The sequence below is a fragment of the Devosia submarina genome (assembly GCF_003056345.1).
GTDB classification, from domain to species: Bacteria; Pseudomonadota; Alphaproteobacteria; order Rhizobiales; family Devosiaceae; genus Devosia; species Devosia submarina.
The window spans coordinates 454,486-511,819 of sequence record NZ_PYWB01000001.1 but is presented as its reverse complement, the minus strand read 5'-3'; the positions used below and the strand labels follow the sequence as shown (position 1 = coordinate 511,819).

53 protein-coding genes (2 of these 53 running past the window's edge) are annotated in these 57,334 nt (G+C 62.7%); 10 read left to right on the top strand and 43 right to left on the bottom strand.

Annotation, left to right across the window (positions count from 1 at the left end; all coding sequences use genetic code 11):
* A protein-coding gene (locus tag DDE77_RS02325; protein WP_108395802.1) for a hypothetical protein crosses the window boundary here: on the top strand, positions 1-76 show its end. The gene continues 359 nt to the left of window position 1, outside the view; 76 of the gene's 435 nt are visible here — the last part of the coding sequence; its start codon lies beyond the left edge, outside the window; it ends in the stop codon at positions 74-76.
* A 12-nt stretch (positions 77-88) separates the two neighbouring features.
* Here DDE77_RS02325 and DDE77_RS02320 read toward each other — a convergent pair whose 3' ends face one another.
* The 3 genes from DDE77_RS02320 to DDE77_RS02310 form a co-directional block, all read right to left on the bottom strand.
* Positions 89-499, bottom strand: a complete 411-nt coding sequence (locus tag DDE77_RS02320) for a VOC family protein (RefSeq protein WP_108395801.1) — start codon at positions 497-499, stop codon at positions 89-91.
* A gap of 9 nt (positions 500-508) precedes the next feature.
* Positions 509-988 (bottom strand): Lrp/AsnC family transcriptional regulator, encoded by a 480-nt coding sequence (locus tag DDE77_RS02315; RefSeq protein WP_108395890.1) that lies wholly within the window; start codon positions 986-988, stop codon positions 509-511.
* Between the two features lie 123 nt (positions 989-1,111).
* Positions 1,112-1,615 (bottom strand): thermonuclease family protein, encoded by a 504-nt coding sequence (locus tag DDE77_RS02310; RefSeq protein ID WP_157959618.1) that lies wholly within the window; start codon positions 1,613-1,615, stop codon positions 1,112-1,114.
* Positions 1,616-1,770: 155 nt separating this feature from the next.
* Between DDE77_RS02310 and DDE77_RS20025 the strand changes: the two genes are divergently transcribed.
* Entirely contained in the window at positions 1,771-3,297 is a 1,527-nt protein-coding gene (locus tag DDE77_RS20025) for a sensor histidine kinase (RefSeq protein ID WP_210204320.1), read from the top strand.
* Between the two features lie 49 nt (positions 3,298-3,346).
* Entirely contained in the window at positions 3,347-4,438 is a 1,092-nt protein-coding gene (locus DDE77_RS02300; protein ID WP_108395799.1) for an HD-GYP domain-containing protein, read from the top strand.
* On the opposite strand, the gene cobT is transcribed toward DDE77_RS02300, so the two are convergent.
* Positions 4,435-5,457: a nicotinate-nucleotide--dimethylbenzimidazole phosphoribosyltransferase gene (gene cobT, locus DDE77_RS02295; protein WP_108395798.1), complete on the bottom strand. Its 1,023-nt coding sequence runs from the start codon at positions 5,455-5,457 to the stop codon at positions 4,435-4,437. The genes DDE77_RS02300 and cobT overlap by 4 nt on opposite strands.
* Positions 5,458-5,522: 65 nt before the next feature.
* Here cobT and DDE77_RS02290 point away from each other — a divergent pair, with 65 nt between their 5' ends.
* Positions 5,523-6,368: an adenosylcobinamide-GDP ribazoletransferase gene (locus DDE77_RS02290; protein ID WP_157959617.1), complete on the top strand. Its 846-nt coding sequence runs from the start codon at positions 5,523-5,525 to the stop codon at positions 6,366-6,368.
* 65 nt (positions 6,369-6,433) lie between these two features.
* Positions 6,434-7,120, top strand: coding sequence for a retropepsin-like aspartic protease family protein (locus DDE77_RS02285; protein WP_108395796.1), 687 nt, complete (start codon positions 6,434-6,436; stop codon positions 7,118-7,120).
* Here DDE77_RS02285 and dusA read toward each other — a convergent pair.
* A complete protein-coding gene (dusA, locus tag DDE77_RS02280) occupies positions 7,117-8,124 on the bottom strand; it encodes a tRNA dihydrouridine(20/20a) synthase DusA (RefSeq protein ID WP_108395795.1) in 1,008 nt (335 codons plus the stop codon). The genes DDE77_RS02285 and dusA overlap by 4 nt on opposite strands.
* Positions 8,125-8,266: 142 nt before the next feature.
* On the opposite strand from dusA, the gene DDE77_RS02275 reads away from it, so the two are divergent.
* A complete protein-coding gene (locus tag DDE77_RS02275) occupies positions 8,267-9,637 on the top strand; it encodes an FGGY-family carbohydrate kinase (RefSeq protein ID WP_108395794.1) in 1,371 nt (456 codons plus the stop codon).
* 283 nt (positions 9,638-9,920) lie between these two features.
* Here DDE77_RS02275 and DDE77_RS02270 read toward each other — a convergent pair whose 3' ends face one another.
* From DDE77_RS02270 to DDE77_RS02250, 5 genes are all read right to left on the bottom strand, one after another.
* The gene (locus DDE77_RS02270; protein WP_108395793.1) at positions 9,921-10,841 is read right to left on the bottom strand and encodes a DMT family transporter; all 921 of its coding nucleotides are present in this window, start codon (positions 10,839-10,841) and stop codon (positions 9,921-9,923) included.
* 140 nt (positions 10,842-10,981) lie between these two features.
* Complete coding sequence (locus tag DDE77_RS02265) at positions 10,982-13,504, bottom strand: beta-mannosidase (protein WP_108395792.1); 2,523 nt, start codon at positions 13,502-13,504, stop codon at positions 10,982-10,984.
* A gap of 559 nt (positions 13,505-14,063) precedes the next feature.
* Complete coding sequence (locus tag DDE77_RS02260; RefSeq protein ID WP_108395791.1) at positions 14,064-15,938, bottom strand: ABC transporter ATP-binding protein; 1,875 nt, start codon at positions 15,936-15,938, stop codon at positions 14,064-14,066.
* Positions 15,939-16,392: 454 nt separating this feature from the next.
* A complete protein-coding gene (locus DDE77_RS02255; protein ID WP_108395790.1) occupies positions 16,393-18,255 on the bottom strand; it encodes an ABC transporter ATP-binding protein in 1,863 nt (620 codons plus the stop codon).
* Positions 18,256-18,526: 271 nt separating this feature from the next.
* Positions 18,527-20,374, bottom strand: coding sequence for an ABC transporter ATP-binding protein (locus DDE77_RS02250; protein WP_108395888.1), 1,848 nt, complete (start codon positions 20,372-20,374; stop codon positions 18,527-18,529).
* Between the two features lie 292 nt (positions 20,375-20,666).
* On the opposite strand from DDE77_RS02250, the gene pepN reads away from it, so the two are divergent.
* Together pepN and DDE77_RS02240 are read left to right on the top strand one after the other, a co-directional pair.
* Positions 20,667-23,312 carry an aminopeptidase N gene (pepN, locus tag DDE77_RS02245; RefSeq protein ID WP_108395887.1) on the top strand — a complete coding sequence of 882 codons (2,646 nt, stop codon included), beginning with the start codon at positions 20,667-20,669 and terminating at the stop codon, positions 23,310-23,312.
* A 175-nt stretch (positions 23,313-23,487) separates the two neighbouring features.
* Positions 23,488-25,122: a sensor histidine kinase gene (locus DDE77_RS02240; protein ID WP_108395789.1), complete on the top strand. Its 1,635-nt coding sequence runs from the start codon at positions 23,488-23,490 to the stop codon at positions 25,120-25,122.
* A 2-nt stretch (positions 25,123-25,124) separates the two neighbouring features.
* Here the strand turns inward: DDE77_RS02240 and DDE77_RS02235 are convergent, their stop codons facing one another.
* From DDE77_RS02235 to ccmI, 8 genes are all read right to left on the bottom strand, one after another.
* The gene (locus tag DDE77_RS02235) at positions 25,125-28,007 is read right to left on the bottom strand and encodes a bifunctional [glutamine synthetase] adenylyltransferase/[glutamine synthetase]-adenylyl-L-tyrosine phosphorylase (protein WP_108395788.1); all 2,883 of its coding nucleotides are present in this window, start codon (positions 28,005-28,007) and stop codon (positions 25,125-25,127) included.
* 40 nt (positions 28,008-28,047) lie between these two features.
* Positions 28,048-29,454, bottom strand: a complete 1,407-nt coding sequence (locus tag DDE77_RS02230) for a sensor histidine kinase (RefSeq protein ID WP_108395787.1) — start codon at positions 29,452-29,454, stop codon at positions 28,048-28,050.
* A 2-nt stretch (positions 29,455-29,456) separates the two neighbouring features.
* A complete protein-coding gene (locus DDE77_RS02225) occupies positions 29,457-30,128 on the bottom strand; it encodes a response regulator transcription factor (RefSeq protein ID WP_108395786.1) in 672 nt (223 codons plus the stop codon).
* 64 nt (positions 30,129-30,192) lie between these two features.
* Positions 30,193-31,731, bottom strand: coding sequence for a Do family serine endopeptidase (locus DDE77_RS02220; RefSeq protein ID WP_108395785.1), 1,539 nt, complete (start codon positions 31,729-31,731; stop codon positions 30,193-30,195).
* Positions 31,732-31,885: 154 nt separating this feature from the next.
* Positions 31,886-32,335, bottom strand: coding sequence for a cytochrome c-type biogenesis protein (locus tag DDE77_RS02215; protein ID WP_108395784.1), 450 nt, complete (start codon positions 32,333-32,335; stop codon positions 31,886-31,888).
* The gene (locus DDE77_RS02210) at positions 32,332-34,305 is read right to left on the bottom strand and encodes a heme lyase CcmF/NrfE family subunit (protein WP_108395783.1); all 1,974 of its coding nucleotides are present in this window, start codon (positions 34,303-34,305) and stop codon (positions 32,332-32,334) included. The genes DDE77_RS02215 and DDE77_RS02210 overlap by 4 nt, the downstream gene beginning before the upstream one ends.
* 139 nt (positions 34,306-34,444) lie before the next feature.
* On the bottom strand, positions 34,445-34,918 hold the full coding sequence (gene ccmE / locus DDE77_RS02205; RefSeq protein WP_108395782.1) for a cytochrome c maturation protein CcmE: 474 nt from the start codon (positions 34,916-34,918) through the stop codon (positions 34,445-34,447).
* A complete protein-coding gene (gene ccmI, locus DDE77_RS02200) occupies positions 34,915-36,000 on the bottom strand; it encodes a c-type cytochrome biogenesis protein CcmI (protein WP_157959616.1) in 1,086 nt (361 codons plus the stop codon). Before ccmI ends, ccmE begins: the two co-directional genes overlap by 4 nt.
* A gap of 123 nt (positions 36,001-36,123) precedes the next feature.
* On the opposite strand from ccmI, the gene DDE77_RS02195 reads away from it, so the two are divergent.
* Positions 36,124-37,185 carry a hypothetical protein gene (locus tag DDE77_RS02195; protein ID WP_157959615.1) on the top strand — a complete coding sequence of 354 codons (1,062 nt, stop codon included), beginning with the start codon at positions 36,124-36,126 and terminating at the stop codon, positions 37,183-37,185.
* Positions 37,182-39,176, top strand: coding sequence for an FAD-dependent oxidoreductase (locus DDE77_RS02190; RefSeq protein ID WP_108395779.1), 1,995 nt, complete (start codon positions 37,182-37,184; stop codon positions 39,174-39,176). The genes DDE77_RS02195 and DDE77_RS02190 overlap by 4 nt, the downstream gene beginning before the upstream one ends.
* On the opposite strand, the gene DDE77_RS02185 is transcribed toward DDE77_RS02190, so the two are convergent.
* The 25 genes from DDE77_RS02185 to DDE77_RS02070 form a co-directional block, all read right to left on the bottom strand.
* Positions 39,173-40,396 carry a hypothetical protein gene (locus DDE77_RS02185; RefSeq protein ID WP_108395778.1) on the bottom strand — a complete coding sequence of 408 codons (1,224 nt, stop codon included), beginning with the start codon at positions 40,394-40,396 and terminating at the stop codon, positions 39,173-39,175. The two genes, DDE77_RS02190 and DDE77_RS02185, sit on opposite strands and share 4 nt — an antisense overlap.
* A gap of 87 nt (positions 40,397-40,483) precedes the next feature.
* The gene (locus tag DDE77_RS02180; RefSeq protein WP_108395777.1) at positions 40,484-40,963 is read right to left on the bottom strand and encodes a hypothetical protein; all 480 of its coding nucleotides are present in this window, start codon (positions 40,961-40,963) and stop codon (positions 40,484-40,486) included.
* A 59-nt stretch (positions 40,964-41,022) separates the two neighbouring features.
* Positions 41,023-42,399 (bottom strand): sensor histidine kinase, encoded by a 1,377-nt coding sequence (locus DDE77_RS02175; RefSeq protein ID WP_108395776.1) that lies wholly within the window; start codon positions 42,397-42,399, stop codon positions 41,023-41,025.
* Between the two features lie 12 nt (positions 42,400-42,411).
* Positions 42,412-43,071: a response regulator transcription factor gene (locus DDE77_RS02170; RefSeq protein WP_108395775.1), complete on the bottom strand. Its 660-nt coding sequence runs from the start codon at positions 43,069-43,071 to the stop codon at positions 42,412-42,414.
* A gap of 18 nt (positions 43,072-43,089) precedes the next feature.
* A complete protein-coding gene (locus DDE77_RS02165; protein WP_108395774.1) occupies positions 43,090-43,380 on the bottom strand; it encodes a PepSY domain-containing protein in 291 nt (96 codons plus the stop codon).
* 53 nt (positions 43,381-43,433) lie between these two features.
* Entirely contained in the window at positions 43,434-43,628 is a 195-nt protein-coding gene (locus DDE77_RS02160; RefSeq protein WP_108395773.1) for a type II toxin-antitoxin system HicA family toxin, read from the bottom strand.
* Positions 43,629-43,630: 2 nt separating this feature from the next.
* Positions 43,631-43,873, bottom strand: coding sequence for a DUF1902 domain-containing protein (locus tag DDE77_RS02155; RefSeq protein ID WP_108395772.1), 243 nt, complete (start codon positions 43,871-43,873; stop codon positions 43,631-43,633).
* A 62-nt stretch (positions 43,874-43,935) separates the two neighbouring features.
* Positions 43,936-44,700 (bottom strand): glycoside hydrolase family 108 protein, encoded by a 765-nt coding sequence (locus tag DDE77_RS02150; RefSeq protein WP_108395771.1) that lies wholly within the window; start codon positions 44,698-44,700, stop codon positions 43,936-43,938.
* On the bottom strand, positions 44,697-48,371 hold the full coding sequence (locus DDE77_RS02145) for a baseplate multidomain protein megatron (RefSeq protein WP_157959614.1): 3,675 nt from the start codon (positions 48,369-48,371) through the stop codon (positions 44,697-44,699). Before DDE77_RS02145 ends, DDE77_RS02150 begins: the two co-directional genes overlap by 4 nt.
* Before the next feature lie 24 nt (positions 48,372-48,395).
* Positions 48,396-48,818 (bottom strand): NlpC/P60 family protein, encoded by a 423-nt coding sequence (locus DDE77_RS02140; RefSeq protein ID WP_108395769.1) that lies wholly within the window; start codon positions 48,816-48,818, stop codon positions 48,396-48,398.
* The gene (locus DDE77_RS02135; protein WP_108395768.1) at positions 48,815-49,705 is read right to left on the bottom strand and encodes a DUF2163 domain-containing protein; all 891 of its coding nucleotides are present in this window, start codon (positions 49,703-49,705) and stop codon (positions 48,815-48,817) included. The genes DDE77_RS02140 and DDE77_RS02135 overlap by 4 nt, the downstream gene beginning before the upstream one ends.
* The gene (locus DDE77_RS02130) at positions 49,702-50,316 is read right to left on the bottom strand and encodes a DUF2460 domain-containing protein (protein ID WP_108395767.1); all 615 of its coding nucleotides are present in this window, start codon (positions 50,314-50,316) and stop codon (positions 49,702-49,704) included. Before DDE77_RS02130 ends, DDE77_RS02135 begins: the two co-directional genes overlap by 4 nt.
* A gap of 151 nt (positions 50,317-50,467) precedes the next feature.
* Positions 50,468-51,016: a phage tail tape measure protein gene (locus tag DDE77_RS02125; protein WP_108395766.1), complete on the bottom strand. Its 549-nt coding sequence runs from the start codon at positions 51,014-51,016 to the stop codon at positions 50,468-50,470.
* On the bottom strand, positions 51,006-51,197 hold the full coding sequence (locus DDE77_RS02120) for a rcc01693 family protein (protein WP_108395765.1): 192 nt from the start codon (positions 51,195-51,197) through the stop codon (positions 51,006-51,008). The genes DDE77_RS02125 and DDE77_RS02120 overlap by 11 nt, the downstream gene beginning before the upstream one ends.
* Positions 51,194-51,508, bottom strand: a complete 315-nt coding sequence (locus DDE77_RS02115) for a gene transfer agent family protein (protein WP_108395764.1) — start codon at positions 51,506-51,508, stop codon at positions 51,194-51,196. The genes DDE77_RS02120 and DDE77_RS02115 overlap by 4 nt, the downstream gene beginning before the upstream one ends.
* Before the next feature lie 300 nt (positions 51,509-51,808).
* The gene (locus DDE77_RS02110) at positions 51,809-52,222 is read right to left on the bottom strand and encodes a phage major tail protein, TP901-1 family (RefSeq protein ID WP_108395886.1); all 414 of its coding nucleotides are present in this window, start codon (positions 52,220-52,222) and stop codon (positions 51,809-51,811) included.
* Between the two features lie 128 nt (positions 52,223-52,350).
* Positions 52,351-52,731: a DUF3168 domain-containing protein gene (locus DDE77_RS02105; RefSeq protein ID WP_108395763.1), complete on the bottom strand. Its 381-nt coding sequence runs from the start codon at positions 52,729-52,731 to the stop codon at positions 52,351-52,353.
* A 2-nt stretch (positions 52,732-52,733) separates the two neighbouring features.
* The gene (locus tag DDE77_RS02100; protein ID WP_108395762.1) at positions 52,734-53,075 is read right to left on the bottom strand and encodes a phage head closure protein; all 342 of its coding nucleotides are present in this window, start codon (positions 53,073-53,075) and stop codon (positions 52,734-52,736) included.
* Positions 53,072-53,638 carry a head-tail connector protein gene (locus tag DDE77_RS02095; protein ID WP_108395761.1) on the bottom strand — a complete coding sequence of 189 codons (567 nt, stop codon included), beginning with the start codon at positions 53,636-53,638 and terminating at the stop codon, positions 53,072-53,074. The genes DDE77_RS02100 and DDE77_RS02095 overlap by 4 nt, the downstream gene beginning before the upstream one ends.
* Positions 53,639-53,818: 180 nt before the next feature.
* Positions 53,819-55,039 carry a phage major capsid protein gene (locus DDE77_RS02090; protein ID WP_108395760.1) on the bottom strand — a complete coding sequence of 407 codons (1,221 nt, stop codon included), beginning with the start codon at positions 55,037-55,039 and terminating at the stop codon, positions 53,819-53,821.
* Positions 55,040-55,051: 12 nt separating this feature from the next.
* Positions 55,052-55,528, bottom strand: a complete 477-nt coding sequence (locus tag DDE77_RS02085; RefSeq protein WP_108395759.1) for an HK97 family phage prohead protease — start codon at positions 55,526-55,528, stop codon at positions 55,052-55,054.
* Positions 55,528-55,656 carry a hypothetical protein gene (locus tag DDE77_RS20020; RefSeq protein WP_281261282.1) on the bottom strand — a complete coding sequence of 43 codons (129 nt, stop codon included), beginning with the start codon at positions 55,654-55,656 and terminating at the stop codon, positions 55,528-55,530. Before DDE77_RS20020 ends, DDE77_RS02085 begins: the two co-directional genes overlap by 1 nt.
* 4 nt (positions 55,657-55,660) lie before the next feature.
* Complete coding sequence (locus tag DDE77_RS02080) at positions 55,661-55,849, bottom strand: hypothetical protein (protein ID WP_108395758.1); 189 nt, start codon at positions 55,847-55,849, stop codon at positions 55,661-55,663.
* A 130-nt stretch (positions 55,850-55,979) separates the two neighbouring features.
* The gene (locus DDE77_RS02075; protein WP_108395757.1) at positions 55,980-57,134 is read right to left on the bottom strand and encodes a phage portal protein; all 1,155 of its coding nucleotides are present in this window, start codon (positions 57,132-57,134) and stop codon (positions 55,980-55,982) included.
* 197 nt (positions 57,135-57,331) lie between these two features.
* Positions 57,332-57,334: the 3' end of a DNA-packaging protein gene (locus DDE77_RS02070; protein ID WP_245895051.1), read on the bottom strand. 1,254 nt of this gene lie beyond the right edge of the window; the window shows 3 of its 1,257 coding nt (coding positions 1,255-1,257); the start codon falls outside the window, past its right edge; the stop codon is at positions 57,332-57,334.

Below are 57,334 nucleotides of genomic sequence, written 5' to 3'. Positions count from 1 at the left end.
TCCGACAGCGATGGAGGCCGAGGCTGTGCTGCAGCAGGCGGTGGCGGAGCTCAGGAGCCTCGTGCAGGTTTCTTGAGGGTTTAGCGCCCTATATAGATGCCCTGCCCTCGGCGCGCTCGATCAGTTCAACGATGATGCCGTCTGGATCGCGCACGAATGCGACGCGCTTGATCAGCTCGGTATTGTGGGCCGGGCGTGGGCGCTCGATGATGGAAACGCCGGCTGTTTCCAAGCGCGCAATCATCTCGTCAAGTTCGGTCACGGCGAAGGTGACGTGGCGCATGCCGGCTTCTTCCGGCGGAACTTCACGCGCGGGCGAGATCTCCGCTGCCGGGGCGAAGACTTCGAGCATGCCACCACCAGCGTCGAGAAAGGCGAGTTCGCCCGTTGTCTGCGGTTTGCGCAGCACCAGCCGGAGGCCAAGGAGATCGCAATAGAACGCGATGGTCCTGTCCAGATTACGCGATGTGGTGCCCACATGCTCGAAGCCGATCAACATGGGTGGCTCCTATTTGTCGTCGTCAACAACAATGGCGAAGTCGAGCGGCAAGGCCGTTGTATATTTGATCTGGCCCATGGCAAAGGCAGAGCTCACATCGGTTAGATTGATCTTGCTGATGAGCTTCTTGTAGAACGAGTCATAGGCACCGATATCGGGAACAACGACGCGCATGAGGTAGTCGACGTCCCCGCTCATGCGATAGAATTCAACGACTTCGGGGAATTCGTCGATCACGCCAGCGAATTTGCGCATCCAGGCTTCGTTGTGCTCGTTGGTCTTGACCGAGACGAACACGGTCACCCCGACATTGACCTTGGCTGGATCAAGGACCGCGACGCGGCGCTGGATAACGCCATCCTCTTCCATTTTCTGGATGCGGCGCCAGCATGGGGTGGTGGACAGACCGACTTTGCGCCCGATTTCGGCAACGGGCATGGTGGCGTCTTTTTGCAGGAGAGTGAGGATCTTGCGGTCGATCTTGTCCAAAGCCATACGTGCCCCCAGAAATGAGATTTTGCGGATCGATCCAGATCCGTCTGAAATTGGCGTTAGAACTGCCATATCTGCCGTATTTCCGCAATAATCTTGCGTGAGTGGCGCCGGCGGCCATCAGAGGCCGAGAAAGCCGAGCCAAGACCATGCGCCGTTTTGATCGGCATGGTCGCGCCGCCAGTCGCGCGGCAGATCGAACCCGCCGCGCCAGATGCCACGCCGAGCCTGCCGAGCGGCCTGTTCTTCGCGCTTGTGTTTATCTGCGGAAATGGCAAGGCCCTCGCTGACCATAGCTAGGGCGAGATCGCGCCCCCTGACCGTACACGTGGACAGCAAGCGGCCATATTGATCGTGCCCCTCGGGGCGGCAATCCACTCCGCCTTCGGCCAGCAGCGCTGCCATTCGGTCGCGGGCGGCAAGGCCGCAGGGCCAATCTCTGCCCTTTTCGTCGCGGCAGGTCTGCTGCAATTCGGGGGCATCGATCCCCAGGAGCCGCACCCTTTCATCGCCCAGGCGAAAACTGTCGCCATCGCTGGCTCGGGCGCTGCCCTGCAGAGGTTTGGGGGCTGGCTCGAGATACGCCGCCACTAGTGCCGCAGCCGCCAGAACAATGATTGCCAACAGGGTTCCGGCGCGCCCGGAGAACAAGCGCTTTCGATGTGAATGCCGGGGCAGGATTTCACCGCATGTTAACTATGAGAACGCTAGTGTTTGGCCTGTAAGCGTAGCGAATGGTTTTAGCATTCGCATTACATAGTAACGAGTAAAGAGTACACATGTCGCCCCAGTCGGCTGTCATCAACGACGTCCGTTCACAGATGGGACGCGACAGTAAACGCGCTGCACAAAAGACCGTGCTTGATGCGCGTCAGCGTCTCACATCCAGCTCCGGCACCCGCGCCTCGTTTGATTTCGAGCTGATGCATGATTATGCCAGCTCGCGCCTGCGCTCCGCGCTGCCGATTGCCGGCCTCGTCATCATTCTTGCGATCGTTGCGACCTTCTGGGTGCCGCCGCTGTTTACTGCCCTATGGGCCGGGATGGTGATAGCGAGCCTGCTGGTCGTGGTGCTGGTTGCGCAGCGCTTCAGGGCAAGCGACCCGGCCAAGTTCAACGCGGCGCGCTGGACCACGAGCTTCGTGATCGGCGAGACGATTTGCGGCCTTTCCTGGTCGACCTTGTCGCTGTTCACGCTGGTAACTAATCCCGAACCGCTCACCGCCGTGATGTTCGCCATGGTGCTGGTGGCGGTTGCGGCCAATGCCGTGGCCACGCACACCCTGCCGCCCGCGACGCTTACCAGCACCCTGCCCGTTGCAATCACCGTCTCGGGCAATCTCATCGCCTTGGGCGGCACGCTTAACTACACCTTGGCTGCTGTTTCCGTTTGTGGTGTTGTGTTCTTTGTTTATCTCGCGCGGCAATTGCATGCTGCCGAGCTGGAAACAATTACGCACCAGGCCGAGAAGGACTCGCTGATCGCCGAGCTTGAGGAAGCGCGGCAAATGTCGGATGAGGCGCGGCGCCATGCCGAGCAGGCCAATATCGCCAAGTCGCAGTTTCTGGCAACGATGAGCCATGAACTACGCACCCCGCTCAACGCCATTATCGGCTTTTCCGAAGTGCTCAAATCCGAATTGCTGGGGCCGCACCAGGTGCCGCAATATAAGGAATATGCGGGCGATATTCACAGCAGCGGTCAGCATTTGTTGAATTTGATCAACGAGCTGCTCGATCTCAGCCGCATCGAGGCCGGCAAGTATGACCTCAACGAAGAAGTCGTTTCGCTGGTCGATATTGCTGCCGATTGCCGGCGCATGATGGAGCTGCGCGCCAAGAGCAAGGGGATCGAGCTGGTCTACAATGTCGGCAACAATCTGCCGCGGCTCTGGGGCGACGAGCGGGCGATCCGCCAGGTTGTGCTCAATTTGCTCAGCAACGCCATCAAGTTCACGCCGCAGAATGGCAAGATCGTTCTGGTGGTGACCCGCAGTGGCGACGGCGGGCAGCTGGTGTCGGTCAAGGACAATGGCCCTGGCATTCCCGAGGAAGAGATTGAAACCGTTCTGTCCTCGTTCGGTCAGGGCTCGCTGGCGCAAAAGACTGCGGAGCAAGGCGCAGGGCTTGGATTGCCGATCGTCCAGAAGATCATGGAATTACACCAGGGGCGGTTCGATCTCTTCAGCAAGCTGCGCTTTGGCACGGAAGTGATCGCAACTTTTCCCCGGGCGCGCGTGATGGACGCACTGGCGCCAGTCGTTGAAAAGAAGAGCCGCCTCGAGATTTATTCGGAAGCGGGCTAATCGTTTACCCTTGCTATTAGGCGATACGCAACCAAGCCCGTGATAAGGCATGTCCAGCAAAGAGGCGGACGTGCAGCACTTTCCTGGTAATGGTGCGTTGATCTATGTGACGGAGCGGAGCCCCTTTCCGGAGGCTATCGCTTTTGCCCGGTCGCTGGGCGCCAAGACCATCCATATCGACGACCTTTCGAGCGAGCATCTTGCCGTCGATCCCAACCTGGTCGTGGATGTCGACCTTCGCAAGATCGACATTGTCCGGCGGCTCAAAGTTCTGCTGATGCGCCGCGGCGCAGGATGCCGGGTGTTCCTGGTTGATCCGCATGTGCGGGTTACAAGTGTTCATGCCCAGGTGCTTGGAGCCGATTGCATTCTTGCCCGCCCCGCCCGGCCCGTGGATGTTCATTCAGCCATCCGGCAGCACCACGGCGTTGTGGCGCTCGGGAGCGACGAGGCTGCTGTGCGCCGGTCCATCGACGATGGCGTCAATGTGCTCGACGCGGGCTTTCGATGCCTTTTGGCCAGTACGATCTTCGACAGCACCGGTGCGCATGATGCGAGTGGCAGGATTGCAGATGCGGTCGGCAGCGTCGGCGCAGCGCAATGGCTGGCGACGGTTCGTGGATACCATGTGGGCACCTACCAGCACTGCATGCTGGTCACGGGCGTCGTTTCAGCCTTTGCCGTGGGTGCGGGCATGGGGCATGCCGATGTCGTGACGCTGACGCTGGCCGGCATGTTGCACGATATCGGCAAGGCGGCCGTGCCGCTGCCCATTCTCAACAAGGCCAGTCCGCTGAGCGAGAGCGAGATGCGGGTGCTGCGTCAGCACCCTGTTGATGGATATGATTACCTGGCCGCTCACAGCAGCTTCAACGCTGCGACCCTGCGCAGCGTGCGCCACCACCACGAAATGCTGGATGGGAGCGGCTATCCCGATGGGCTGCAAGGTGCCGAGATCGATGACATCACCCGCATCGTCACCATTTGCGACATCTACGCCGCCATGATCGAGCGGCGCGCCTACAAGGACCCGGCCAAGCCCGCACAAGCCATGGCCGTTTTGACGGCAATGGCGTCGGCCGGCAAGGTGGAAGGCAGCTTGGTTAAGGCGCTGGGCCGGATCATGCTGGCGGCCGACTAGGTGCTTTTGGTGCTCACGGCAGCGCTTTCGAAGGTTGCCATGTTGTTGTGTAGGTGAAGAGCGGTCTTGGCGAGCACGGCGGCCAGGGCGGCGCCGCTGCCTTCGCCCAACCGCATGCCGAGATCAAGCAGGCCTTTCTGGTTCATGGCCGCGAGGGCACGGGCGTGGCCGCCCTCAGCCGAGACATGGGCGAAAAGGCAATGCGATATGGCATCTGGATTGACGGCATAGGCGATTGCGGCCGCTGAGGTGGCCACGAAACCATCAATGATCACGGGGACCTTCTGGTGCCGGGCCGCAAGGAGAGCGCCCAGCATGGCTGCGATCTCACGGCCGCCGAGGCGGGCGAGGATCGCAAGAGGATGGTCCAGGCTGCCGGCATGGAAGGCGAGCGCCTGATCCACCGCATGAGCCTTGCGCTTGAGGCCTTCGTCGTCGACGCCCGTGCCGCGGCCGACCCAATCGGCGCCTGTTCCGCCAAAAAGTGCTGCATAGATGGCAGCGGCAACAGTGGTGTTGCCGATTCCCATTTCGCCAAGGCAAATCAAGTCCGGCTTGCCCGCTACGGCTTCCATGCCATAGGCAATGGTGGCGGCGCACATGCGGTCGTCCAGCGCTGCTTCTTTTGTGATGTCGCCGGTGGGCAGTTCCAGCGCCAGCTCGAACACCCTCAGATTAATCTCGTGCAAGGCGCAGATTTGCGAAATGGCGGCGCCGCCATTGGTGAAATTGGCCACCATCTGGGCGGTCACTTCGCGCGGAAAGGCCGAGACGCCCTGGTCGGTGACGCCGTGATTGGCGGCAAAGATCGTGACCATGGGATTGTCGAGGCGCGGCTTTGCCCGGCCCTGCCAGCGTGCGAGGAACTCGACCAGGCCTTCAAGGGCGCCCAGGGAACCGACGGGCTTGGTGAGTGCTGCGTCGCGCTCGCGGACGGCTGCAACGGCTGCTTCGTCGCCTTCCGGAGGGATTGTCAGCAGTTCAAGAACGTCGGCGTAGGCGGGATCGAGAGGGGGCATGGCGCGTCCGGATGGCTGTGGTAGGAAGCTGGCGACCTTGTTGCCCAGAACAGAGCCAAATGCAATTGAGCGAGAAAAAGCAGCCGACCGATCAGATCCAAGCTGAGATCGTGCTGGAGAGCCGACCGCAGGAGCGCGCCGAGGCGATTGGCCTCAAGGCCGATCTAGTTATGGCACTGCGCTTTTTCTCAAGATTGCCAACGGGTTCGTCGCCCCATGTGCAGCCGGAGCTAGGGCGCATTGCCACGGCCCTGCCCTTTGCCAGTGCGCTGATCGGCCTCCTGCCGGCGCTTTTGCTGACAGGGGCGGTGCTGGTCGGCTTGCCGGAGTATTTTGCGGCGTCACTGGCTGTCGGCGCCATGGTGCTGGTGAGCGGCGCCATGGCTGATGATGCGCTGGCCGATGCTGCTGACGGATTGTTCGGTGGGCATACGGTCGAGCGGCGGCTCGAGATCATGAAGGACAGCCGCCACGGCACTTATGGCGTTGCGGCCCTCGGGCTTTTTATCCTGCTGCGCGTGACGGCCCTGGGCGCGATGGCCATTGTTTCGCCGCTTGCTGCGGCGGCGGTTTGGCTTGCGGCAGGTATTGTTGCCCGATCAGCTTCGCTCTGGCTGGCTGTTGCCCTGCCCTCCGCGCGAAGTGGTGGTGCTTCGGCCAGAGTGGGGCGGCTGGGCGTTGGTTCTTTCAGCGTTGGGGCGGTGTTTGCCCTTATTCTCATGTTCATTCTGGGTGGCCCGGCAACGAGTCTCCTCGGCCTTGCAACGGCCGTGTTGGCAGCGATTTTAGTGGTGCTGGGCTGGACTGCGCTGTGCCGCAAGATGGTGGGCGGGCAGACGGGCGATCTTATCGGGGCGCTTGGCACCCTGATTGAAATCGCCTTGCTTGCGGCATTGCTGCCATTTGTTTGACCTTGAAATTGCCGTCTGCCGTGCCTTTATGGTGTTGAGGTAACCCCAGGGAAAGGCGCGAGGGCATGATCTTTATCGGCATTGCGCTTCTTGTGGCGGCGGGGCTGGCGCTGTTGATCAGTGCGGATGCCGGCAGTCTGGTGGGCATGACGCAGCAGCAGACGGCGCAGCTGATTCCCCTTCTGGTGCTACTGGTGGTGTTTGCCGGCGGAATATTTACGCGGCGGCGGCGCGCGTCCGAGCTTTTGAGCAGCGTCTTTCTTTGGGTTGCGATCTTTGGTGTGGCCGCGCTGTCCTATGCCTATCGTGACGAGATCACCAGCATTGCCGGCCGGGTCGCGGGCGAATTCCAGCCAGGGGTGGCGCTGGTCAATGCCGAGCAGGGGACGGCTGTGTTCCGCCGGGGGATGGGGGGGCATTTCGAAGTGAATGCCACCGTCAATGGCCATACGACACCGATGATCTTCGACACTGGGGCGAGCGCCGTTGTGCTGACGCCGGAGGATGCGGAAGCGGCGGGAATCGATACGGGCAATCTGCAGTTTACCATTCCGGTGTCGACGGCCAATGGCACCGGGCGGGCGGCGCGGGTGCGGCTCGATCAGATCGAAGTGGGCGGAATCGTCCGCCGGGGCGTGATGGCTTTTGTGACCGAGCAGGAGGCGCTGGAAACGAGCCTTTTGGGCATGACGTTTCTGGAAACGCTGTCGCGCTATAGCGTGACGCAGAACTCGCTGGAGCTGACTGACTAGCTGGCGGCGGCGAGACGCGGACGGTTGACGGCTTCAAGCGCGCGCAGGATGACCTCGGGGCCGGCGCCGGGCTTGCAGGCGTCGACGCTCAGGATCTGGCGGAACTGGCGGGCGCCGGGCAGGCCATTAGCGAGGCCCAGCATGTGGCGGGTGACATTGTTGATGCGGGTGCCGCGGGTGCTCTGCTCGCGCTCGGCGTAGTTGGCCATGGCGTGCATTACGCTTTCGAGCGAGGGTGACGGCTCGCTTTCGCCGAAGAAGCGATGGTCGACTTCGGCGAGGATCATGGGGTTGTGGTAGGCGGCGCGGCCGAGCATGACGCCATCCATGAAGGCCATTTCCGCTTCGGCGGCTTCCAGGGTTTCAAGGCCACCATTGATGAACATCGGGAGCGGTGCGAGACGTGCCCGCAGGCGGTGGACGCGGTCGTAGTCGAGCGGCGGAATGGTGCGGTTTTCTTTTGGCGACAAGCCTTTAAGCCATGCCTTGCGGGCATGGACATAAAGGGCAGCAACGCCGGCCGCGACCATCTGGTCGGCGAAGCGATCAAGGCTCTGCTCCGTGTCCTGATCGTCGATGCCGATCCGGCACTTGACGGTGACGGGGCGATCAGTGGCGTCCCGCATGGCGCGGACGCATTCGGCGACGAGCTCGGGCTCGGCCATGAGGCAGGCGCCGAAGCGGCCGGACTGGACGCGGTCGGAGGGGCAGCCGACATTGAGGTTGATTTCGCTATAGCCGAATGGCTCGGCAAGCCGGATGGCCTGGGCCAATTCGGCGGGGTCCGAGCCGCCCAGCTGCAGGGCAAGCGGCTGCTCGACCCGGTCGAACCAAAGGTGCCGCTCCACATCGCCGTGCACAATTGCAGCTGATGTCACCATTTCGGTGAACAGCAAGGCATGGCGCGTCAACTGGCGGTGAAGGAACCGGCAGTGACGGTCCGTCCAGTCCATCATCGGCGCGACGGAGAATCTGCGGGCGAGTTCAAGCGTGGTTTGGGTCAAGAGTCCGGACCGGTTGGGAGAGAGCGGGTTCTATACACTGCTGTCCGCGACAGACCAAGCCGAGCGCGCTAACATGTTAGCGATGGCGCAATGGCAAGCTTTGCATTATCTCCCCCTTGTCCTCCTTAGCAGAGCCCGCGTCATGCCCCTGCCCCGCCATATCGCCGTTATCGACATCGGCAAGACCAATGCCAAGGTCGTTCTGATCGACAGTGTAACGCGCCAGCAGGTCGGGGGGAAAACCACGCCCAATAATGTGGTTAACCTTGGAATTTACCCGCATGCGGATGTGGAGCGGCTTTGGAGCTTCATTCTCGACAGCCTCAAGCAATTGCAGGCGGAGAATGGGGTCGATGGGATTTCCATTACCACACATGGCGCGACGGCGGCGTTGATGGCGGGAGACCGGCTCGCCATGCCGGTTCTGGATTATGAATTCGAGGGGCCCGAGGAAACGGCGGCGGAATATGGAGCGGTGCGGCCGCAATTCAGCGAAACCTTGTCGCCCCGCTTACCCAATGGGCTCAATCTTGGGGCGCAGATTTTCTGGCAGAGCCGGCGCTTTGGTGCCGAGTTTGCCCAAATCACCGACATCCTGACCTATCCGCAATATTGGGCGTGGCGGCTGACGGGAGCGCGCGCGAGCGAGGTGACGTCGCTGGGGTGCCATACCGATCTTTGGGCGCCGGATCGCGGGGAGTTCTCGAGCCTTGTGGAGGCTGAGGGATGGCTCAAGCTGTTCCCGACGATCCGGCCCGCTGCCTCGGTGCTTGGCCCGGTGAGTGCGGAGATTGTCGAGGCGACGGGCCTGCCTTTGGACACTCCGGTGACGGTGGGCATCCATGATTCCAATGCTTCGCTGATTCCCCATCTTGGTGGACGAGAGGCGCCGTTTACGATCCTTTCCACCGGGACCTGGGCGATTTCCATGACGGTTGGCGGGAGTACCCAGGGGCTTGATGCCGGACGGGATAGCCTTGCCAATGTCGATGCGTTTGGGCGGCCAGTGCCCACGGCGCGGTTCATGGGCGGTCGGGAGTTCGAGATCCTGGTGCCCCATCCGATTGAGCCCAGCGCGGAGGATATCGGCAAGGTCGTTGCCCAAGGCATCCAAGCACTGCCGAGCTTTGCGCCGGGTGTGGGGCCGTTTCCCCATAGCGCGGGACGGTGGACTAGCGATCCGGCGGCCCTGACGGATGGGGAGCGGACAGCGGCCGTCTCGCTTTACTTAGCGCTGGTGGCGCAGGCTTGCCTTGGGCTTTGCGGGCTGGGGCGGAGCATTATTATCGAGGGGCCGCTGGCGCGTAATACCTTGTTTGGCCAGGCTTTGGCAGCGCTGACGGGGGTGCCGGTTAGTGCATCGGCGGATGCCACGGGGACCAGCATGGGGGCTAGCCTGCTGTTTGGGCCGGAAGAGGCTCAAGTGCCGCAGGGGCGCGGCTTTTCGCCGTTGGACGTTCCGGGGTTCGCGGATTATGCGCGGCTTTGGGCTGAACGGGTTGTGGCTGGGTAGAAGCGGCATTTCAAGAAACCGGCTTCTCCCACCGTCACCACCCGGCTTGTCCGGGTGGTCCAGGGATGCCCGGCCATCGCTGGATTGCCGGGACAAGCCCGGCAATGACGGTGGTACGTGATGCGGATAGACCTGAGTGATGTTTGGGTGGACAGACTCCTCCACACCGTCACCAGCTAGCTTGTCTGGGTGGTCCAGGAATGTCCGATCATTGCTGGATTGCCGGGACAAGCCCGGCAATGACGGCGGAAGGTGATGCGGGATAGACGGGTAGCCTGGTGTTTTACCGGGCGATCCCTTCGTCAACGGATGTTCTTGCCTTGTTGAGTTTTCTTTCCCGCAGCCAGATGTAGAGCCCGCTGGCGATGATGATGCCAGCGCCGGGATAGAACCAGGGTTCAGGCGGCTCGTTGAAGATCAGCCAGCTGACAATGGCAAGATAAAGAAGCGTCAGATAGTTGAACGGCGCCAGGGTGGATGGCGGCGCGAAGCGGTGCGCCACTGAGAGCAGGATATGGCCCAGCATGCCGACCGTGCCTGCGCCGAAAAAGGCGAGCCATGTCAGACCGTTGGATGGCCAGACCCAGCCGGTGAAGGCGAAGGGCGTGACCATGACCAGGGCAATTGCGCCGGCATAGAATTGCTGGGTCATGGCTGAGTCGACGCCCGCCAACTTGCGGGTGAGGATGGAAAAAAGCGCGACAAAGAAAGCGGCGCCAAGGCCAAGCAGCGAGGCAGGCTGGAAGGCTTCGGTGCCCGGGCGCACGATGATGAGAATGCCTATGAATCCCACGGTAATGGCGAGCCAGCGGCGCCAGCCGATGGTTTCGCCCAGCATGGGGCCCGAAAGGGCGCAGACCATGAGAGGACTGGTGAAGATCAGCGCGCCGGTGACGGTCAGCGGAAGGTAGCGCATGGCCAGGAAATTGCCGGCGGTGGTCAGCAGGAGGCACACGCCGCGCATGACCTCGAGCTTCCAATTGGCTGTCCGGAAAAGGCTTTTTCCGCGCAGGGGCCAGACGATGGCGAGAATCAACCCGACATGGACGGCATAGCGCATGAAGACGATTTCGCCGGTAGGAATACCCTGGGTGGACATCCATTTGGCTGAGGTGTCGAGAAAGATCAGCACCAATTGCGACAGCAGCAGGATGCCTATGCCGGTGTTGTGGCGCTCTTCAACGGGCGCGATGTGAGTGGACATAGGCGATTCCGGTGGGCCGGAAATGGCGGCGGGAGGCCGCCAAATCTGGGTTAGCGAGGTGTAGCAGATGAAGGCTACTGGGTAGCAGACTGTTATCGTTGACTACAGCACTTCATGTGAATTGGTGAGCGAAATGCGGCTTAGAATGTCTCGCTGAGATTGCGGATTTTGAGCGAAGGATCCAGTTCGCCCGAGGTTACCGAGCGTCCATGGCGGGGGGTGAAGACCAGTTCGGTCTTGCGGCCCGGCAGGAGCGTCACGGCGTTGTCGGAGAAGTAGCCCGGAATGTCCACCGTGGCCGTGGTGAACAAGGCCGGTTTGTCCGACTCGAGCGTCAGGACGGCCTGACCATCGCGATCGGACCAATTCCCTCTGACCTCTGTCGGGACGATTTCGTAGGCCTTGTAGGCCTTGGGGAAGAAGTCGTTCTCGCCGAGCAGTATACCCTCGGCATCGCGCCAGGAGAAGAAAAGGAATTCGTCGGCTTCAAGCTCTTCCATGGGCACTTCGGTGACGACAATCGCGGCATCGGGGCCGATGGCTGAATTGCCGGAGAAGACCACGCGGTCGCCACCGCCGACTTTGACGGCGCGCACTTCAAGGCTGATCGAGACCGGGCCGGCCGTGTCGTTGATGCCCTTGAGCACGATGGTGTCGGGCAGATCGCCCTGGACAGGGAGCCCACGCGAATTGGTGCGGACCTCGGACTTCACCGGGACGGCAACGACGTTGACGGGCAGGAAAAAGCGCTTGGCCATGTATTGGAGCAGCTTCCACTGCCCGCCATAATCAAGGCTCGACCATGAAGCCACCGGCCAGATGTCGTTGATCTGCCAGAACAGCGTGCCCATGCAGCGCGGCTTGGTGGAGCGCCAGTATTCGATGGCGGTCTTCATCGCCAGGCCCTGCTGGATCTGGCTCAGGAACACCATCTGGTCGAAATTGCTGGGGAAACGGAAGTAGCGCGTCATGGTTTCAAGGATGCGCGCATTGCCGCCATCATTGCGCTGGTGCATTTCCATGACCGGCGAGGACGGGTTGCGGTCCTTTTCTTCGGCAAAGGTCTCGATAACGTTCATCGAGGTGAAGGACTGGAAGCCGAACTCGGAGGCAAAGCGCGGATGCACCGTGCGGTAGGCTTCAAAGGCCTTGGCGGAGTGCCAGACGTCCCAATAATGGAGGTCGCCGCGGGTGTCGGAATGCCAGCCGTCGGAGAAGTCGAGATAGCCCAGGGACGGCGAGGACGGCCAGAAGCGGCGGACGGGGTCTTCGTCTTCCACGATGTTGCCAAGCATGGAATTGAGGCGGTCGTAATTGGCGATGTAGCGGCCGGGATCGGCCTTGGTCTCGGGGTACCAGCTGAGGGAGCCGATGACCTCGTTGTCGCCGCACCAGAGGGCAATACAGGCGTGGTGCGAGAGGCGGCGGACCTGCTGGGTGATCTCGGTGCGCACGCTTTCGAGGAACGGCCGGTCCGACGGGTAGCTCATGCAGGCGAACATGAAATCGTGCCAGATGAGGATGCCGAGCTCGTCGCAGAGCTCATAGAAATAGTCGGGCTCATACTGCCCGCCGCCCCAGATGCGGAGCATGTTCATGTTGGCGCCCTTGGCGCTTTCCAGCAGGTCCCGGATGACCGCAGGCGTAATCCGCGACGGAATGGCGTCGGCGGGGATCCAGTTGGCGCCCATCATGGTGATGTCGCGGCCATTGATGCGGCACTTGAAACTGTGGTCGATCTCGTCCTTTTCCACGATCCATTCGAGCTTGCGCAGGCCAATCTGGCGGGTGGTCTTTTCGCCATCGAGGTTGGTCACGAGTTCGTAGAGCGGCTGCTCGCCCTGCCCTGCGGGCCACCAGAGCTTGGGATTGTGGATGGTGACGTTGTGGGTGAAGACGTTTTCGCCCTTTTGCACCACGAGCTTGTCGGTGACCGTCTGCCCGTCGATGGTGTGTTCAAGTTCCACTTGACCGTGAGCGAAGGCGAAAAGTCGAGTCTTGATCGACAGTTCCACGGAGTTGTTGGCGTGAACCTGGTCGACCTGGACGCTCTCCTGGCGGGCGAGGCGCGACTTGCGCAAGGTCATGGTGCCGTAGACGCCGATGGGCATGAGGCAGATGCCCCAGTCCCAGCCCGCATGGCAGGCGGCCTTGCGGATGAAGTTCATGTGGATGCCCTTCAGGCCATTGGTCTGGTAGTTCTTGGTGAAGGGAATGGGGAAAGGGTGCGCGTCGGCGCGCGCCTTGGCCACATCAGGGGCGATGTCGAACTCGATGCGCAGCGTGTTGTCGCCCTCGCGGACCTTGCCGGTAACGTCGATGTCGTTGCGGATGAAGCTGTTGTCGGTTTTGGCGACCACTTCGCCATTGAGCAGGATGGTGGCGATGCAGTCGACTTCGGCCAAGGTGAGGGTGAGATAGCCATCGATATGGGCGGCGGAGGCGGTGAAGCTGCGTTCGACCGACCAGGCGGTTTCGTTGACCCACATCACCGTCTTTTCATTTTCGCCGAAATAGGGATTGGGGATGCGGTCGGCCTGCAGCAGGGCCTGATGCACGTCTCCCGGCAGGGTGATCGGCAGGTCGATGTCGGACTTTGTGGGGGAAGTCAGGCGGAAGGAGCCCGCGAGGTCGAGGGCGGAATAGGAAGTATTGGGGGACATTAGGGCTCCTGGTGCGTCGCGAGGACAGCAGCTGGTTTAGGCTGGGCGAAATCGATTGCAACGATGCATAGCCGCTCTTTGGCGGGGTTCCAATGGGGGATTTTGGGTTTTTCCAGTGGGGTGGTGGGGGAGAGGTTCAGGGCCGGGCACACCCCCACCTTGATCCTCCCCCTGGGAGGGGGAGGTGTCGACTGAGGTTTTGGTGGGTCAGTTAGGGGGGTGCGACATACACGGTGCTGCACCTCCCCTTGACGGGGGAGGTTGGGAGGGAGTGCTGCGAGCCACTATGTCGTGTGCGGGACGCCCTAATCTTGCGGCCAATGGCAGCGACATCCGGGCTAACCGCCCCCACCCTTGATCCCTCCCCGCAAGGGGGAGGGTGTCGACTGAGAATCCCTGCCCTACTCGACTGATCCTATACTGGGCTCACCACCCTTGATCGCCATTCGAGCATAGCTCTCATGGCCTTCTCCCCTCCAATCGCTGCACTGGAGCGATTGGCCCTGCGGGACGGGTCGAAGCCCCGCAAGGGGGAGGTGTCGACTGAAAGATCCTTGCCCTACTCGACTGGTCCGACGTCCGGATCCAGGAACCCACCCGACTGCCGCTCCCATAGCCGTGCGTACTGACCGTTCAGCGCCAGCAGTTCGCCATGGGTGCCCTGCTCCACTATGGTGCCTTTTTCGAGGACGATGAGGCGGTCCATGGCGGCGATAGTGGAGAGGCGGTGGGCGATGGCGATGACGGTTTTTCCGGCCATCATGCGTTCGAGCTGTTCCTGGATGGCGGCTTCAACTTCGCTGTCGAGGGCAGAGGTGGCTTCGTCGAGGACCAGGATGGGCGCGTCCTTGAGGAGGACGCGGGCGATGGCGACGCGCTGGCGCTGGCCGCCAGAGAGCTTGACGCCGCGCTCCCCCACCTGGGCGTCGTAGCCGGTGCGGCCACGGTAATCGACGAGGTCGGAAATGAACTCATCCGCCTCGGCCATCTGGGCGGCGTTGAGGAGGTCTTCCTCGCTGGCGTCGTTGCGGCCAAAGGCGATGTTGGCGCGCACGGAGCGATGGAGGAGCGCAGTGTCCTGCGTGACGACGCCGATATTGGCGCGCAGCGAAGCCTGGGTGACGTCCGAAATATCCTGCCCATCAATGGTTATGCGGCCGCCCTGGAGGTCGTAGAAGCGCAGCAGGAGGCTGACCAGGGTGGATTTTCCCGCGCCGGAGCGGCCAACAATGCCGACGCGCTCGCCGGGGGCGATGTCGAGATTGAAGCAGTCGATGATGCCGTTGTCGCGGCCATAGTGGAAGGTGATGTTTTCGAAGCGGATGCGGCCCTCGGTGATGCTCAGAGGCTTGGCGTCGGGCTTGTCGACGAGGCCCAGGGGGCGGGCGATGAGATCGGCGGAGTTTTGCGCGGTGCCGTAATTGCGCATGAGGCCGTTGAGCTGGTTCATCATGCGGCCAAGGAGATTGTAGAGGCGCAGGACAAGCGAAAGGGTGAAGGCGACGCCGCCGACCGAAACGAGCCCCTGCGTCCAGAGGTGAACAGCCAGCGCACCGATGCCCGCAATGGCGATGCCCGAGAGCATGCCCATGGCTGAGCGCACGCCCACCAAGGTGCGGGCCAGCGTGGTCATGGAGGCGAGGAAGTTGTCAAAGCCGCGGCGGACGAATTTGTCGTCTTCATCCTGGGATGAGAAGAGCTTGAGCGTCTGGATATTGGAGACGCTGTCGACGATGCGGCCGGTAAGCGCGGAGGCGGATTCGGCCGCGGCGGCTGAGCGCTTGCGCATGCGGGGCACGTAATACCAGGCAAGGAGCGAAAAGGTGACGATCCAGAGTGCGACGGCGGCGCCGAGGCGCCAATCGAGCTGGCCCACGAGGATCAGCGTGGTGAGGGCGTAAACGGCGATAAACCAGACGACCTGGAGGGCGGCGACCATGAAATCGCCCACAGCGCCACCGGCTTGCCAGATCTTGCTCGCAATGGCGCCAGAGAAATCGTTCTGGAAGAAGCTCAGGTTCTGGCGAATGACATGCCTGTAGGCCTGCCAGCGCACGAGATTGTAGAAGCCCAGATTGACCGTTTGCTCTTCGACGACGGCAGAGAGCCAGGTGATGATGAAGCGGACGCCCAGGACCACCACGAGCATGAGGATGAGTTCGGGGCCGTTGCGGGCGAGGAGCCCACTCCAGCCCTCGCTCTGGTTGGCGGCGTCGAGAATGTCGACGAGGCGACCGACATAATAGAACAGCGAGGCTTCGATGAGCGCCACGGATCCGCCCAGGATCAGGAGGGCGAGAAAGGGCAGCCTGGCCTGGCTGACATAGTGCCAGAAGAAACGCGGGCCGGATGGGGGTGGCTGCAGGTTTTCAACCGGCCGGAAGGGATCGAGCCAGGATTCGAAGATGCGGTGGAGGGGGGAGAAGAGGGGCATGGGGGGCACTTTAACTAAGCGGTCCGCCATGTCTGCTGAAATTATTATACTGGCACTATAACTCCAAACCACAGTGTCATCCCGGCCTTGAGCCGGGATCCATCCTGAGATGTTAGTCTACCTTCGATTTCTTGGCCGAACTATCCACCTAGCCGCAAAGGAAACACCTCAGGATGGGCCCCGGCTCAAGGCCGGGGTGACACCGTGGGTGGGGAGGATTGTGCCAGGCACTCTCCTTTGCCCCTCCCCCTTCCAGGGGGAGGTTGGGTGGGGTGTCGAGACCCTCGATATTGAGGCTCCCCTACCCCCTCCTTGATCGCCATTCGAGCAGAGCTCTCATGGCCTTCTCTCCTCCAATCGCTCCACTGGAGCGATTGGCCCTGCGGGACGGCTCAAAGCCCCTAGGAGGGGGAGGTGTCGACTTGAGGATCAGTGCAAGAGCAAGAAGGGAGCACTACTGCGCCGCCGCAACATCCATGTCCAAGAACCCGCCCGATTGCCTCTCCCACAGGTGCGCGTAGTGGCCGCCGGTGGAGAGTAGGTGGGCGTGGGTGCCCTCCTCCACGATACGGCCTTGTTCGAGGACGACGAGGCGGTCCATCGCGGCAATGGTGGAGAGGCGGTGGGCGATGGCGATCACCGTCTTGCCTTCCATAAGCGTGGTCAGCTGCTCCTGGATGGCGGCTTCGACTTCGGAGTCGAGAGCGGAGGTGGCTTCGTCAAGGACCAGGATCGGCGCATTCTTGAGCAGGACACGCGCGATGGCGATGCGCTGGCGCTGGCCGCCCGAGAGCTTGACGCCCCGCTCGCCCACATGGGCGTCGTAGCCCATTCTACCCTCCGGGTCGGACAAGCCCATGATGACATCGTGGACCTTGGCCTGTTCGGCAGCGCGGATCATTTCCTCGTCGGTGGCCGATTGGCGGCCGTATTTGAGGTTTTCGCGGACGGAACGATGCAGCAAGGACGTGTCCTGGCTGACAAGGCCGATGGCGGCCCGCACGCTTTCCTGGCTGACATTGCGAATGTCCTGCCCGTCGATGCGGATGGCGCCGTCCTGCACGTCGAACATGCACAGGGCCAGGTTCACCAGCGTCGACTTGCCCGAGCCGGAACGGCCGACCAGGCCGATCTTTTCGCCGGGCGCTACGCGAAGGCTGAAGTCATCTATGACGCTGCCGGACTTGCCGCGCCAATAGTTGAAGTGAACCTTGTCGTAGACCAGTTCGCCTTCTGTAACCTCAAGGGGCTTGGCGTCCGGTGCGTCCAGCATGGTCAAAGGCTGGGCAATGGTGTCCATAGAATCCCGGATATTGCCGACCTGACGGAAGATGGACGACCCGATCTCGAGGATCCAGCCGCTCATATTCATGATCTGAAGGGCAAAGGGGATGGCCGTGGCGACCGCCGCGGCGGTGAGCGTGCCATTGTTCCAGCCGATCAGCGCCAGCCAGGTGACGGAGACCACGAGCCCTGCGTTCAGGATGAAGAGGACCGACCACATATAGGTAAAAGTCCGCATCAGCTTGCGGAAGCTTGCCGTGTGCTCCAGCACGGAGTCGGCGACATATCGGTCTTCGTGGCTATCGGTGGAGAAGGTCTTGAGGGTCTGGATGTTGGTGTAGCTGTCCACGATCCGGCCCGTCATCACCGATGTTGCCTCGGAAAGCTCCTCTGAATAGCGGGCGACCAGGGGCATGGTGATGGCGAAGAGCACGGCATAGAGCAGCATCCAGAGGCCAATCGGGACCAGGAGGACCGGATCGAGCTGGGCCAGGACGATAACAGCGACAACAACGAAGACCAGGGCGTACCAGGCGGCGTCGATGCCCAGGTTCACGGCGATCTCTAGGGCTTCGCCGGCCTGGATGATCTTGTTGGCGATCCGGCCGGCAAAGTCGTTCTGGAAGAAGGTCCAGCTCTGGCGGATCACATGCCAATGGCTTTGCCAGCGCACGATGCCCACGAGGTTGGGCACGATGGAGTGGTTGCGGATGACCGTATCGAGCAGAAAGGTGAAGGGCCGGACCAGGGCGACAACGAAGATCATCCAGAGAAAGGCCTGGCCGTGCTCGTTGAAGATGTCGCCGGGATTGGTGGTGGCGAGGAAGCCCACGATCATGCCGACAAAGACAGGCATGAGCGCGTCGGCGACCGAGCCGATGGCGACCAGTACGATGCGGGCGACGAAGACGGCCCGGAGCTGGTTGATGAAGTAGAGCGAGAATGCGCGAAGGCCCATGGGCGGCTGGCGGTCGGCTGCGAGCGCTACGGGCGAATAGAGGTTGTCGAAATAGCTGATGACGCGGTTGAACATGAGGAGCTCATCTGGTGAGCCGCGCCTGACGGAGTTCTAATCTCGAGGTCAGGTTCGGTATCGATCGGAGGATTTGGTTGGGGTGGCAAGCGCGGGGTTGCCGGTGTTGTTTGCTCGGATCGTGATGATGTCACCCATCGGGGTTTCTCCTTGGTTGGGGTTGGTTGCGGTCGTCACCACCCGGCTTGTCCGGGTGGTTCATTTCTTGCTGTGCCATCGCGTGGATTGCCCGGACAAGCCGGGCAATGACGATGACGGGAAGATCAGGCGCTTACTGCGCTGCTTCTTCCTGGTCGGCGTCGAGGAAGCCGCCGGATTGGCGGGTCCAGAGTTGGGCGTAGATGCCGCCGGTTTCGAGCAGTTGGCTGTGGGTGCCCTGCTCGACGATGCGGCCTTTGTCGAGCACGACGAGGCGGTCCATCATGGCGATGGTGGAGAGGCGGTGGGCGATGGCGATCACCGTCTTGCCTTCCATCAGGAGCTGCAGCTGACTTTGGATCGCCGCTTCGACCTCGGAATCGAGGGCTGAGGTGGCTTCGTCCAGCACCAGGATCGGCGCGTTCTTGAGCAGGACGCGGGCGATGGCGATGCGCTGGCGCTGACCGCCGGAGAGCTTGACGCCGCGTTCGCCCACATGGGCGTCAAAGCCCTTGCGACCCTGCAGATCGGAAAGGCCGGCGATGAAGTCGGTGGCTTCGGCCAGCTCGGCAGCCTTCAGCATCATTTCCTCGGTCGCGTCGGGGCGGCCGTAGATGATGTTGTCGCGCACCGAGCGGTGGAGGAGCGAGGTGTCCTGCGTCACGACGCCGATATTGGCGCGCAGGGAATCCTGCGTGACATGGGCGATGTCGTGGCCGTCAAGGAGGATGCGACCATCGGCGCGGTCGTAGAAGCGCAGAAGGAGATTGACGATGGTGGATTTGCCCGCACCGGAGCGACCAACAAGACCGATCTTTTCACCGGGACGGATATGCAGGTTCAGCCCCTCGATGACGCCGCTGTTCTTGCCATAGTGGAAAGAGACGTTTTCAAAGCGAATATCGCCCTGGATGGCCGGCAACGGTTTGGCGTCGGGAACGTCGGACACCACACGAGAGACCGATAGCGAGGAAATGCCGTCGCGCACGGTGCCGATGTTTTCGAACAGCGAGGACATTTCCCACATGACCCATTGGCTCATGCCCTGGAAGCGCATGACGAGACCCAGCGAGACCGCCAGCGCGCCAGGGCTCATCAGGCCCTCAAGCCAGAGCCAGATGCCGGTGCCCGCGACGAAAAACAAGAGCAACGCATTGGACCAGAGCACCGAAACATTGAGCACGGTGAAAAGGCGCATCTGGCGGTAGGCGGTGTCCAGGAACTGGTCCATCGCTTCCTTGGCGTATTTCTCCTCCCGATTGGAATGGGAGAAGAGCTTGACCGTGGCGATATTGGTGTAGCTGTCGACAATGCGGCCCGTCATCATGGAGCGCGCGTCGGCCTGTTCCTGGGAGATCTTGCCCAGGCGCGGGATGAAATAGATCATCAGGCCGACATAGGCGACCAGCCAGGCGAGGAATGGCAGGGCCAGGCGCCAATCGGCGGAGGCAGCCAGCACCAGGGCGCCGGTGAAGTAGACGACGACATAAACCAGCATGTCGAGCAGCTTCATGACCACTTCGCGCACGGCGAGCGAGGTCTGCATCAGTTTGGCGCCAATGCGGCCGGCGAACTCGTCCTGGAAGAAGCTCATCGACTGCCGGATCAGGTAGCGATGGCTCATCCAGCGGATGCGCTGGGGGAAGTTACCCAGCAAGGTCTGGTGCATGGTGAGCGTCGAGAGCAAGGCAAAGCCTGGCACGACGAGCACGACCACGGCGCCCATGAGCGCGAGCTTCCAGCCGTCGGTCGCAAGGAAAGTTTCGCGATCGGCGTCGGCAAGCCAGTTCACCACATCGCCGATGAAGCCAAAGACGATGATTTCGCCGATGGCAACAGCTGCGGCGGCAAAGGCCATCAGGGCCAGCCATTTCTTGGCGCCGTTGCTATAATGGAGGCAAAAGGCGACCAGGCCCTTGGGTGGCTCCACAGGGTCGGCGGGCGGATAGGGATCGAGTCGCTGTTCGAACCAACGAAGCATGAGTTTCACCATAAAAGGGCCGGACCGCCTTGATGTCCTGTCGCGCGCTCCCGTGACACAAATTGTCAGGAGCAGCAGGACGGACACGAAGCCGGCCGGAAATTGGATATCGCGCTCGGTACGCCAGCAATACGACGCAGAGGAGACACACGCCCCGACTCAAGAAAGCCCCCTCCCCTTCATCCTCCCAAGCGGATAGAAGATGGAGCCAGATGGTCGCAGGCCGGCCAGAATACACAAAAGCGCCGAGACTGCTGTTGCAGCTGGGCCACACATCAATGCGGACATCAGCATGCGCACCGAAACAGAACACACGATTTATCTCAAGGATTACGCGCCCAGCCCTTACCGGATCAGCCATGTCGATCTGGATTTTGCCATCGGTGCCGAGACCACGCGGGTGCGGGCCCTGCTGACCGTGGAGCCGCGCGAAGGGACAGAGCCGGGAACGCCGCTGGTGCTGGATGGGGATGGGGATGAGTTGGCGCTGGGCTCGATTGCGATCGATGGGGCGCCGCTGATGCTGTCGGCTTATCTCGCGGACGGCAATTCGCTTGTGATCAACGAGCCGCCGCTGCGCCGGTTTATCCTTGAAACCGAAGTCACGCTGCGGCCAGAGAACAATACGCGACTGATGGGGCTCTACCGCTCGGGTGGCACATGGTGCACGCAGTGCGAGCCGGAGGGCTTCCGGCGCATCACCTATTACCTCGATCGGCCGGACAATCTGGCCGTGTTCACCGTGCGCATGACGGCGCCACGCGAGCTGGCGCCCGTGCTGCTGTCCAATGGCAATCTGGTGGAGCAAGGCGATGCCGGGGACGGCAAGCATTTTGCCGTTTGGGAGGATCCTTTTCCCAAGCCCGCCTACCTCTTTGCGCTGGTGGCGGGGGATCTGGGCTCCATCACCGGCAGCTTTACCACCATGTCGGGGCGCGAGGTGGCGCTCGCTATTTATTGCACCCATGGCAAGGAAGAGCAGTGCCTTTGGGCCATGGACAGCCTCAAGCGCTCCATGGCGTGGGACGAAAAGCGCTTCGGGCGCGAATATGACCTCGACATTTTCAACATCGTGGCCGTGAGCGATTTCAACTTCGGCGCGATGGAGAACAAGGGGCTCAACATCTTCAACGACAAGCTGGTGTTTGCGCAGCCTGAAACCGCCACGGACGCGGATTACGAGGGTATCGAGCGGGTCATTGCGCACGAATACTTTCACAATTGGACAGGCAACAGAATCACTTGCCGGGACTGGTTCCAGCTGTGCCTCAAGGAAGGGCTGACGGTTTATCGCGACCAGGAATTCACCTCGGACGAGCGCTCCAGAGCGGTGAAGCGCATTTCGGACGTAGTGACGCTGCGCGGGGCGCAATTCCCCGAGGATGGTGGGCCGCTGGCGCACCCTCCAAGGCCGGATCAGTATCGCGAGATCAACAATTTCTATACGGCGACAGTCTACGAAAAAGGCGCCGAGATCGTGCGCATGCTTGCGACGCTTCTGGGCGAAGCCGGGTTTCGCAAGGGGATGGACCTTTACTTCGAGCGGCATGACGGGGAAGCCACGACTATCGAGGCGTTTCTTCAGGTGTTCGCCGAGGCCAATGGCGTGGACCTCGAGCAGTTCAAGATTTGGTACCTGCAGGCGGGAACGCCGCGCCTGACGGTGCGCGACAGCTATGATGCGCAGAGCCAGACCTATCAGCTCAAGCTTTCGCAGGAAACCAAGCCAACGCCGGGGCAGCCCGACAAGAAGCCGCTGGTGCTGCCCATCAAGTTCGACCTGCTGGGGCCCAATGGGAGCCCCGTGAGCTGGAGCGGGGTGAGTGGCGCCGAAGTGCGCGACAACATGATCGTGCTCCACAGCGCCGAAGCGGAGATTGTTTTTACCGGCGTCGCCAACAAGCCCGTGCCCTCGCTGCTGCGCGAGTTTTCGGCGCCAGTGCATCTCGATACGGAGCTGGGCATGGAGGACCGGCTGTTTCTGGCGCGGCACGACAGCGATCCGTTTAATCGCTGGCAGTCGCTGCAGGATGTCGGCATGAATCTGGCGCTGGAAGCACTGGGCGGCCATCGCTGGAGCGATGAAGCGGCGCGTGCGCTGGGCGATGCCTTTGCCGAGACGCTGGCGAGCCCGGGGCTCGATGATGCGTTCCAGGCCTTGGCGCTGACGCTGCCGGCGGAGTCTCAGATCGCGCGCAGTCTGGGTCAGGATGTTGACCCGGCGAGTATTCACGAGGTGCGCGAATCACTGATCGAGGCGGTGTTTGGGCCGCTCGCCGGGCGGCTCCTTGCGGCCTATGAGGGGCTTGCGAGCGGGGAAGCCTATTCCGCCGATGCCAGAAGCAATGGGCGGCGCGCCTTGCGCAACAGGCTCCTTGCGCTCCTTGTGGCCAGCAAGGCTCCAGGTGCTGCCGAGTTGGCGGAGCAACAATATGCCAATGCGGGCAATATGACCGATCGCCTGGCAGCGCTTGCCGCCAGCGCCGGCGCCTGGACCGAGGCTGCACCAAGGCTGCTGGAAGACTTCCGCCAGCGGTTTGGGGGCAATCCGCTGGTGCTGGACAAATGGCTTGCGGTGACCGCGAGCGTGCCGCGCGATGAGGTAATCGAACGCATCCGCCATATCTTGGCAGAACCGGATTTCCCCAAAACCAATCCGAACCGGCTGCGCTCGCTTGTGGGTACCTTTGCCATGAGCAATCCGACGCAGTTTGCGCGGCTTGATGGGGCCGGGTTCCGGTTCGTGGTGGATTTCGTGAGGGATATCGACCCGATTAATCCACAGGTTGCAGCGCGCATCCTGACCGGTTTCCGCGTGTGGCCGATGCTGGAGAAAAACCGCCGGGAAACTGCGAAAATCGTGCTGTCGGAACTACAGTCCGCGGGCACTCTGAGCCGCAATACGGGGGACATTCTTTCCCGCATGCTTGCAGAATAATGGGGAAAAGCTGAAAGATTTTTTCTCCCCATCTAAGTGACTCAGGCGACTCGGCTTTCCCCCCTCGCGCAGCCCATCGGCGGTGCGAGGGTCTGGACACAGAGTCACGCCTGATTCATTGTTGCCCATAAGCAAAGCGGTCGGGGCGACGACCCCTAAATCGACGGAGAAATTCATGCGGTCGGCGGAGTCATCCGGCGCCGGCGCCGACGGATTCGGTGCGGGCAAAAACGCCCTCCCAGGGGGGCGCAGCAAGGCAACACAAGCGCCAGCACACCGCTCATCCTTTTTCCGGCACCATCTTTCTCCCGTTACCGCTGCAGTCGGGCTCACTGCACTCCTCGCAGCCGCACTTTTCACCCTTTATGACATCGCTTCGGTTGTGCAGCAGAATGCCAACGGCGCTGCCCGCACCAAAATTGCATCCCCTGCCCCCGCCACTGATCCGGTCAGTTCCGATCTTGCGACCATGCGCTTTGCAGCCGTGAAGCAAGCCAGCCTGCTGCTGGGCGAAGGGGGAATGCTGGGGGCTGCGAGCCTTGTGAGCCCGCTGGTCGCGGCACGGCGGGAAACCGCATCGCTCGAAAATCCAAGCTGGATCGGCATAGCCCAGCGCAGCGGCATGGCCTTTGCCATAGCGGGGCTCCTTACGCTTCTCACCTGCCGGCCACGCAAGGGCGGCATGCCCGATTTTCAGCAAAGGCACAGCTATCGCACGCTCGCCTCAGCCATACCCCTGGGCGTTGCATGCTGGACGCGTTCGGGCGAGCTGGTGGTGTGCAATGACCAGTATCGGGAGCGGCTCAATCTGGGCAATCGGCCGGTGACCTACCATGATGTGGTCAAGGGGCTGATCGTTGGCGGCTATATGAAGCTGATCAATGACGACGACAAGAACCGCCTGCTGGAACTGCATCGCGAGGATGGCTCGTGCCTTTTGATCGACGAGCGCCCGCTCGAGGATGGCGGGTTCATGACGCTGATCAGCGATGTGACCGAGCGCAAGAAAACCGACATGCTGCTTAACGCCATTCGCGAAGAGCAGCGGCTGCTGGCGCGGCGCTATCATGAAGAAAAGCTCAAGGCGGAAGCGGCAAGCCGTTCTAAAACCAACTTCCTTGCCCATTTGAGCCACGACATTCGCACCCCGCTCAACCACATCATCGGCTTTGCCGAGTTGATGCGGCACCAGACCTATGGGCCGCTTGGCGATCCGCGCTATGCCGAATATGTGCAGTCGATCAAGGCTTCGGGCGAGCATCTGCTGGCGTCGTTTGCCGCGATCCTGGACCTTGCCGAACTCGATAGCGGACAGAAAGCCTTGCGCAGCGATCCGGTGGCGGTTGACCAGGTGATGGCCAGCGTCGTGCAGCGGTTTCGGGCGCAGGCGGAGCGCGCCGGGATCACCTTCCAGCTGGGCGAAAGCTGTGGCGCCATTGTGTGCGGCGACCGGCTTGGGCTGACGCGCATGCTGAGCAATGTGGTGGAAAATTCGCTGCGGTTCACCAAGAAGGGCGGGCGCATCACGCTGGCCGGGTTTGCGGCGCGCGATGGCGTGGTAATCGAGGTGACCGATACCGGCATCGGCATGGACGAGGAGCGGCTTGCAAGCCTCTCGCAGCCCTTTGCCCTGGGCGATGCGACCTTTACCCGGGACGGGGTCGGCCCAGGGCTGGGTATTTCGATCTCCCGCGCCATCGCCGAGCTGACGGGCGGGCATATGGCAATCGATTCAAGCCCGTCGCTGGGCACGACGGTGGCGTTTTCCTTGCCTCTGCATGCCGAGCAGCATTTGCAGGCGGCGGAATAAAACTAGAGGGCGGCAGCCTTGCCGTACCAGTCGCTTGCGGCCTTGCTGACTTCGGCCTGCACCTCCGAAATGTCGAGTTCAAGCCTGGTGAAGTCGGGGTAGTGCGTGAGCCCGGCCAAGAGATCCTTGAATGCGTCCGACCAGGCTTCCTGCTTGAAGGGGTGAACCAGCGCTGAACTCATGACCTGCAGCACCATGGAATAAAGATCGTGGATTTGCGCGAGGCGCTGGCCATCGGGCACGAGATCGAGCGCGGCAAGACGGGAGAGGACGCGGGCGGTCAGCGCCTGAGGTAGCCCGATCTGTGCGCCGGCAACCAGCTGGGCCGATTGGGCAATAAATTCGAGATCCATGAGGCCGCCATCAGCAAGCTTGAGATCGAAGCGGTGGCAGGGCTTGCGGTGGCGGGCGATACGGGCGCGCATGTCGACCACATCGGCGATGGTGTTGGCGCGGTTGCGCGGGCGGGACATGATTTCGCTGATTGCCCCGTCGATCTCGAAGCCGAAATCGCCGTCGGCGGCAATGACGCGGGCGCGGCTGAGGGCGAGGTGCTCCCAGGTCCAGGCATTGTCGCGGTGGTAGGCGCGAAAGCCCGTAATGCTGGTGGCGAGAGGGCCGGCATTGCCCGAGGGGCGCAGGCGCATGTCAGCTTCGTATAGAACGCCTTCGGCCGTGGGAGCGCTGATCGCGGCGACGAGGCGCTGGGTCAGGCGGGCGTAGTAATGGGAGGTGCTGAGGGATTTAGGCCCGTCCGACTCGGTGTCGGGCGCGTCGTAGAGAAGGATGAAATCGAGATCGGACGTGGCCGTCATTTCGCGGCTGGCCATCTTGCCGAAGGCAAGGAGGCCCACCCTGCCGCCTTCAATCTTGCCGTGGCGGCGCTCGAATTCCCTTCGTACACTTTCAAAGAGGCGATTGAGCAGGGTTTCGGCCAGAGCGGTGAACTGCTCCCCGGCTCCAGTGCCGCTCACGGTGCCCGAAAGGAGCCCCGCGGCGATGAGGAATTTTTGTTCCTGACCGATGATGCGAGCGCGATCGATGATCTCCTCATAGGAGCGCGCTTCGGCAAGGAACGCATCGACCTTTGCGATCAGCACGTCGCGCCGGGTGACGTCGTCGGCAAAAGCGGGGTCGATCAGCGCGTCCATGACATGGGCGCGGTGGATCACGGCTTCCGACATGCGTGGCGCCGAGGCCATGAGCTGTACCAGGAGTGTGCGCAGGCTCGTATGGGCGCGTAGAAGCGCAAAGAGCTGCACGCCGGTGGGCAGGCGACGCAGGAAATCGTCGAACTTGGCGAGGGCGATGTCGGCATTGCCGGTGGTGCCAAAGGTGGAAAGGAGCGCAGGCAGAAGTTCGGTGAGATGGGCGCGGGCGGCGGAGGCACGGGTGGCGGGGTAGCTGCCATAGTGCCAGCGGCGGATGGTTTCGATGGCCTTGTGGGCGTCGGCAAAACCCAGACTGGTCAGGGTTTCGACGGTTCCGGGATCATCGTCGCTGCCGGTGAAAACGAGATTGCCTTCCCCGCTCCCCAGGGTTTCGCCCTCGGTGAAGAGCTCGGCATAATAGTCCGCGACCCGCTCCAGCGCGGCACGATAAGCCATTTCGAAGGCGCGCAGGTCCGGCTCGCCCATGAGGCGGCCGATTACCTGCACGTCCTGGGGAGTGGCGGGCATGACATGGGTCTGCTCGTCGCGCAGCATCTGGAGCCGGTTTTCAACGGCGCGCAGATACCAATAGGTTTGGGTGAGTTCGGTTGCGGCCTTGGGGGTGATCCAATTGGCATCGGCGAGGGCTGCAAGGGCGTGGGCGGTTGGCTTGACGCGCAAGGATTTGTCGCGGCCGCCAGCGATCAGCTGCTGGGTCTGGGTGAAGAATTCGATCTCGCGAATGCCGCCGCGGCCGAGCTTGACGTTATGGCCCTCGACCCGGATGTCGCCCACCTTTTTGGCGATGTTGATCTGGCGCTTCATCGCCTGGATATCGGCGATGGTCGCGAAATCGAGGTGCTTGCGCCAGATATAGGGGGCAAGTTCCTTAAGGAACGCTTGGCCCACCGCAATGTCCCCGGCGCAGGGACGCGCCTTGATCCAGGCGGCGCGCTCCCAGTTCTGGCCGCGCGCTTCGTAATAGGCGAGCGCGGCGTCAAAGGAGATGGCGACGGGGGTGGAACCAGGATCGGGGCGCAGGCGCAGATCGGTGCGAAAGACATAGCCGTGCACGCGGCGATCTTCCATGAGGCCGACGAGCTTCTGGATAATGCGGGAATAGATCTTGGTGGCTTCGGAAGGATCGGCCAGGACGCCCTTGGTGGGATCATAGAAGGCGACGATGTCGATGTCGGAGGAGTAGTTAAGCTCCTGACCGCCATGCTTGCCCAATGCGAAGATGGCGAGGCCCGAATTGGCGGCTGTAGCTTGATCGGCGGGGATGGCCAGCAGGCCACGCCTTGCGGCCTGGCGCATGAGGAGGTTGAGCGCGGCGTCCAAGGCTGCATCGGCAAGGTCGGAAAGCGCGGCGGTGGACTGAGCCGTGGTCCAGGCGCCGCCGGTTTCGGCTATGGCGGCCAAAAGGGCGGTGCGTCCCTTGCCGATGCGCAGGGTGGCGGAAAGGCTTTCGTCGTCCTCGGCGCGCTGTCCTTCGCCAACAATTGCTTCAATGATGTCGGCGAAGGCGCCGTCAGCGCTGTCGGCCAGAGCCTTGGCGAGCCAGTCGCTGTTGGCGCGGGCGAGGTCAAAAAGGTAGGGGGCGGATTCGAGCAGCGGGCCGAGGGTGGCCCTGACCCGTTCCATGGAGGCGCGTGTATCGGGCGGCAATTCCTCCAGCCACGCGTTGAAGCGGGGACATTCGCCGGCGGGCAAGGCAAGGAGATTTATGGCCATAGATCAGGGATAAACCGGCGCAGCGATGCGGGCAAGAATTTCAGAGGGCCGGCAGGTCGATCACGGCGCGTACGCCTGGCGCATTGTCTTCGATCCGGAATTGGCCACCCATGAGGCGTGTCACGGCATCGACCAGGGAGAGGCCGAGGCCGGATCCAGGTTCGGAGCGGCTTTTTTCGAGGCGCACGAAGCGCTCCAGCACGCGCTTGCGATCTTCCTCGGGAATGCCGGGGCCGTTGTCGGCCACTTCGATCAGGACGCGGTCGGCATGGCGACGCAGGCCAACGGTGACGCGCCCTTCCCCATCGCCCTGGGGCTTGGCGTATTTGACGGCGTTTTCCAAAAGATTGACCATGGCCTGGCCGATCAGTTCGCGATTGGCGCGCAAATGGACACCTTCGGTGATGCTGGTCTGGATGAGAATGCCTTCATCTTCGGCGACGGGACCGTAGAGCTCGGCAACGTCTGCCACCACGGCGCTGACGTCGATATCGGTCAGGGTGCCAGAGGGTGCGCCGGCTTCCGCTCGGGCGATCATCAGGAGGGCATTGAAGGTCTGGATGAGGCGATCGCTTTCGCGAATCGTGGTTTCGAGTGCTTGTTGGCGAGTTTCATCGTCTGCGCCGTGGCGCAGGGCTGCTTCGGCCTGGTTGCGCAGGCGCGTCAGTGGTGTCTTGAGGTCGTGGGCGACGTTGTCGGTGACTTGCTTGAGGCCTTGCAGCAATTGCTCGATGCGGTCGAGCATGGCGTTGAGGTTGGTGGCAAGGCCGTCGAACTCGTCATTGCGCCGGGTGACCGGGACGCGCTCGCTCAGATTGCCCGACATGATCTTGGTGGAGGTATCGCGGATTGTGTCGATGCGCTTGAGCACGCGGCGCGCGGTGATGCCGCCGGCAATCAGCGAGAAGAGGATGATGCCGATGACGCCAAGCAGGAAGCTCTGGACGATGATGGCCGAAAAGCCGCGACGTTCGACCACATCGCGCCCCACCACGAGGCGCATGCCATTGTTGAGGACGACAGAGCGCACGACAGCAAAGCCGGTCTTGTCGGCGCCTGCCGATGGTGGGGGATCCGTGAGGGGATTGGCGCGCTCATAGTCGAAGGCGTAGATGCCGGGCTCGAGGATGACATTGGCGGGAATGTCGGTGACATTGCCCAGCAGGTATTGGCCGGTCATGTCGCCGAGATAATAGACCCCCGGGCCTGGGGCACGAGAAATACGCTCGAGGGCAAAGGCCAGGGCGCGAATGCCGCCGGTGGCATCGAGGCGCTGCAGGGCGGCAATTTCGCGGTCGATGTCCTTGGCTTGCTGCTGCTGAATCTGGACGCTTGATTGCCAGGTGATGAAGGCCAGCAGGAGGATAGCGAACAGGGAAAAGATCAGGATAAACGTTGCCGTCAGCCTGACCGTGGAGGTTCGCCAAAGTTGCGCGAAACGGGACAAGGCTAGTCCCGGATCATGTAGCCGGCGCCGCGCACGGTATGGAGCAGCGGGGTGGCATAGCCCTTGTCGATCTTGGAGCGCAGGCGCGACATGTGAACGTCGATGACATTGGTCTGGGGGTCGAAATGGTAGTCCCACACGTTTTCGAGCAACATGGTGCGTGTCACGACCTTGCCGGCGTTTTTCATGAGGTATTCGAGGAGGCGGAATTCGCGCGGCTGCAAGAGGATGGGCTCGCCATCGCGCTCGACCTTGCGGGAGAGGCGATCAAGGGAAAGGCCACCGACCTCGTAGCTGGTAGCGGCCTCCGAGGGACTGGAGCGGCGTGCGAGGACCTCGACGCGGGCCAGAAGCTCGGTAAAGGCATAGGGCTTGGTGAGGTAATCGTCCCCGCCGGCACGCAGGCCCGTGACGCGGTCGTCCACTTCGCCCAAGGCGGAAAGGATGAGGACCGGGGTCTTGTCGCCTTCGGCGCGCAGGGATTCGACGATGGAGAGGCCATCGCGGCGGGGCAGCATGCGATCGACGATCAGAACGTCGTAGTCCATGCCCGAGGCCATGGCATAGCCGGTTTCCCCATCGGCGGCGTGGTGGGTGACGTGCCCGGCTTCATCCAGTGCTTGAATCAGATATGCCGCGGCCTCCCGATCATCTTCGATCAGCAAAATCTTCACGGCGACGCTCCGCACTCACTCACAAGAACAGCCCCGGGACTTGAGCCCCGGGGCTGATGGTCTTTTACTCGCTCAAGGGCAGCCCGATAAAGCGGGCATTGCCATCGCGGCTAGCCTTGACGAGTGCGGTGTTGAGGCCCTTGGCCTTTACCGCCTCGATCGCGGACTCGAACTCTTCGATCGAGTTCACCGGCGTGTTGTTGACCTCCAGAATTGCGTCGCCAACGGCGATGCCCTTCTGTGCGGCCTGCGATTCAGGCTCAACATCCTGCACCAGCAGGCCACCTGAACCATCAGCATTGGGAACCAGGGTCAGGCCAACGCTGGTTTCGCCGGGAACAGGAGCCTGCGGGGCGGGAGCCGGCTGTTCTTCGCTGGCGGCGGCTTCTTCGTTGAGCGTGCCCAGCTTCACCGAAGCCTTGGTCTCGGCACCGTCGCGCCAGATGGTCAGTTCCACCGTGGTGTCGGGAGCCTTGCCGGCAATGGTGCGGCTAAGGTCGAGCGCGTCATCGATCGGGTCGCCATCAACGGCAGTGATGATGTCGCCGGAACGGATACCGGCGGGACCCGCCGGGCCATCTTCGGCGACATTGCTGACGATCGCGCCCTTGGCTTCGGCAAGGCCAACGCCATCGGCGATGTCACGGCTGACATCCTGGATGCCGACGCCGAGATAGCCGCGGGTGACGGTGCCGCTGTTGATCAGCTGGTCAACGATGCCCTTGACGGTTGCCGCGGGGATGGCGAACGCGATGCCCACATTGCCGCCGTTTGGCGAATAGATGGCGGTGTTGACGCCAACCACTTCGCCACGGGTGTTGAAGGCTGGGCCACCCGAGTTACCGGTGTTGACCGCAGCGTCGATCTGCAGGAAATCGCCATAGTTGGAGCCGCCAATATTGCGGCCGGCTCCCGAGATCACGCCAGCAGTGACGGTGCCGCCGAGACCAAACGGGTTACCGATGGCAACGACCCAGTCACCCACGCGGCTAGCTTCAGTCTCGAAGCTCACGAAAGGCAGATCGGTGCCTTCGATCTTGAGCACAGCCAGATCGGTGCGTTCGTCGGTGCCGACGATCTCTGCGATCTGCTCGGAGCCATCATCGAACACGACGGTGACCTTAGTTGCGTCCTCAACAACGTGGTTGTTGGTGACGACATAGCCATCAGCCGAGATCACAAAGCCTGAACCGGCTGCCATGTATTGGCGACGGGGCGCTTCCTGGCCGTCCATGCCGCGGCCACCAGGACCGCCGGGCCCGCCGAAGCGGTCAAAGAAGTCACGGAAGGGGTGATCGGGCGGCAAATCGGGGAAGTTGAAATTGAACTGGCCGCCGCCGCGGCGCTGGATCATGCCCGCACTTTCCTCGGCTTCCACAAGAATGGAAACGACGGCGGGCTTGACCGCTTCAACAAGGTCGGCAAAGCCGGCCTGGGGCTGTGCGGCCTGGGGAACAACGATTTGAGCTGCCGGCTGCACCTGTGCAGTAGCGGTCTGGCCGGTCATGACGAATGCAGTGGATACCCCACCAATGCCCACCAGCATGGCAAGGGCCGATGCCCCCAGCCAACGGCGAGTACGCGAAAGAATAGTCGAGCGCATGAATACCAATCTCCTTCGGCAAGCCCTCAACAGCTTGTGGGCTATATATGGAACGCCCGATCTTTCATGCACGTTGCCCGAACATTAAACCTTGGCAATGTTGCGGGCAGGATTGGGGCAGAGGACGAGGGTTTTCGCCCGGCCGATCAATGGCTCAGGACTCGAACTCGTCCAATGCTGCCTGCTCCTCGGGACTTAACCCAGGTGCAGCGGCGCGGCGGCGCCGGCCCATCAGCCACAGCACAAGGAGCCCTGCCAGCAGCAGCACGGGCGCTGCGCCCCACAGCAGCAGGGTGTGATTGTTGACGCGCGGATTGAGCAGGACGAACTCGCCATAACGGTCCACCAGGAACTGGCGAATGGCTTCGTCGCTGTCGCCAGCGACGAGGCGCTCGCGGACAAGGACGCGGAGGTCCCGCGCTAGATCGGCGTCGCTGTCGTCGATGGACTGGTTCTGGCAGACGAGGCAGCGCAGTTCCGCCGAAATGTCGCGAGCGCGCTGTTCAAGGGCGGGATCGGCGAGCATTTCGTCAGGGCTGACGGCTGCGGCCGATTGGGCGGCAAGCAGAGAGAGGGCCAGGAGCAGAGCGCGCAGCCAGGTCATTGGGCTGGCTCCGCGACGGGCTTGCGCGCCTTTTGGGGAACGCCGATGCGCAGCTTGCGATCGGTGAGCGAGAGCAAGCCCGCGAGAGACATCAGCACGGCGCCCAGCCAGATCAGCGTGATATAGGGCTTGTGCCAGACGCGGACGACGTGGGTGTCTTCCAGAGGTTCGCCAAGCTGGAGATAGAGCTGGGAGAAGCCATAGGTCTCGATGGCGGCTTCCGTGGTGGGCATGCCGCTGGCGACATAGGTGCGCCGGTCGGCCATGGTCTGGCGGGTGCGGCCATTGGGCGCGGTGATGGTGAAGTGGCCCTGGTCGGAAATGTAGTTGGGGCCCGGCACCTGCTCGAAGCTGTCGAATGCTATTGTGTAGCCGGCCAGAACAGCGGTTTCGCCGGGATTAAGGCGAGTAACCAGTTCGGTTTCCCAGGCGGTGGTGGACACAATGCCCAGCACAGTGACGCCTACGCCGAAATGGCCGATGGCGGTGGACCAGGCTGTGCGGGGCAGCCCGACAAGGCGGCGCCGGCTTTCGCCCAGGGGGATGCGGCCGAGCTTGCTTCTGTCGACCAGTTCAGCAACGGCGCCGAATGCCACCCAAAAGCCCAGGAGCAGGCCAAGCGGCGCCAGCGAAAGGGCAACGCCGCCCAGGGCGGAAACAAGAATGGTGACAAAGATGGCAAGACCTGCCGCGGCCATGAGGCGCTGGGCGGCATTGACCACATCAGCACGCTTCCAGGCCAGAAGCGGGCCGAATGGCAGGACCAGAAGAAGCGGCGCCATGAGCGCGCCGAAGGTTAGATTGAAGAACGGAGCGCCAACGGAAATGGAGGTGCCGGTGAGCGCATCGAGCAGGAGCGGATAAAGCGTTCCGACCAGCACGGCACCGACGGCAGTTGCGAGGAAAAGATTGTTCAGGATCAGTGCGCCTTCGCGGCTCACGGGCGCGAATAACCCCCCTTGGCGCAGGGACGAGGCGCGCAGGGCAAACAGGAAGAAAGCGCCACCGATCACCAGTGCCAGAAGGGTGAGGATGACCAGGCCGCGCGTGGGGTCGCTGGCAAAGGTGTGGACGGAGGTCAGGATGCCCGAGCGCACCAGGAACGTGCCCAGTAGCGAGAGCGAGAAGGTGATGATGCTCAAAAAGATCGTCCAGATCTTGAGCGCGTTGCGCTTTTCCATCACCAGCGCCGAGTGGAGCAGCGCCGTGCCGGCAAGCCAGGGCATGAAGCTGGCATTTTCCACCGGGTCCCAGAACCACCAGCCGCCCCAGCCGAGCTCGTAATAGGCCCAGTAGGAGCCCATGGCGATGCCCAGGGTCAAAAAGGTCCAGCTCAGCATGGTCCAGGGGCGGACCCAGCGCGCCCAGGCCTGATCAATCCGGCCCGAGATCAGCGCCGCCACGGCAAAGGAGAAGCAGATGGAGAACCCGACATAGCCGGCATAAAGCAGCGGCGGGTGGATAGCGAGGCCGATGTCCTGCAGGACCGGGTTAAGGTCATTGCCCTCGAGCGGGGGTTGAAAGACGCGCTCGAAGGGATTGGAGGTAAAGAGGGTAAATCCCGCAAAAGCCGCCGTGAGCAGGCTCTGGGTGGCCAGCACAAGGGCGAGCAGATCATGGGGCAGACGGCGCCCAAAGGCTGCCACCATGGCGCCGAAGGCGACCAGGATCAGGATCCATAGAACCATGGAGCCTTCGTGATTGCCCCAGACGCCCGAGATCTTGAACAGGAGGGGCTTAAGCGAGTGGGAGTGATTGACGGCAAGCGCCAGACTAAAGTCCGAAACCACAAAGGCCTGGATCAGCGCCCCGAACGCGACAGCCACGAGGATGAACTGGAGAATGGCTCCCTGGCTCAGGACCATGGCAATGCGCAGCCCGGTTCGCCAGAACAGATAGCCGCCAATGGTGGAGATGGTGGCAATCGCAAAAGCCAGGATCAGGGCGAAATGGCCGAGTTCGATGCTCATGGTTGGTGAGCCTCCCACCTAACCTCCCCCTGGGAGGGGGAGGTTAGGCGCTGTGTTCGGGGCAACATCGCGACACAACCACGATGCAATTCCTCCCCCTCCCAGGGGGAGGTCAGGTGGGGATTACAACTCAGATCGCTCATTGCCCAGCCTCCGGCCGCCACTCGCCGCTGGCCTTGAGCGCGTCCACGACTTCCTTGGGAACATAGTTCTCGTCGTGCTTGGCCAAAACGTTGGTCGCCTGGAAATTGCCTTCGGGGCCGAGGCTGCCTTCCGCCACCACGCCCTGCCCTTCGCGGAACAGATCGGGGAGGATGCCGACATAGCTCGCCGAGATGTCGTTTGCCCCGTCTGTCACCACGAAGCTGTTGTTTTGCCCGTCGCGCTGCCAGGTGCCGTCCTTGACGAGGCCGCCGAGCCGGATCGCCTGGCCGGGAACGACCTCCTTGCTGATGACGTCGGAGGGCGAATAAAAGAAGACGATCTGGTCACGAAGGGCGATCAGCACCAGCGTGGTGGAGAGCGCGAGCACAAGGCCAAGGCCCCCAATAGTCGCCAAACGCTTCTGCTTGCGCGTCCAGCTTTTCTTGCGGATCGTTGCGGGCATGGTCATGGCGTCGCTCCATTGAGTTTCAGGCCGGCACCCAGGGCGATGGTGTCGAGGTCGCCGCGATCAAAGGCCTGCGGAAAGGCCCGGACGGCGTCGTCATAGGCCGCTTGCGCCTTTTCCTCGTCGCCCAGCACAAGATAGGCGCGCACCAATTGCGCCCATTCTTCGATCGAGCCACCGCTTTGTGCCAGGCGCTCGGCCAGGCCGGAAACCATCTGCGCAATCATTTGGGCTTGCTGGGCCTCAGCCTCGGCGGTGCCCCCGCTTTGCGCCACTCGGAGACCTTCCTGTGCTGCGGAGAGCCAGAGCTCCTCGCCCGTGGACAGGGCAATTGCCGCGTTCCAGGCATCGACCGCTTCGGGATAGCGTTCCTGCCGGGTCAACTCGGAAGCGAGATAGAGCCGGGAGAGGACATGGTTGGGATCGCTCTGGGCCGCGGCTTCCAGCAGGTCCATGGCTTCGGGGGAGCCTGCGCCATTGGCCTGGAGCAACAGGACTTCGGCAAGGCTTGTCTGCACCGCCGCGGTCGGCTCGCCCAGTTCAAGCACGCGCCGATAGGCCCGGATCGCATCTTCGAGGCGGCCCAGCTCAACATAAGCAGGGGCGATCACGGACCAACCCTGCAGATCATCGGGATTGGCAGCAAGGGCTGCCTCGATCCGCGCAACAGCGCTTCCGAGGTCCAGGTTTGCAGCAGCAAGCTCGGGGCGATCTGCCAAGGGCTGGGCTGGAAGGTTAGGGCTACCAAGGAGCGCGTAAAGGCCTAGTGCCAAAAAGGCGACGGCAAGAAGGCCGATGGCGAGTGGCTTGCGACCCAGGCTGGCAGATGCCGTCCGTGCCCCGTCCTGATCCGCCTTGGCGCGCAGGATTTCGCGGGCGAGCTCGGCTTTTGCCGCAACGGCTTCCGCCTCGCCCAGCTTGCCGCTGGCGCGATCGCTTTCAATCCCGTCAAGCAGGAGGCGAAAATGGCTGTTGGGATCGCCCGAAAGTGGCGTGCTTTGGTTGACCATGCGTGGACCCGCTGCGTAGTAAAGGGCAGCGCAGGCGATGACGGTAACGGCAGTGGCAACAAACCAGAAAAGCATTGGCCCCAGGCGCTCGGTGCCGGCTCGCGGCAGGAATAGGTCCTGTATAAGCGCGTCGTGCTCAAAAACCAGCAAAACACGTGTGATCGGCGCGGACGCATTGCCACAGGTTCGTGCCGGGGCATGAGTGCAAGGCATGTCGACTTTGCAGTTTTGGGAGCCAGTCCACAGGCGCGGTTGATCGCAGGACTGCTGGCCAGCGTGCACAAGAAGTCGGTTTTATTTCAGGGCGAGAGCCAATCGGGCTATCGGTTGCCGCGGGGGCTTGAACTTTCGGTTGCACCTCTGACGCGTCCGGAGAGCTGGTCCTTGCTCTGCAAGCTCACCCGCGAAACGCACAAGCTGCTGAACCGGGTCGGGGCGCGCGGCGCCGTGTCCCGGATCGATCCGATCTTTTATGCAGCGATGTCCGAGGGGATCGAGGCGCTGGGGCACATCAGCCATATGGCTCAGGCCTTTGGCGTGCCCGCCGAGCGCGTGCGTCCCCATGTTCTGGACGAGGGGCAGCAAGGCTTTGTGTTTCGCGATGCGCTGCTGTTGCACCGGGCAACCCTTGAGCCCGTGCTTGATCGCTGGCTGCTGTCCCTTGGCGTGGCGCGGGCGCCGATGGATGCGCCGCTCGTGCTGAAGCCCGATGGCAGTACGGTGGTGGTTGCGGACGATCAGGGATACGAAATCGGGCAGACGGTTTTGGCCGATGACGGGGCGATCCTTGGCCAGCTCTCGGCGGAAACTTGGCCGGCGATTATCACGGCTCACGCGGCGAGTACCGTGTTAACCGAGACGGGCAAGCCGCTGCCGGGCAGGCTCATGTACCAGTTGGATAGTGGTTTGGTGCTTTCACAGCAGTTCCGGAGGGGGCTTGTGGCGCTTGGACCCGGGGCGATCGAGCAGGTTGGCCAGGCTGTCGCGGCGGGGCTTGGAGCACAAAGGATTCGCCAGGCGGGGCAATCGAGCTATCAGCGTATCGTTGCGGTCGACCGGGCGCCGGTGGTTGGGCGCGTCGGTGGGACGGGGCCGGACCTGGTTGCAGGCTTTGGCTTGAGCGGCGCGTTTTTTGCCCCGGCCATTGCACGGTGGCTTGCTGGAACCGGCAGCCCAGAGGAAAAGGAATGGTTCGCGGCCCGGCTGGTGGATCGTGATGCGGCCCTTTCGAGTGTAGCCGAATGGGGTGATCCGCTTTGAAAGATCAACCCGATCGCCTCCAATCCCGGGCGCGGCACTTCGCAGGCAGCGCCATCATCCGCAGCCGTCCGATCAAGTTCCGGCTCAATGGCAGAACCATTTCAGGGTTCGAAGGCGATACAGTTCTGAGCGCCGTGATAGCCTCGGGATATGATAGCGTCGGCTCGCGCGATGGCTGCCCGCTGGCGCTGAGCCTGCGCCATGCGCCCGCTGTGCTGCCTCTCGCACACCGGGACAATCTGGCTAAGGCGCTGCCCATGGAGCGCACGCCGGCGACGGATGGTGCACAGTATGTGACCCTGGGCGCTGGGCGCCTAGCGCCACTAAGCGCGGCCATGGCGCTCATTAAACCCTCGCGTTCGCTGGACCTGGACCTGGATGATCCCCAGGCCATGCTGCAGCCATGGCTGGACAGTGATGCCGAAACGGGCGCCGAGACCGATCTTGTGGTTGTTGGCGGCGGTATTGCGGGGATGACAGCAGCTCTTGCCGGGGTGAAGGCTGGTCTGCGCGTCACCCTTGTGGAATCGAGCCTGAGCCTTGGCGGCTATGCCAGTCTTTATGGCTCGCAGGAGGGGGAAGAGGCGCCTGACCAAAGCATCCAGCGCCTGGTTGCGGCCATTGCGCAGGATCACACGGTTTATGTGATGCTCGGCACCAAAGCCATTGCCGCGCGACCCGGAACTGTCCGGGTGCATAGTGTTGGCATGGTCGGTGGCGTGCCTGCCGGCCGGATTTTGGATATACCGACGCGCTGCATCGTGGTTGCGACCGGCGTCATCGAGCGGCTGCCGGTTTTTGCTGGAAACAGGCTGCCGGGGGTGGCCACGACGCTTGAAAGCTATCATCTCGCCCAGCAGTTCGGCGTCTGGACAGGCAAAACCGCGCTCTTCTCGACCGTGAGCAATGCATCCTATCGCCTTGCGATGCTGGCAACGGATGCCGGCGTCGCCGTTGGACGTATCATGGATGGGCGAACCGATCCGCAATCGCGCTTTATCGAGTTTTCCAAGGCCTATGGGATCACCATGGCCTCCGGAACCATCACGGGGGAAGCAAAGCTTGCGCCAAAAAGCCGGGCGCTGCTGGTGAGCCCCCAATCGAGCCTGCACCACCCCGGCCCGGCCGAGACCGCCTTGAGCGCCGATCGCCTTGTGGTTTGTGGGGGATGGCAGCCGGACTTAACGCTTTGGCACATGGCGGGCGGCGAAAGCCAATGGAACCCGGCTGGCCGACTGGACCCGATCCTCAAGGGTCCCGCGGGGATTGCCCTCGCCGGAAGTGCGGCAGGCTATATCAGCCATCATGCGTGCCTCAGAAGCGGCAAGGCTGCCGTCGCGCAGGTTCTGAACCGGCGTAGCATTTCCGTCGAGGAGCGGTTGATCGATCCGATCTATGAGACGCCGGATGACCCTGCCCCGTCCGCGAGGAGCAATGTAGAATCCCCTGCGCCGGCCTATCTCGATGGTGGACAAAGCTATATCGAACGGCCACAGAGAAAGCGCTCGCGCTGGCCGGCCTGGCTGCCCTTTGGGGCGAAAGAGGCAAGCTGGTCGCTGGCCGACATGCCGCATCCGCTCGCCATCGCGGACATCGTCGCCGGCACTCAATTAGGGGCCATCCCGGCACAAAGCGCAGGGGTTGTTGCGCAGGAGCGGGTTGCCTTGATCCCGGTGGGCAGACGTGACTTTCGGGCTGAAAAAGCGGCTGGGCGATCGCCCGACGGGGTTCCTGCATATCTTCTGTGCAGGTTCGGTGGGGAAAGCTCGATCTGCCTCAAAGTCTCATCAGACAATCGCCGGCTTGAAGTGGGCGCGCTGATCCATGCCAATGCCGATGAGAGCGACCCGCACAAGGCCATCGGGGTCGTCATGCGGGTAAAGGAAGGCGAGACGCTCGCCCTGCTTGCCGCCTCCGCCCTCACGCGCGGTTCCGCTTTCGTGCGCGAAGGCAACAGCCCGATCGCAGTTCGCCTGGAGGCTTCGGCCTAGACGCGTCGCTCCGCGGCACTGCGCGCCCGGCGCAATGTTTCGGCATATTCGGGATTGAAGCGGATTTCGGCCATCTTGATGCCGGCCTCGAGCCGGGCCGATACAACAGCATCGCCCGGGTTTTCGCGGTGGAGATCCAGATTGCGCTGGAGATGATGCTCCAACGCCTGCGCCGACTGGCTCCAGACCTGGTCGAACGTGGCATTGAGCGCCAGGGAATCACGGCAGGCGCGCACGGTGCTGAGGAGATATGTGCCACTGACCGCTGCCAGAATCCGATCTGCATCCAGCCGATCGGCGGTGCCCTCGCGCGCCCGGCGCAGCGCCAGGTTGATGTTTGGCACCACATCCCGCAGGCGCGGCTCGATAAAGTCAGACGCCTGCTTGGTGCTGGTTGAAAGAATGCTGGCCCAGAAGCTGCCGCGCGTGAACTCGATATAGCCGGTCAGCGAACGGACGAGGCGATGGAAGCGGTCCAGCGCGCGGCATACGAGATCATAATCGGCAAATGTGCTGCTGGTTGGCCGCATGAGATGGATTTGGTTATGCGCGTGGGCCAGAATGGCTTCGACCAGCGGGCCGAAACCGATCCGCGCCACAGCCCCTTCCGAGCCGCTCCCAGCAATCTTGATCACGGCCGTTACAAGGCGCGTCGGATTGGCGACATGCCCAAGCGCCCCATGAAACAGCAGGGAAGCCAGGGATGGATCCTGCAAGGGCATGGACTGCAGCGCGCTGGCCAATGCTGCATCATCGGTCATGGTGTTGAGGGCGCGGCCAAAGGTTTGCGCCTTGCCAAACAGCGCCCTGCCCCGCAAGGCGTTGAGCACGGACGGCAAAGCTGCACGCTCTTCATCCCCGCCCAGCATGGCGCGCAGTCGGCGGGCTTCTTCGGCGTCCTTGCTGGCCCGCGCCAACGCATCCTTCATGCGCGCCAGAATTTGCGGTATGATGGGTTCGAGGTCGGCTGAGGTAAAGGTGCCCGCGTCGATCGCGTCGCGCCGGATCAAATCGGGGCAAAGATCGCGATAGATCCAGACCCACGCCGCCTGGGCATATGGGCGCGCCACGCAGCCAGCAAAGTCGTGGCTCGCGGGTTCCTCGATAATCACGGGCTCGATCAGGCCGGCAAAGGGCAACAGCGCCTTGTTGCCGCTCCGCGCCGGAACGGGTGTCGCCGCGGCGTTGACATGTGGGGATCGGTTCGTGGCTTGGGACATCGATCGCAGGGCTGGGACTACTTACCCCTCACCTTACAAGGTGATGGTAAACGATCCCTGTTGCCCTGCGCTGGTGGGCGAAGCCGCTTATGCGGCGCCCTTCTCAACTGTCCAATTGCCGTTCTGCTCGCGGCAGGCCGTGCCCTTCTTGACAAACTCCTGGCCGCCCACTTTCACGGTGTGCGTGAAGTCGCGGCAATCAAGATTGTTGACCCGCACATAGGGGCCAACCCCCACTGAGCCGGTGGTGCCATTGTCGCCTGTCCAAACGCGCGGCGCGCCAGGGCGGCCGAACTGCAGCGCATAGAACTGCGCGCTGTTGGCCTGGGCCGAATCTTTTGCCGTCATACGCGAGAGGGCCGCCGCATCCACAAAGCCATTGGCGACGCTGGTGGTCGCCAGGGCCTGCTGCGTGGTCTGGGCCGGGGTCGGCATTACGGGCTGTGTGAATACCGGTGCCGGAGCCACCGCCGCAGGCGCTTGAACCACCTGCGTGGTGCCGGTGCTGGAGCAGCCAGCCAAAAACAAGCCAAGCAAGGGAGTAGCAAGAAGGGCGATGCGGTTCATCTGGTTTATCTCGTTAGCGGATGGGAAGGCTCTTGTTGATCTATTGCGGCAAAAGTGCGTCACGCCGCCGCTGGCTTGCTGATGCTCCCAAGTCGCGCTGTTGGCAAGCGCAACTCGGCCAATAGTCCGCCCAATGCCGAGCGTTTCAGCAGCAGCGAGCCCCCATACACATCCACCAGTTCCTTGACGATATCGAGCCCCAGCCCGCTTCCCGGCGTTTTTTCGTCCAGCCTGAAGCCACGGCGCAACACCTTTTGCGCATCTTCTTCGCTGAGCCCCATGCCATCGTCCTCGATGCGGATCAGCAGCATGGTGCCGGTTTCGCCCCGCTCGCTCGAAAGCCGCACCTCGACCTGCCCCTTGGACCATTTGCAGGCATTGTCCAGGAGATTGCCGGCCATTTCCTCTAGATCGGCCTCATCGCCGCGGAACCAGGGCAGCGAAGGGTCGGGTCGCTGAAAGCTGATGGTGACGTCCGGATGGATCTTGCGCATGACGCGCGTCAGCCGCAGCATGATCGCGGCGCTATCTGCCTTCTTGCCCACAACGGAGGTGCGCGCCGCGAGCCGTGCCCGCTCCAGATAGGTGGATACCAGCGAGCTCATCTTGTCGCTCTCGACCAGGACAACATCGGCAAGCCCGCCTTTCTTACTTGAGGCTTCGTTGCGCAACACGGCTATCGGCGTCTTGAGGCCATGAGCGAGATTGCCCACCTGGTTGCGGGCGCGCTCAATGATCTGCGCATTGGAGCGCAGCAATTCGTTGACCTCTTCGGCCAAGGGCGCAATCTCGCGGGGATAGGTTCCTGTAACGGCAACGCTTTCCCCTTCCCGCACGCTTTCGATGGCGCGGCTCAGTTTGGAAATAGGTCGCATGGCAAAGCGCGCAACGATGGCGCTCATGATGGCCAGCATCACGCCGACTGCTCCCAGAACAATAAAGGTTTGTCCCCGGAAGCCTTCCACCAGTTCGAGAATCTCGCTGAGATTACCTGTCACTACGATCTGGTAGGTCTGGGGCGCCAGGGTCACCGTGCGCTCTACCACGCGCAGCCTTGTGCCGAATGCATCATCCACAATAGCCGTGCGGCGACCCCGCGCATCGGGCGGGCCCATCATTGCCGGCACATTGATGCCGACCACCGAAGACGAAAGGTTGTAGAGCGTTCCGTCCGCGTCGCGGATCATCCAGTACCAGCCCGACCGGGGCCGGTCGAAGCGCGGATCGGTCACCCCGATCTCGTCGCTTGCCGGATCGCCGGTTTCAAGCAGCGCACCGGTCAGGCTTTCCACCTGGAAGTCGAGCGAGTCGGCGAGCGAATTGTCCAGCGCGCGGGAATAAAGGTCGGTCAGCAGAAATCCGGTTGCGACCAGCGCAATGATCAGCCAGCCCGCTGAAAGCCAGAACAGCGATGCTGCGATCGACCCTTTGCCCATATGTTCCAGGGCCTAGTCGCCAGCGATCTGGTAGCCAAGTCCGCGCACGGTCTGAATGCAGTCCTCGGGCAGTTTCTTGCGCAGGCGACCAACAAAGACTTCGATCGTGTTGCTGTCGCGGTCAAAATCCTGATCATAGAGGTGCTCGGTCAGCTCAGTGCGGGAGATCACTTTGCCCTTGTGATGCATCAGATAGCTGAGGAGCCGCAGTTCGTGGCTCGTGAGCTTCACCGATTGTCCGTCCACCGTCACCCTGCCAGAGCGCGAGTCGAGCCGCACCGATCCAGAGACGATTTCGTTGGACGCAAGGCCTGCAGCCCGGCGCACCAGGGCGCGGATACGGGCGAGCACTTCTTCCATGTGGAAGGGCTTGGCGACATAATCGTCGGCACCGGCATCGATGCCCTGCACCTTGTCGCTCCAGCGATCGCGCGCGGTCAGCAGCAGCACGGGCATGGTCTTGCCCGCCCGGCGCCATTCTTCGAGCACGGAAAGCCCATCCATCTGCGGCAAGCCGATATCCAGCACGATCGCATCATAGGGCTCGGTATCGCCCAAGAAGTGCCCCTCTTCCCCGTCGAATGCCACGTCCACCGCATAGCCTGCCTCGGTCAGCGCTTCCTTGAGCTGCCGATTGAGATTGGCATCGTCTTCCACAACAAGAATTCGCATATTCGCCCCAGCTGCGCCTTAGGTCGCGCTCAGAACCAGATTCCGTGCTTCCCCTTCGGGTGTCAACACGCCGATCACATAGACCAGGCGCCCGCCCTCATCGCACACCTGGACGCTCAGCACTTCGGCATTGCTGCCAATCCCTGCCGACGAGAGTACCTGCGCCAGCGACATGATTTCACCCGAAGCTACGGCTTGCTGGATCTGCCGGTTATCAAGGCATGCTGCATTGGCCACACCGGCAACGGCCAAGCTCATCGCCACGGCGACGGCAAAAGGTGCACAGAATTCTCTGATCAAGGTTTTCATGCCTGCTAATCTAGGGGGAGCTTGCTGAATGGGACATGAATGAGGCGAAGACCTCAAAATGCCTTCGGTAATCCGGCCTGCTTCAGGGTCTCATTTGCTGTGTGCCGCGATTTCGTACCAGCATCTATGATGATGTGTTGTTTGGTTATGGGGCTATACCAAACCTCATGATCCCCCCGCCCCTGCCGCACAAAATAGCAGCCCGCAGCGGTCAAGAGCGCCTTCAACTCACGAAGATATCCCGCCACAGCTAGTGCGACGGGACAGGAATGCGGGAAAGCTGTTCGGCCAGCAAGTGGACCGGGACTTCTGAAAGGTCGGATTCAAAGCCGTTCAACTCGATAAGGTCAGCAATTGCCGCCAAGACCTTCTGATTTAGGTTCTCGATAGTGTCGGCCTCTACACTAAGACCGCCGATGTCCGAGCTGGAAGCGACCCAGACGCGGGCCTCCTCGTCCCATTGTGCTCGAACGATTATCGAAGAATGCTTCATAAACCAGGCTCCCAGCGGCTAATCTTAATATGAGTACATTTGACGATCTTGCAACAAGGCCGCTACGCCCTGCCGATATCGCCCTTGAGGCCCTTGCGCAGGAAGATCACGGCAAGCGCTTCCATCACCAGGTGCCCAGCCGCCTGACCATCCAGCGCCGGCAGTTCCACGCCAAGGATCTGCGCAAGTCCGGCCAGCAGCATGATTGCTGCGATGATATAGGTTTTGTAGCCATCAATCAGATTCAATGTTTTGCTCCACTGGTTTGTTTCTGTTGGAATAATTTGTGCGCCGGCCGCACCCATGGCCGCCGCGCGGATAGCCGCAACGCGGGCTGACCAGCCCTTGCCGAAAACGGCAAAGGTGCTGAGCCCAGACAGGAATTTGAGCCGCCTTGCGCAATAGGCCGCGATTAGTTCCGAGGCACCCTCCTGCGTGATGCGCGTCCGCACGGCCGCAAGCGTCAGGGGGCCGATATAGCCATCCACTTTCGTGCCCACCTCCGTCTGCAGAGCGCGGATGGCGCGGCTTGGCCCCGAGTTCACTGCATAGTCAAAGACGGCCAGGTCCAGCCCGGGCGGCAGGGAGCCCGCCTTGACGGCCTCCCAATAGCCGGCGCGATAGATGCGCGCCGCCTCCTCCCGCCCAAGCACCTGCACTGCCGATTTTGGCAGCGACCACCAGGGCGAAACCTTGCGCCAGCGCGCCAGCGTCTTGCGCGTGATACCCATATTGGTGGCGCCGCCCGGGTCACTTGGGTGATCGACATAGCCCCCTTCGTGCCGCAGCACCTCGTTGAGGCAAAGCTCGAAGCGCGTCTTTGTCATGAAAATGTGCCCTCCCCTGCAGCCCCGGCGCCCAGCGCCGCGCTGACCTGTGCAATGGTGAAATCAAAACTGTCCGGCAGCACCCCGAAGTCGGCGATCTGCTCGGCCGCGCTGTAGATGGCCATGGGCGAACCGCTGGCGAAGGTACGGAGGACTGCGCCATCGTCCGATATGGAGATCGCATAGTTCTCGCCACCGCCGCTTTCGACTGGGCTGCCGCGCACCCAGGTCAGCATCACATCGCCTCCGGCAAGCCGTTGCGCTCGTAGGTGAACTGGCGCGAGCGGCAGAGCGAGGGCATTGCTGGTCGTTACGGAAACAACAGCGCCCACCAAATCACTTGGGCCCGCATAGATCCGGAACTGCCGCTGCTGCCCGAGCGATTGCGCATCCAAAAGAAGCGTTTCCACTCGGCCATCAAGGACCATCACCCGCCCACCAGCCGAGACATTGCCCATCGCTGCGGCTGTGCCATCCAGCCCACGCAATAGCTTGCTCAAGCGATAGCGCCCAGGCGCTGTCAATTGGGCCTCGGCAAACCCCAAGACCTCCCAGCCGCCGCCATCACTTTGCACTGCGATACGATTGCTGCCAGCCTGCACCGCGTCCGGCGTCACCGAAGCGAGATGCCCGCCATAAAGCGCAATTTCTAGGCTCTGGCTCTCGTCCCAGCCTCCAACCGAACCTACAGCAAAGGCCGCGGTGGTGACCCCAAGCCTTGCGCGGCGCGACAATTGCACGAGCCTTGCGCCCGTTATATCGTCCACCACATCGAGACTGCCCGGCCACGGAGAAGCAAAGGCACCCACAACCAGTCGGGAGCGACCGCCGTCCTCCGACCTAGGCGGTAAGTGTGCAAAGGTCACCACGGGTATCGAGCGCACCGCGTTCAGCGCAGCAGCACGCGGCGCACGCTCCACCTCCGTCGCAATCGCTATCGGCACCGGCAGTGTCTGGGCCGTGATGTGTCGGCTCAAGCCATCGCGGATCTCCACAATCTCGAACGGCCCTTCGGCAAGTCCAGCAATGTCGATAACGTCACCAGGCTCCAGCGCCAGCTGCGATGGAGGAAGTGTGAACTCCAGCGTTTCGCGCCTCTCACTCCGCGCATCCAGCATCCGCTCCGCCGCCAAGCGCGCACCAATTCCGTCCAGCACCAGACTGGACGCCTCACCCGCCAACGGCCCCTTTCTGTGATTAACTGCCGTGACGCTGGCCGTGAGGTAATCCCACTCGCGATCAGCAAAGCTCAGCACGAATTGCCCCGGTGCCTCACTTGGATCACCTCGCCGGCGCGACAACACCGGCCCGTCCTCAAGCACCAGATCGTCGGGATCGAGCACGACGATTTCATCTCGTCTTGGGCTGGCAAGCTCCAACCCCTCCGCACGACTGCGCAGGCTCAGCCCCGTGACCTGCAAGATCGGCTCCAGCGCATCGCGCGCCGTTGTCGCCTGCTCGAGCACATAGCCCCCGATCAGTGGCGCAGCAGGCTCAGCCCGCAAATCCGCCCCATGATCGCGCGCAACTGCAACAGCGATCTCGTCGCTACTCGCACCACCCAGCCGCCCCGTCAGCCAATGTCCCGTGCGGTGGTTCACGCCATCGGCCCAGACGTCCTCCTGCGCGGGAAAGGCTGGGTAAGGCCGCGCGTCCCAAGTCCAATGGTAGATGCGCTCCACGTCCACCATGCCGGCAGGATTGTTGGCAGGATTTCGCCAGAATCGATGATGGGCCCGAAGCGCCTGCCTTTGCATCAGCGGATCGGGCGCGCCGCTCGAATGGTAAGGCCGTCCATCTTCGGCGCTCTTGCTGTCGCCAAAAATGTTGGGCTGGTTGGCACCTTTATCGACCGCTGCGCAGCCTAGTTCCGTAAACCAGATCGGCTTCCCGCCGGGCACCCATTGCGTCGGCGTCGCCGAGCGCGTCCCACCGGGCCGGTTGAAATGCGGCTGGCTCCACCAGTTGCGGATGTCCTTGAACCGATAGACCCAAGGCTCGTCATGTGCGCCATCGGTGATGGGCGTGCGCAACTGCGCGTGCCGGTCGGCATCGCTCATGTAGAACCAGTCATAGCCCTCTCCACCCGCTACATTGCCGGCGAGGTAGTCGAGCTCATAGATGCTCGCTCCCAAAGGAGCATCGGCATGCGCCGTGCCGTCCCGCCAATCGGCAATAGGCATGTAATTGTCGATCCCCACCGCATCGATGTCTGGCGAAGCCCAGAGCTGATCGAGGTGAAAGAACTTCTCGCCCGGCGGCTGGTAGCCACCATATTCGCTCCAGTCCGCGGCATAGGTCAGCTTGGTTGCAGGCCCCACCATTTGGCGAACATCGGCCGCCAGCGCCACCAGCGCATCCACGAACGGGAAGCTTTCGTCTGGCCCGCGCACGGTCGTCATCCCACGCATTTCCGAGCCGATCACCAGCGCATCGACCCCACCCGCCTCCACCGAAAGCGCGGCATAGTGCAAAGCCATGCTGCGAAACCGCCCGGCAAAGCTCAGAACCTGCGCCACCGCTTCCGCCGTCCCTTCCACCGCCGGATCGCACATGATCCGCCCCCGCCAGGGATAGCTCGCCTGCTCCGCGCCGCCATAAGGGTCGGGCAAGCCATTGCCGCTCGGAATGTCCATCATGACGAGGGGGTAAAGCGTCACCGCAATACCGCGCGACTTGAGATCGGCGATCGCCGCCAAGACCGAAGCATCCGAAGGCGTGCCGCCATAGGCCGGCCCACCATTGTGGCTGGAGACCACCGGCACATCGCCGCGCCCCAGCCCCATCACGCTCCAGCTAACGCCCACCACGTCGCGGCTGGCCGCCTCCACCCGCGGCCCCACCGTGCAGTGATCGCACCGCAGATCATCGCCGAACCAGGCAATCACGACAGCCACATGCTCGAGGCGCGGACAGAGCGCCGCCAGCTCGTCGATGGACAGGGTCCAGTCGCTGACCTCAGCCGATGCATGAACATTTTCGCCCACGGTCGCGCCCGGTCCCACGATCCGCACCCGCGCCACCGGGTCATAGCCAAACTCCGTGGCACCAGGGATCAATGTCACCGCCTCGATGTCGCCTTCGAGGTCCCCCACCGCACGGCACAGCTCCACCGATAGCTGCGGAATGCGATTGCCGAAGCGCGAGAGCGGCAATTGCTCCACCACGAGGTAGCATAGCCCCCGATAGGCCGGCGCCACGCCCTGCGTCGTCTCGATCAGCCCATCAGGCAATTGGTCCTCTGTGCCCCGGTAAAACCGGAGCGTTAGACCTTCGGTGTCCAGCAATTGCCCGTCCGCCCAGATCCGCCCCATGCGGCTGACCGGCCCTTCGCAAAAGGCCACGGCAAAGCTCGCGCCCACCTCGTCTTCTCGCGGCGCACCCATCGCCTTGGCGCCCGAATCCTCATCGTTGAGCAGCTCCAGCTCACGCGCCCAGATGATGTTGCCCGCCAGTCGGCTCCAGCCATAAAGCCGGGGAATGGCGCCGCCCTCGGAAGACCCTTGCAGCCGGATGTCATTGGCCGGCCGCTGCGGCGTTTCGCCAAACAGCATGCCATCAACAGCACTCCCGGCCAGCGCTCCCAGCGCACGCCCGATCGTGGCGCCGATCGGGCCGCCAACAAGCCCGCCGGCGAATTGGCCAGCGAGCGACAGTGACAAAGTGGCCATGTTCTTTTCCTTCAATGAGATGCGCTAGGGCGCTGGCGGAAAGCGGAACCGTGCGCTTACTCGTTCTCGCCAGCCTTCGGTCAGATTGGCCTCCACCACACCCAGCCGTTCCTGCGCATGAATGAACCGGTCGGCGCTCACCATGATGCCGCAGTGCTTGGGCTCCGTCGCCCGATGGAGGCGAAACAACACCACCTGCCCTGCCCGCAACTCGCCTGCCTCAGGCAGCAGCAGCCGCTCGGCAGCCTGGCGCAGCGCACCAGCATTGAGCGGATCGCGCATGTTGGCACGATAAGGCGGCATGGCCTCTGGTTCAGCGCCATACAACATGCGCCACACGCCGCGCAGCAGGCCCAGGCAATCGCAGCCGGCACCCGGCATCGACGCCTGATGCCGATAAGGCGTGCCGAGAAACAGCCGCGCTGCTCGCACCACATCCTCGCTCATTTCACCACCGCCCGGCCGTCCATGGCCTGTCCGCTGCGCGGATGGCGCAGCACATAGTCACTGCCTGGAATATGAGGAAAGCCGCGGAAGTTGACGCCATTGCCGAACTTGCCCTTGCAGGTGGCAAAGCGCCGGTCACAGCCTGCCAAAACCGTCAGCGTGTCGCCCACGGCCACCCAGTCCCCGAGCTTGACCGCAAAGCTCAGGATGTCCGTGTTCCCGCTCCTGGTATGCGTCAGCACGCCGTCGCGCAGGCCAATGCGGCGCCCGCCCGTCCAGATCACCGTGCCAAAGGCAAACCAATTGGCGGCATATCCCTCCAACCCCGCCACGATGAGCCGATAAGGATCATCGAACCCCAGCACACCCGCTGTTGCGGTGAATGCCGGCTGGTCCAGATCCACCCCACAACGCCCGTCACCCACGGATGCATCGCACATCCCCTGGTAGACGCGCCCGCGTGTGCGGTTCAGAGTCTGCTGCCCGGAGCGCAGCTCTGCCCGAAACACCCCGTCTTCCCTCACGATCTCCCCGATCGTGTCGGTTCGCAGCAGCAGACGCTGCGAAGGCTCCATCCAATTGACCCGCCAGGTCTGCACTTCCGCACCGTCATAGCGGCCGAGCAGAATATCATGCTCGCTGATCGCCTCGGCATGGAGCATGCCCAGCACCTCGCTAGTTTCCACCTGCGCGCCAAGCTTGGACGGCGCCTCACCGCCATCGAGCCCATGCGCCGGTACGAAATCCGTTTCGCCAAAGCGCAGCGCTTCGTCATGGTCGGTAAAGCCGAGCACCAGCCCGTCCTGCCGCTCGATCCGCCAGCAATTGGCCAGCGTCGTCTCACCCTGCGCAAAAAGGGCGGCAAACCCGGGCTCCAGCGTCCTCATGGCAGGATCTCCACTAAGGGGATGGAGGGAACTTCCGCCCCGTCGAAACTGCTCAATTCCACATCGAGGCGATCGGTATCGAACCGCACCGGCACGTCGAACAGGAACCCAGCGGTTATTTGTGCTCCTGAAGCGGGCGGAACGGCAAAGCACACCGTCCCACCATCCATGCTCCAGTTCTCCGTCAGCTCCGCGCCATCGACGGCAATCCTGACGCTGCCCGCCACAGGCCACGCAATGGGCCTGAGATAGGGATCGAAGTTCGCCCCATAACGCTTGGTCAGGCCGAACTCCGTTCGCGTCCCGTCGCCTGTGCCGATCAGCTGATCCAATGCCGTTGGCGTCGTGCCATTGCTCGAATAATCGAGCCCATCGCGCCACAAAAACCCATGCAGCCGCCCTCGCCGCTCCTCGAAGAACGCCAAGACCTCGGCCATATCCGCGCGAGATTTCACGCCATAGCCGGCATTGTAGCGCCGCCGGGAATGGCGCCAGCGCCCGTTGCGCTGCTCGCCCCCACCGGCCAGTTGAACAACATCGGTCCGCCGCTCCGGCCCACCTCGCGCCCCCAGCGCAACATCGAGCGGAAAGCGAACAGGGTGAAAAGCCATTTCTTTGGTCCTTAGATTTTAGAAGTAACCACATCCCCCGCCCACAACAGATCGTCACCCTCGGGCTCGACCCGAGGGCTCTTCACTTTGGATGGATAGGAAGTGCAACGCCCTCGGGGCGAGGCCGAGGGTGACGATCCAGCCGGAGCCCCTAACTCCCCCTCGAGCCCCGCCGCACCGCCCGCAACAACATGGCGGAAATCTCCGCCTCGCTCCGGGCGAAGCTCCTTGCATCCTGCGCCTGCACATTGAACGTCACATGCACCGCGCCACCGCCGCCCGCGACACCGAGCCGACCATCGGCCCCGCGCTGCAGCGGCATGATAGCCTCCGGCCCCGCCTCCCCCATCAGACCCAATCCATTTCCGAGAGGAAAATAACTGGGCGCCGCAATGACCCCGCCCTTGGCAAACGGCGTTACCTGGCCCAGCGCCGGATCGGCGCCAGCAAAGAGATTGCCCACCACGCCCCCGAGCAGATCACCAAATGGCTTGATCGCCGCCTTGAGCGCGATATCGGCAAAGCTGCGCGCAATGTCGCCCAGGAGCGAGCGGAAGGACTTTCCGTCCAGCAATGCTCCGCGAAACGCAGTGCTGATCGAGCGCGCCACGCCGTCCGCCAGATCGCTAATGCGCTCTAGCTCAAGGGAGACATCGCCCAGCTCGTCGCCAAAGCTGTCGGGAAAAAAGCTATCGCGCATCGGGAAAACGCTCCATCAGGGTTTCAAGTGTCGGGCGCTCCAGCGGGCCGCTCCGCTCGCCCATCACCGCGCCCCAGGCCGCTGCCAACTCCCGCGGCGTCATTGCCCAGAACTCGCGCGGCGGCAGGTGCAGTACGCCGAGCCCGAAGCGCATCGCCGCATCCCAGGGGAAGGCATTCATTGCGCTTCTCCAAAGGTCGCCCGCAGCAGGCGCGCCGCTATTTCCGCTGCGCCGCGAATGCCGCCTTCAATGCTGAGCCGCGCGAGATCGTCATCGCTGATCGCATGACCCCCGCCCCGCAGCCCCGCCCCGATGATCGCCGTCAGGTCTCTCGCCGACACCCGCCCGTTCCCAAACCGCTCCGCCAGCCCCGCCAGATCACCCGCCTGCAAGCGCTGCTCCAGCTCCGCCAGAGCCCCCAGCGTCAAGCAAAGCGTGCGCCTCTCCCCACCAATCTCCGCATCGATCTCGCCGCGCTGGATGATCGCCATTTCTTCTACCCCTTCCAAATTTCCTGAAACCTCATGGTGAGCTTGTCGAACCATGAGAGTGGGCACACCGATGCTGCCACGGCCTCGTCCTTCGCCAGGCTCAGGATGAGGCCTACTAGTGCTTCTGATAACCATGAAACCACCCCAGGGAAGCCGCCCTCGGCAGATGGTGCAGGGACGCGCTACCCGCCCCACCGTCATCACCAGGCTCGTCCGGGTGATCCATTTTTCCACTTGCGCAGCGCCCTGGATTGCCCGGACCAGCCGGGCAATGACGCTCAACCCGCAGGGACAAATGCCTCAATGCGCCGTAAAAACCACCTCGCCCGCGCTCTCGAGCGCCAGGTCGAACGTCACTTCCCCTGCATGATCCGCCGAAAACTCCAGCGCCACGATCTGGAACGGGCCCTGCACAGTGCCAAAGTCGGGCAGGATCAGCTGCCAGTTGCGGATCGTCCCGCCGAAGAACAGCTGCCGGATCTGCGCATCGGACGCCGTGTCCTTGAAGACACCTGCCCCGCTCACCGAAGCCCGCTTCACCCCGCCGCCCGCCAGCAGCTCCCGCCAGCGTCCGGCGCTTTCCTGATCCGTCGTGTCAACGCTCGCCGCATTAAACGCCAGCTGCCGTGTACGCAGCCCGGCCACCGTCAGAAAACTCCCCGACCCCGTTTGGTCGAGCTTCAAGAGCATATCCTTGCCACTCTGGGCCGCCATTTCGATCTCCAAAAAATTTCTCACGCTCCATCGTCACCCTCGGGCTCGACCCGAGGGTTCTCCATTTGGGATGTGTTCGTAAGCGCAGCCCGCACGCGTCGAGCCCCAGCGTGGCGATCCGATGGGCGCTACCCCTCGCTCAAAAACCGCAGCGTCACTGCCGCGCGAGCCAGCCCCGTCTCGTCATCGATCACTGTGTCCGTGCGCACATGCTCTGCATGCGTCACTGCATCGAGCCCCAGCGCTACCGCGACGAGACGCTCGGCAATCTCCAGCACGCGCCGGCGGCTGGGTTGGTCCGCCCAGCAGTGCACCAGCACGCGATGCTCCTGCAGCACAGCCAGGTCGCCGTCGCGCTGCACTATGTCATGCCTTCGAATCACCACATAAGGTGGCGCCTGCCCCTTTGCCGGGGCATCAAATACGGCTCCGCCCACCAGCGCCAGCAGCGCCGCATCGCTCTTGAGCGCCACTACCAGCGCTTCCTGCACTTCGATGATGGGGTGCATGGCTAGCCGGTCCAGCTCGTTTCGCTGCACGTGCAACTGAGATAAGCGCGGCGCCCATTAAGATCGTCCGCGCTCACCACCTCAAGGTTGCGGCCCCGATAAACCAGCCGGTCCCCGGGCGAGACATCCTTGCGAAAGCGCAAGACCACGGCATGCGAGACCGTCACATTGCGCCCGTCCGCAGCCACGCCATCGCGCCCACTGAGCGAACGCACCCGCGCCCAAAGGTTCGTCACCGGCACGAACATGCTGGCATGCCCGCCCCCAGCCTCCCCCACCATCTCGCGTCGCTTGAACTGCACCCGATCCGTCAGCGTCCCGATCGGCGGCACAGCGGCGCTCATAGCCGCACCTGCTTGTGAACGGCTACCATCCGGTCGAACCCCGAAGGCACCACTGCGCCTGAACCAGCAACGATCACCGCATCACGGTGCTCGAACCAGTAAGCCACCAAAGCCAGCAAGGCCTGCCGAAGGTCGGCCGGCACATCCTCGGGCTCGGTGCCGAACCCCGCCACATAGTCGATCTCTATGGCGTGTCGCTCGCGCAGAACTGGCACGCCATTGAGCTGGCGCGGCAACACGAGCCGGTCCGGCTCGCGGGCAAACTGGGCCAGCGGCACGGTGTGCCCGATGCCGTCATTATTATAGGCAATGATCTGCTCAACACTGATAAACGGCGTCACCGGCAGCTTCACCTGCCCGTTCTGGGGCCATTGGTCGAGCACCATCCGCCAGGTCTGCGCCAGCAGTGCCCGCCCCGTAATCCCCTCCACATGCAGCCGCGCCGCCCCGATCAGCGTTGCAACCAGTCCATCCTCGGCCTCGTCGTCAAGCCGCAGATACGCCTTCGCCTCGGCAAGCGAAACCGGCTCCTGCGCGGCCCCCGCGAGAAGATAAGAAGTCATTGTTTTTGCCTTTTGTGTGCTTGTTCCCGCGGGACGCGTCTGCCCACGATGTCGGGTGGACAGTAGGCCCAATCACTCCGTCACCACCCGGCTTGTCCGGGTGGTCCATGGCGCCGCGCACGTGGTGAAATGGATTGCCCGGACAAGCCGGGCAATGACGCTGGAATGAGAGACCGTGCCTTACGAGGCCGCAAATTTCAGCAGCTTGATCGCGTCATAGTCGGCGATGCCGCCACCCACGCGCTTCGTGGTGTAGAACAGCACATAGGGTTTGGAGCTGAATGGATCGCGCAGGACACTCACGCCCTGGCGGTCCACGATCAGATAGCCTCGGCGGAAGTCGCCAAAGGCCACCGAGAGGGAATTGGCCGCGATATTGGGCATGTCCTCGGCCTCGACCAGCTCAAACCCCATGAAGCGCGCCTTGCCGTCGGCAGTTGTCGCTGGCTGCCAGAGGTAATTGCCGTCTGCATCCTTGAGCTTGCGCAGCGTGCCCTGCACCTTGCGGTTCATCACCCAGGATGCATTCTGCCGGTAGCCGGCCTTGAGCGAATAGACCAAGTCGATCAGCACATCGCTGGCATTGCTTGTGGGCAGCGAGCCAGCGACACCCGTCGGCACATAGCCCAGATTGCCCCAGCTCCAGCTGGTTTCCGCCACCGCATTGGCCGTCAAGAACCCCTTGGGCTTGTTGACGCCATCGCCCAGAACGAACGCCGTGGTTTCCTGCGCCGCAAAGGCGGCATTCACCTCGTCGGCGATCCACTGCCCCACATCCACGGCCGCATCGTCAAGAAACGCTGCGGTCGCTGCCGGCATGGCATAGAGTTCGGTCGTCGGATAGCTCAGCTCCGCCAGGGTCTGCGACGCCGTTGTCGGGCGCGCCGCCGTCTCGCCCACCCAGCCAACAGCTGGCCCCGTCACCGAGATCGGCCGTTTGTAGACCGAGCCCGACACCTGACGCACGCCGGCAATGGCGCGGATCGGCGACACCGTTGTCATGAGCCGCGTGATCTCGGTTTCGGTTTCGCTGGGCACGAAATAACCGCCATCGGCACCCACGCCGACCGACAGCGCCTTCTCCTCGCCGCGCTTGACGTAGCCGGTGAACGCCTCCTTGTATTCACTCTCACCATGCGCCGCCTTGCCGTCCAGCTGCGGGCGCGCCCGCTCTACCATGGCCCGGTCAAGCGCAGCCTTTTGCCCGTCCAGCACAGCGTTGAGTCGGTCGAGCTTGCCTTCCAGCAGGCCATCGGCCGAGCCGCGCTTTTCGAGCTCCTCCAGGCGCTGGTCATTGGTGGCCTTGAACTCTTCAAAGGCCTGCGAAAATTCGGCAAAGAGCACGGCAATATCGCTCCCTGCGCCGGCCTTGGTTTCAAGGCCGTCACTGTTGATGGTCATGTGCTTGTATCCTTAGCTGTTACGGATCGTGTGCGTGGCAGCCGCAATAGCGGCGCCCGTCGAAAGGAGGGAGGGCGCGATCCGCGCATCCTCCATCATGGGAAAGGTCACGATCGAGATCTCAAAGAGCTCGATCTGCCAAAGCTTGCGGATGCCGCCCTCGCGCGTTGCCCGCACGGTGCGAAAGCCGATGGACAGGCCATCGAGCGCCCGGTTCTCGATTAGGCGGCGCAGCGCGTCGGCGCGCTCAACGCCCCCGACCAGCCGACCATGAACATGAAGCCCATGGCTATCCTCCGCCATGGCCTCCCAGATGCCGACCGGCTCCTTGGGATCATGCTGGAACAGCAGCCGCACCCGGTCACGTCGTTTCGCAAGGCTGCGCGCAAACGCACCAGGCATGACCATGTCGCCGCCGGCATCGACGCGGTTGAAGACGCTGGCATACCCCGCAAACCGCCCATCGGCGCTGATCGGAATGGCCGCCATTAGCGCTTGCCGATCGGCTTGGTCGCCGGCTTGCTGCTCCCCTTGGAGCTGGCCAGCGTGCCCGCCAAATTCCAGGCAAATTGCCGGAACGTCTGCTGCGCTGTTTCCCGGCTGGTCTTGCTCGGCATGGGTTTAATCTCCCTTCTTGAACAATTGATTCAATGTCGCGATCTCGCGCACGAAGTCGTTGAAGTGCTGGTTGACCTTGCTGAGCTCGCGCAGGCTCCACACCAAAAGCGTGCTCGCCCCGCCCGCCCACAAAAACAGCGCCAGATGCGCCAGATCCCCCCGCTCCACGACGGTTTTGGTCAGCTCGTCCATGATCGTGATCCTCTTGTCTCCCCCACACGGTGTCACCCCGGGCCTGACCCGGGGTCCATCTCGAGATCTCAGGATGGATCCCGGCTCGAGGCCGGGATGACACCGAGTTTGCCGGCCCGCAGGAAGCCACCTAAACCCCCAACATCGCCCGCTTCTCCGCATCGCTCAGGAACTCCGCACCCCCGACCCGCGCCCATAGCTGCGCCCGATCCTCCGCCAGCGCCTCGACGCCTTCGAAATCAGGCGCGAGCACTGCCCCACCGAACGCCGGAGCGAGCCAATTGCTGAGCTCCTCGGCCACGCGCACCACGAGTGGGATCAGCGTATGGCGCCACAGCGCCCTATTGGCCTCGGCCAGATTGCTGTAGGTATTGTCGCCGGGTATGCCCAGCAGCATGGGCGGCACGCCAAAGGCCAAGGCGATGTCGCGCGCCGCCGCGTTCTTGGCTTCGATGAAATCCATGTCCCGCGGCGAGAGGGCAATGGTCTTCCAGTCCAGCCCACCCTCGAGCAGCATGGGCCGTCCGGCATTTGCCGCACCCGAAAAGTTCTGTTCCAGCTCGCTCTTGAGCCGCTCGAACTGCGCTTGCGTTAAATTCTGCCCCGCGACCGAATACACCAGCGCCCCGGATGGTCGCGCCGCGTTGTCCAGCAGCGCCTTGTTCCACTGTGCGGCGGCATTGTGGATATCCAGGCTTGTTGCTGCTGCCTCGAGCGGCGCCATGCCGTAGTGATCATCCAGCGGATCAAACAGCGCCATATGAAGCACATGAGGCACGGGCTCGCCGTCCTGTCGCAACCGCGTGGTACGGCCGCCGACCGTATAGTCGTAAGCCGCGGGCCAGCCATCCTGGCCTGCCACAACGCTTACCCTGTCCGGCCGCAGCGCGAACAAAGCCCGCACCTGCCCATCCACCATTCCAGCCTGAAGATAGGCATTTCCCGCCGTCTGCAGATAGGCATAAACCCCTTCCAGCAATTCCCCGCCCGATTGACGCCCATTGGGCCGGCGCAGCAAATGGGCCAGCGGATGCTCGTCGAGCCTGCGCCCACCTTCGCTCACCACCAGCGGCACCCGATTGGCCGTTTCGGCGATCAGGCGGATGCAGCGATAGACCACCGGGTTGCGCGCATATCCTTGGTTGGCGAGGCTCGCAAAACCCCGGCTGCTCCAATTGGCCGCCCCCAGCTGGCTCAAGCTCACCAGCGTCTGCGTGCCATAGGCCTTGTGTTCGGCAGGCGCGTTTGTTCCCCCGCCCAGGAGGCGGTTGATCCAGTTCGGCATGGTTTTGGTTCCTATTCAATCGGGGCCGTGCATCATCCCGCCCCACCCACAATGTCACCCACCCACAGATCGTCACCCTCGCGCGAAGACCCGAGAGCCCTACACTTCTGCCACGACCGCAGGCCCCCTTGGGTCAAGCCCCAAGATAACGGGTGGTGAATGTCGCACCACGTCGGAGGATAGGGCCCTATATCCCCTCA

Coding starts and splice junctions, on each gene's coding strand:
- DDE77_RS02320 (WP_108395801.1), bottom strand. CDS start 499: ATGTTGATCGGCTTCGAGCATGTGGGCACCACATCGCGTAATCTGGAC.
- DDE77_RS20025 (WP_210204320.1), top strand. CDS start 1,771: ATGTCGCCCCAGTCGGCTGTCATCAACGACGTCCGTTCACAGATGGGA.
- DDE77_RS02300 (WP_108395799.1), top strand. CDS start 3,347: ATGTCCAGCAAAGAGGCGGACGTGCAGCACTTTCCTGGTAATGGTGCG.
- cobT (WP_108395798.1), bottom strand. CDS start 5,457: ATGCCCCCTCTCGATCCCGCCTACGCCGACGTTCTTGAACTGCTGACA.
- DDE77_RS02285 (WP_108395796.1), top strand. CDS start 6,434: ATGATCTTTATCGGCATTGCGCTTCTTGTGGCGGCGGGGCTGGCGCTG.
- DDE77_RS02275 (WP_108395794.1), top strand. CDS start 8,267: ATGCCCCTGCCCCGCCATATCGCCGTTATCGACATCGGCAAGACCAAT.
- DDE77_RS02270 (WP_108395793.1), bottom strand. CDS start 10,841: ATGTCCACTCACATCGCGCCCGTTGAAGAGCGCCACAACACCGGCATA.
- DDE77_RS02265 (WP_108395792.1), bottom strand. CDS start 13,504: ATGTCCCCCAATACTTCCTATTCCGCCCTCGACCTCGCGGGCTCCTTC.
- DDE77_RS02260 (WP_108395791.1), bottom strand. CDS start 15,938: ATGCCCCTCTTCTCCCCCCTCCACCGCATCTTCGAATCCTGGCTCGAT.
- DDE77_RS02255 (WP_108395790.1), bottom strand. CDS start 18,255: ATGTTCAACCGCGTCATCAGCTATTTCGACAACCTCTATTCGCCCGTA.
- DDE77_RS02250 (WP_108395888.1), bottom strand. CDS start 20,374: ATGCTTCGTTGGTTCGAACAGCGACTCGATCCCTATCCGCCCGCCGAC.
- pepN (WP_108395887.1), top strand. CDS start 20,667: ATGCGCACCGAAACAGAACACACGATTTATCTCAAGGATTACGCGCCC.
- DDE77_RS02240 (WP_108395789.1), top strand. CDS start 23,488: ATGCGGTCGGCGGAGTCATCCGGCGCCGGCGCCGACGGATTCGGTGCG.
- DDE77_RS02235 (WP_108395788.1), bottom strand. CDS start 28,007: ATGGCCATAAATCTCCTTGCCTTGCCCGCCGGCGAATGTCCCCGCTTC.
- DDE77_RS02220 (WP_108395785.1), bottom strand. CDS start 31,731: ATGCGCTCGACTATTCTTTCGCGTACTCGCCGTTGGCTGGGGGCATCG.
- DDE77_RS02215 (WP_108395784.1), bottom strand. CDS start 32,335: ATGACCTGGCTGCGCGCTCTGCTCCTGGCCCTCTCTCTGCTTGCCGCC.
- DDE77_RS02210 (WP_108395783.1), bottom strand. CDS start 34,305: ATGAGCATCGAACTCGGCCATTTCGCCCTGATCCTGGCTTTTGCGATT.
- ccmE (WP_108395782.1), bottom strand. CDS start 34,918: ATGACCATGCCCGCAACGATCCGCAAGAAAAGCTGGACGCGCAAGCAG.
- ccmI (WP_157959616.1), bottom strand. CDS start 36,000: ATGCTTTTCTGGTTTGTTGCCACTGCCGTTACCGTCATCGCCTGCGCT.
- DDE77_RS02195 (WP_157959615.1), top strand. CDS start 36,124: ATGAGTGCAAGGCATGTCGACTTTGCAGTTTTGGGAGCCAGTCCACAG.
- DDE77_RS02185 (WP_108395778.1), bottom strand. CDS start 40,396: ATGTCCCAAGCCACGAACCGATCCCCACATGTCAACGCCGCGGCGACA.
- DDE77_RS02180 (WP_108395777.1), bottom strand. CDS start 40,963: ATGAACCGCATCGCCCTTCTTGCTACTCCCTTGCTTGGCTTGTTTTTG.
- DDE77_RS02175 (WP_108395776.1), bottom strand. CDS start 42,399: ATGGGCAAAGGGTCGATCGCAGCATCGCTGTTCTGGCTTTCAGCGGGC.
- DDE77_RS02170 (WP_108395775.1), bottom strand. CDS start 43,071: ATGCGAATTCTTGTTGTGGAAGACGATGCCAATCTCAATCGGCAGCTC.
- DDE77_RS02165 (WP_108395774.1), bottom strand. CDS start 43,380: ATGAAAACCTTGATCAGAGAATTCTGTGCACCTTTTGCCGTCGCCGTG.
- DDE77_RS02155 (WP_108395772.1), bottom strand. CDS start 43,873: ATGAAGCATTCTTCGATAATCGTTCGAGCACAATGGGACGAGGAGGCC.
- DDE77_RS02150 (WP_108395771.1), bottom strand. CDS start 44,700: ATGACAAAGACGCGCTTCGAGCTTTGCCTCAACGAGGTGCTGCGGCAC.
- DDE77_RS02145 (WP_157959614.1), bottom strand. CDS start 48,371: ATGGCCACTTTGTCACTGTCGCTCGCTGGCCAATTCGCCGGCGGGCTT.
- DDE77_RS02140 (WP_108395769.1), bottom strand. CDS start 48,818: ATGAGCGAGGATGTGGTGCGAGCAGCGCGGCTGTTTCTCGGCACGCCT.
- DDE77_RS02135 (WP_108395768.1), bottom strand. CDS start 49,705: ATGAGGACGCTGGAGCCCGGGTTTGCCGCCCTTTTTGCGCAGGGTGAG.
- DDE77_RS02130 (WP_108395767.1), bottom strand. CDS start 50,316: ATGGCTTTTCACCCTGTTCGCTTTCCGCTCGATGTTGCGCTGGGGGCG.
- DDE77_RS02125 (WP_108395766.1), bottom strand. CDS start 51,016: ATGCGCGATAGCTTTTTTCCCGACAGCTTTGGCGACGAGCTGGGCGAT.
- DDE77_RS02120 (WP_108395765.1), bottom strand. CDS start 51,197: ATGAATGCCTTCCCCTGGGATGCGGCGATGCGCTTCGGGCTCGGCGTA.
- DDE77_RS02115 (WP_108395764.1), bottom strand. CDS start 51,508: ATGGCGATCATCCAGCGCGGCGAGATCGATGCGGAGATTGGTGGGGAG.
- DDE77_RS02110 (WP_108395886.1), bottom strand. CDS start 52,222: ATGGCGGCCCAGAGTGGCAAGGATATGCTCTTGAAGCTCGACCAAACG.
- DDE77_RS02105 (WP_108395763.1), bottom strand. CDS start 52,731: ATGCACCCCATCATCGAAGTGCAGGAAGCGCTGGTAGTGGCGCTCAAG.
- DDE77_RS02100 (WP_108395762.1), bottom strand. CDS start 53,075: ATGAGCGCCGCTGTGCCGCCGATCGGGACGCTGACGGATCGGGTGCAG.
- DDE77_RS02095 (WP_108395761.1), bottom strand. CDS start 53,638: ATGACTTCTTATCTTCTCGCGGGGGCCGCGCAGGAGCCGGTTTCGCTT.
- DDE77_RS02090 (WP_108395760.1), bottom strand. CDS start 55,039: ATGACCATCAACAGTGACGGCCTTGAAACCAAGGCCGGCGCAGGGAGC.
- DDE77_RS02085 (WP_108395759.1), bottom strand. CDS start 55,528: ATGGCGGCCATTCCGATCAGCGCCGATGGGCGGTTTGCGGGGTATGCC.
- DDE77_RS20020 (WP_281261282.1), bottom strand. CDS start 55,656: ATGCCGAGCAAGACCAGCCGGGAAACAGCGCAGCAGACGTTCCGGCAA.
- DDE77_RS02080 (WP_108395758.1), bottom strand. CDS start 55,849: ATGGACGAGCTGACCAAAACCGTCGTGGAGCGGGGGGATCTGGCGCAT.
- DDE77_RS02075 (WP_108395757.1), bottom strand. CDS start 57,134: ATGCCGAACTGGATCAACCGCCTCCTGGGCGGGGGAACAAACGCGCCT.